The sequence below is a fragment of the Microcoleus sp. AS-A8 genome, assembly GCA_039962225.1.
In the GTDB taxonomy this organism is placed as follows: domain Bacteria; phylum Cyanobacteriota; class Cyanobacteriia; order Cyanobacteriales; family Coleofasciculaceae; genus Allocoleopsis.
In genome coordinates this window covers 288,358-346,028 of sequence record JAMPKV010000009.1, presented here as the reverse complement: position 1 = coordinate 346,028, position 57,671 = coordinate 288,358, and the positions used below count along the sequence as shown (strand labels likewise).

48 protein-coding genes and 1 pseudogene (1 of these 49 running past the window's edge) are annotated in these 57,671 nt (G+C 45.9%); 19 read left to right on the top strand and 30 right to left on the bottom strand.

Annotated elements, in window-relative coordinates; genetic code table 11:
• Positions 1–1,359, top strand: partial view of a glutamine--fructose-6-phosphate transaminase (isomerizing) gene (gene glmS / locus NDI48_16925; protein ID MEP0832859.1) — the 3' portion only. It extends 540 nt beyond the left edge of the window; only the last 1,359 of its 1,899 coding nucleotides appear in the window; its start codon lies beyond the left edge, outside the window; its stop codon occupies positions 1,357–1,359.
• A 50-nt stretch (positions 1,360–1,409) separates the two neighbouring features.
• Positions 1,410–1,562 carry a hypothetical protein gene (locus tag NDI48_16920; protein ID MEP0832858.1) on the top strand — a complete coding sequence of 51 codons (153 nt, stop codon included), beginning with the start codon at positions 1,410–1,412 and terminating at the stop codon, positions 1,560–1,562.
• A 36-nt stretch (positions 1,563–1,598) separates the two neighbouring features.
• Here the strand turns inward: NDI48_16920 and NDI48_16915 are convergent, their stop codons facing one another.
• The 10 genes and pseudogenes from NDI48_16915 to pckA form a co-directional block, all read right to left on the bottom strand.
• Positions 1,599–3,293: a hypothetical protein gene (locus NDI48_16915; GenBank protein MEP0832857.1), complete on the bottom strand. Its 1,695-nt coding sequence runs from the start codon at positions 3,291–3,293 to the stop codon at positions 1,599–1,601.
• Between the two features lie 212 nt (positions 3,294–3,505).
• Positions 3,506–4,123: pseudogene (locus NDI48_16910) on the bottom strand (Uma2 family endonuclease).
• Between the two features lie 33 nt (positions 4,124–4,156).
• On the bottom strand, positions 4,157–4,372 hold the full coding sequence (locus tag NDI48_16905) for a hypothetical protein (GenBank protein ID MEP0832856.1): 216 nt from the start codon (positions 4,370–4,372) through the stop codon (positions 4,157–4,159).
• A 205-nt stretch (positions 4,373–4,577) separates the two neighbouring features.
• Positions 4,578–4,769 carry a DUF2949 domain-containing protein gene (locus NDI48_16900; protein ID MEP0832855.1) on the bottom strand — a complete coding sequence of 64 codons (192 nt, stop codon included), beginning with the start codon at positions 4,767–4,769 and terminating at the stop codon, positions 4,578–4,580.
• A gap of 292 nt (positions 4,770–5,061) precedes the next feature.
• Positions 5,062–6,990, bottom strand: a complete 1,929-nt coding sequence (locus NDI48_16895; GenBank protein MEP0832854.1) for a hypothetical protein — start codon at positions 6,988–6,990, stop codon at positions 5,062–5,064.
• Positions 6,991–7,098: 108 nt separating this feature from the next.
• Positions 7,099–8,007, bottom strand: a complete 909-nt coding sequence (locus NDI48_16890; GenBank protein ID MEP0832853.1) for a hypothetical protein — start codon at positions 8,005–8,007, stop codon at positions 7,099–7,101.
• Positions 8,008–8,310: 303 nt separating this feature from the next.
• Positions 8,311–9,222 carry a pentapeptide repeat-containing protein gene (locus NDI48_16885; protein ID MEP0832852.1) on the bottom strand — a complete coding sequence of 304 codons (912 nt, stop codon included), beginning with the start codon at positions 9,220–9,222 and terminating at the stop codon, positions 8,311–8,313.
• Positions 9,223–9,404: 182 nt separating this feature from the next.
• On the bottom strand, positions 9,405–9,839 hold the full coding sequence (locus tag NDI48_16880; protein ID MEP0832851.1) for a VOC family protein: 435 nt from the start codon (positions 9,837–9,839) through the stop codon (positions 9,405–9,407).
• A 106-nt stretch (positions 9,840–9,945) separates the two neighbouring features.
• Entirely contained in the window at positions 9,946–10,623 is a 678-nt protein-coding gene (locus NDI48_16875) for an SAM-dependent methyltransferase (GenBank protein MEP0832850.1), read from the bottom strand.
• A 417-nt stretch (positions 10,624–11,040) separates the two neighbouring features.
• A complete protein-coding gene (gene pckA, locus NDI48_16870) occupies positions 11,041–12,708 on the bottom strand; it encodes a phosphoenolpyruvate carboxykinase (ATP) (protein ID MEP0832849.1) in 1,668 nt (555 codons plus the stop codon).
• Between the two features lie 1,154 nt (positions 12,709–13,862).
• Between pckA and NDI48_16865 the strand changes: the two genes are divergently transcribed.
• From NDI48_16865 to NDI48_16840, 6 genes are all read left to right on the top strand, one after another.
• Positions 13,863–15,146 carry a glycosyltransferase family 4 protein gene (locus tag NDI48_16865; GenBank protein ID MEP0832848.1) on the top strand — a complete coding sequence of 428 codons (1,284 nt, stop codon included), beginning with the start codon at positions 13,863–13,865 and terminating at the stop codon, positions 15,144–15,146.
• Between the two features lie 436 nt (positions 15,147–15,582).
• A complete protein-coding gene (locus NDI48_16860; protein MEP0832847.1) occupies positions 15,583–15,792 on the top strand; it encodes a hypothetical protein in 210 nt (69 codons plus the stop codon).
• A 223-nt stretch (positions 15,793–16,015) separates the two neighbouring features.
• Entirely contained in the window at positions 16,016–18,553 is a 2,538-nt protein-coding gene (locus tag NDI48_16855) for an endonuclease MutS2 (GenBank protein MEP0832846.1), read from the top strand.
• Between the two features lie 181 nt (positions 18,554–18,734).
• Entirely contained in the window at positions 18,735–19,325 is a 591-nt protein-coding gene (locus tag NDI48_16850; GenBank protein ID MEP0832845.1) for a DUF3038 domain-containing protein, read from the top strand.
• A gap of 177 nt (positions 19,326–19,502) precedes the next feature.
• A complete protein-coding gene (locus tag NDI48_16845; GenBank protein ID MEP0832844.1) occupies positions 19,503–21,194 on the top strand; it encodes a DUF4335 domain-containing protein in 1,692 nt (563 codons plus the stop codon).
• Between the two features lie 285 nt (positions 21,195–21,479).
• Positions 21,480–21,761, top strand: coding sequence for a hypothetical protein (locus NDI48_16840; protein ID MEP0832843.1), 282 nt, complete (start codon positions 21,480–21,482; stop codon positions 21,759–21,761).
• Between the two features lie 59 nt (positions 21,762–21,820).
• Here NDI48_16840 and NDI48_16835 read toward each other — a convergent pair whose 3' ends face one another.
• From NDI48_16835 to NDI48_16825, 3 genes are read right to left on the bottom strand one after another with little or no spacing between them, the layout of a single operon-like run.
• Positions 21,821–22,276, bottom strand: coding sequence for a ferredoxin (locus tag NDI48_16835; protein ID MEP0832842.1), 456 nt, complete (start codon positions 22,274–22,276; stop codon positions 21,821–21,823).
• A complete protein-coding gene (locus NDI48_16830; GenBank protein MEP0832841.1) occupies positions 22,276–22,662 on the bottom strand; it encodes a DUF1257 domain-containing protein in 387 nt (128 codons plus the stop codon). Before NDI48_16830 ends, NDI48_16835 begins: the two co-directional genes overlap by 1 nt.
• 41 nt (positions 22,663–22,703) lie before the next feature.
• The gene (locus NDI48_16825) at positions 22,704–22,913 is read right to left on the bottom strand and encodes a DUF2997 domain-containing protein (GenBank protein MEP0832840.1); all 210 of its coding nucleotides are present in this window, start codon (positions 22,911–22,913) and stop codon (positions 22,704–22,706) included.
• Positions 22,914–23,281: 368 nt separating this feature from the next.
• On the opposite strand from NDI48_16825, the gene NDI48_16820 reads away from it, so the two are divergent.
• Complete coding sequence (locus tag NDI48_16820) at positions 23,282–24,322, top strand: saccharopine dehydrogenase-like oxidoreductase (GenBank protein MEP0832839.1); 1,041 nt, start codon at positions 23,282–23,284, stop codon at positions 24,320–24,322.
• Between the two features lie 86 nt (positions 24,323–24,408).
• On the opposite strand, the gene NDI48_16815 is transcribed toward NDI48_16820, so the two are convergent.
• From NDI48_16815 to tadA, 4 genes are all read right to left on the bottom strand, one after another.
• Entirely contained in the window at positions 24,409–24,999 is a 591-nt protein-coding gene (locus tag NDI48_16815; GenBank protein MEP0832838.1) for a hypothetical protein, read from the bottom strand.
• Between the two features lie 193 nt (positions 25,000–25,192).
• The gene (locus NDI48_16810) at positions 25,193–26,410 is read right to left on the bottom strand and encodes a type II secretion system F family protein (GenBank protein MEP0832837.1); all 1,218 of its coding nucleotides are present in this window, start codon (positions 26,408–26,410) and stop codon (positions 25,193–25,195) included.
• Between the two features lie 197 nt (positions 26,411–26,607).
• Positions 26,608–27,744, bottom strand: coding sequence for a type IV pilus twitching motility protein PilT (locus NDI48_16805; GenBank protein ID MEP0832836.1), 1,137 nt, complete (start codon positions 27,742–27,744; stop codon positions 26,608–26,610).
• A 102-nt stretch (positions 27,745–27,846) separates the two neighbouring features.
• Entirely contained in the window at positions 27,847–29,844 is a 1,998-nt protein-coding gene (gene tadA / locus NDI48_16800) for a Flp pilus assembly complex ATPase component TadA (GenBank protein ID MEP0832835.1), read from the bottom strand.
• 745 nt (positions 29,845–30,589) lie between these two features.
• Here tadA and grpE point away from each other — a divergent pair.
• From grpE to NDI48_16770, 6 genes are all read left to right on the top strand, one after another.
• Positions 30,590–31,375, top strand: coding sequence for a nucleotide exchange factor GrpE (gene grpE, locus NDI48_16795; protein ID MEP0832834.1), 786 nt, complete (start codon positions 30,590–30,592; stop codon positions 31,373–31,375).
• A gap of 232 nt (positions 31,376–31,607) precedes the next feature.
• Positions 31,608–33,578, top strand: a complete 1,971-nt coding sequence (gene dnaK / locus NDI48_16790) for a molecular chaperone DnaK (protein ID MEP0832833.1) — start codon at positions 31,608–31,610, stop codon at positions 33,576–33,578.
• A gap of 156 nt (positions 33,579–33,734) precedes the next feature.
• Positions 33,735–34,856: a molecular chaperone DnaJ gene (gene dnaJ, locus NDI48_16785; GenBank protein MEP0832832.1), complete on the top strand. Its 1,122-nt coding sequence runs from the start codon at positions 33,735–33,737 to the stop codon at positions 34,854–34,856.
• Complete coding sequence (locus tag NDI48_16780) at positions 34,853–35,122, top strand: sulfurtransferase TusA family protein (protein MEP0832831.1); 270 nt, start codon at positions 34,853–34,855, stop codon at positions 35,120–35,122. Before dnaJ ends, NDI48_16780 begins: the two co-directional genes overlap by 4 nt.
• Positions 35,119–36,285 (top strand): small ribosomal subunit biogenesis GTPase RsgA, encoded by a 1,167-nt coding sequence (rsgA, locus tag NDI48_16775; protein MEP0832830.1) that lies wholly within the window; start codon positions 35,119–35,121, stop codon positions 36,283–36,285. Before NDI48_16780 ends, rsgA begins: the two co-directional genes overlap by 4 nt.
• A gap of 64 nt (positions 36,286–36,349) precedes the next feature.
• Positions 36,350–37,258 (top strand): ChaN family lipoprotein, encoded by a 909-nt coding sequence (locus NDI48_16770; protein MEP0832829.1) that lies wholly within the window; start codon positions 36,350–36,352, stop codon positions 37,256–37,258.
• 8 nt (positions 37,259–37,266) lie between these two features.
• Here NDI48_16770 and NDI48_16765 read toward each other — a convergent pair whose 3' ends face one another.
• From NDI48_16765 to NDI48_16755, 3 genes are all read right to left on the bottom strand, one after another.
• Positions 37,267–37,713 (bottom strand): response regulator, encoded by a 447-nt coding sequence (locus NDI48_16765; GenBank protein MEP0832828.1) that lies wholly within the window; start codon positions 37,711–37,713, stop codon positions 37,267–37,269.
• Between the two features lie 364 nt (positions 37,714–38,077).
• Positions 38,078–38,881, bottom strand: a complete 804-nt coding sequence (locus NDI48_16760; GenBank protein ID MEP0832827.1) for an inositol monophosphatase family protein — start codon at positions 38,879–38,881, stop codon at positions 38,078–38,080.
• A complete protein-coding gene (locus NDI48_16755) occupies positions 38,882–40,363 on the bottom strand; it encodes a BCD family MFS transporter (protein MEP0832826.1) in 1,482 nt (493 codons plus the stop codon).
• A 154-nt stretch (positions 40,364–40,517) separates the two neighbouring features.
• Here NDI48_16755 and NDI48_16750 point away from each other — a divergent pair, with 154 nt between their 5' ends.
• The gene (locus NDI48_16750; protein MEP0832825.1) at positions 40,518–41,465 is read left to right on the top strand and encodes an aldo/keto reductase; all 948 of its coding nucleotides are present in this window, start codon (positions 40,518–40,520) and stop codon (positions 41,463–41,465) included.
• A 459-nt stretch (positions 41,466–41,924) separates the two neighbouring features.
• Entirely contained in the window at positions 41,925–42,143 is a 219-nt protein-coding gene (locus NDI48_16745) for a hypothetical protein (protein MEP0832824.1), read from the top strand.
• Positions 42,144–42,177: 34 nt separating this feature from the next.
• Here the strand turns inward: NDI48_16745 and NDI48_16740 are convergent, their stop codons facing one another.
• On the bottom strand, positions 42,178–43,035 hold the full coding sequence (locus tag NDI48_16740) for a sugar kinase (GenBank protein ID MEP0832823.1): 858 nt from the start codon (positions 43,033–43,035) through the stop codon (positions 42,178–42,180).
• A gap of 184 nt (positions 43,036–43,219) precedes the next feature.
• Here NDI48_16740 and rsmI point away from each other — a divergent pair, with 184 nt between their 5' ends.
• Entirely contained in the window at positions 43,220–44,089 is an 870-nt protein-coding gene (gene rsmI / locus NDI48_16735; protein ID MEP0832822.1) for a 16S rRNA (cytidine(1402)-2'-O)-methyltransferase, read from the top strand.
• Positions 44,086–44,850: a hypothetical protein gene (locus NDI48_16730; protein MEP0832821.1), complete on the top strand. Its 765-nt coding sequence runs from the start codon at positions 44,086–44,088 to the stop codon at positions 44,848–44,850. The genes rsmI and NDI48_16730 overlap by 4 nt, the downstream gene beginning before the upstream one ends.
• 257 nt (positions 44,851–45,107) lie before the next feature.
• Here the strand turns inward: NDI48_16730 and NDI48_16725 are convergent, their stop codons facing one another.
• From NDI48_16725 to NDI48_16685, 9 genes are all read right to left on the bottom strand, one after another.
• Entirely contained in the window at positions 45,108–46,223 is a 1,116-nt protein-coding gene (locus NDI48_16725) for a hypothetical protein (protein MEP0832820.1), read from the bottom strand.
• A gap of 323 nt (positions 46,224–46,546) precedes the next feature.
• Entirely contained in the window at positions 46,547–47,470 is a 924-nt protein-coding gene (locus NDI48_16720) for a nucleoside hydrolase (GenBank protein ID MEP0832819.1), read from the bottom strand.
• An 87-nt stretch (positions 47,471–47,557) separates the two neighbouring features.
• The gene (locus NDI48_16715; protein MEP0832818.1) at positions 47,558–51,568 is read right to left on the bottom strand and encodes a PAS domain-containing protein; all 4,011 of its coding nucleotides are present in this window, start codon (positions 51,566–51,568) and stop codon (positions 47,558–47,560) included.
• A 120-nt stretch (positions 51,569–51,688) separates the two neighbouring features.
• Positions 51,689–52,024, bottom strand: a complete 336-nt coding sequence (locus NDI48_16710; GenBank protein MEP0832817.1) for a hypothetical protein — start codon at positions 52,022–52,024, stop codon at positions 51,689–51,691.
• A gap of 129 nt (positions 52,025–52,153) precedes the next feature.
• Positions 52,154–53,593, bottom strand: a complete 1,440-nt coding sequence (locus NDI48_16705; protein MEP0832816.1) for a SagB family peptide dehydrogenase — start codon at positions 53,591–53,593, stop codon at positions 52,154–52,156.
• A gap of 355 nt (positions 53,594–53,948) precedes the next feature.
• Positions 53,949–54,809, bottom strand: a complete 861-nt coding sequence (locus NDI48_16700) for a cytochrome c biogenesis protein CcdA (protein ID MEP0832815.1) — start codon at positions 54,807–54,809, stop codon at positions 53,949–53,951.
• 50 nt (positions 54,810–54,859) lie between these two features.
• Complete coding sequence (locus NDI48_16695; GenBank protein ID MEP0832814.1) at positions 54,860–55,252, bottom strand: hypothetical protein; 393 nt, start codon at positions 55,250–55,252, stop codon at positions 54,860–54,862.
• A 276-nt stretch (positions 55,253–55,528) separates the two neighbouring features.
• Positions 55,529–55,963: a hypothetical protein gene (locus NDI48_16690; GenBank protein MEP0832813.1), complete on the bottom strand. Its 435-nt coding sequence runs from the start codon at positions 55,961–55,963 to the stop codon at positions 55,529–55,531.
• 122 nt (positions 55,964–56,085) lie between these two features.
• Positions 56,086–56,712: a GNAT family N-acetyltransferase gene (locus NDI48_16685; GenBank protein ID MEP0832812.1), complete on the bottom strand. Its 627-nt coding sequence runs from the start codon at positions 56,710–56,712 to the stop codon at positions 56,086–56,088.
• Between the last annotated feature and the right edge of the window lie 959 nt (positions 56,713–57,671).

Below are 57,671 nucleotides of genomic sequence, written 5' to 3'. Positions count from 1 at the left end.
GTCGCACGTCAACAAGCGCCTTTAGCTATTGGCTTTGGTCAGGGGGAGTTTTTCTGTGCCTCTGATACACCCGCCTTGGTGCCTCATACTAACGCTGTGCTGACGCTGGACAATGGGGAACTGGCACGACTGACTCCTCTAGGTGTTGAAGTTTACAACTTTGCAGGGGAACGCTTAAAAAAATATCCCCGCACCCTCAACTGGAATCCTGTTTTGGTGGAAAAACAGGGCTTCCGGCACTTTATGCTCAAGGAAATTTATGAGCAACCTGGAGTGGTGCGAAATTGTCTAGAAGCTTATCTAGACGCTAGTTGGAATCCAGCCGATGTCACTCAATCCCCGATTAATTTGGGCGCATCGCCGGAACTGTACGCTGATTTAGAACAAATTCAAATCCTCGCCTGTGGCACCAGTTGGCACGCCGGTTTAGTTGGGAAATACTTGCTCGAACAGTTAGCTGGGATTCCGACAATGGTGCAGTATGCCTCTGAGTTTCGCTACGCACCTGCACCGCTAACCGCCAACACCCTGACAATTGGCGTCACCCAGTCAGGGGAGACAGCGGATACCCTAGCAGCGCTGGAGATGGAAAAACGCCGTCGTTTTGGTCAACTCCCCAAGTATGAACCGCGACTGTTGGGGATTACCAATCGCCCGGAAAGTTCTCTTGGACATCTCGTCGATCAGATGATCGACACCCATGCAGGCATCGAAATTGGTGTTGCCGCCACTAAAACTTTTGTCAGCCAGCTTATGGCGTTTTACGGTTTGGCGTTGGATTTGGCATGGCGGCGTCAAACCTTAACCGCTACTCGCATGGAGGAAATTTTAGTGGGTTTGCGGCAATTGCCAGCGCAGATTGAGTTAATTCTGGAGAGTCAGGAACGTTATATCGAGGAATTGGCACACAACTTTGCAGAGACGCAAGATTTTATCTTTTTGGGACGCGGAATTAATTTCCCCATTGCCCTGGAAGGGGCGCTGAAATTGAAGGAAATTAGCTATATTCACGCGGAGGGGTATCCTGCTGGGGAGATGAAGCACGGCCCGATCGCACTGTTGGATGCGAAGGTACCGGTTGTTGCGATCGCTATGCCCGGTACAGTCTACGAGAAAGTGCTCTCCAATGCCCAAGAAGCAAAAGCGCGTGATGCCCGACTGATTGGGGTGACGCCGATGAATGAGCATGAAGCGGCGGAGACGTTTGATGATTTGTTACCGGTGCCAGTGGTGGAAGAGTTGCTCTCACCTATTCTCACGGTGATTCCGTTGCAACTGTTGGCTTATCACATTGCTGCACGGCGCGGATTGGATGTTGACCAGCCCCGTAACCTGGCAAAATCGGTGACTGTTGAATAAATAGTACGAATGTACTATTTAGCGCTATCTGCTACATGTAGGGGTAAGGTATGCCTTGCCCCTACCAAGATGCTATTGCAGATGTTGGGTTAACCAAGGAAACCCAACCTACAAGATTTGCGATCGCGATTAGTAGGGGTGACTCTAGCAAGACTAACTGGTGGGTAGGGACGCCTTGCGGCTTGAGTTGTTACAGCTATTAACCCTCGCGAACAGCTTTCTATTTGCCGAAAGTCCAATTAAGTTTCCAGAGTACCAGCAATTGAACATAAACAATTTGCAACAGCATCAACACACAAAGTCCATCCGGCTCTTGGCGTTTCGGGAATTGTTGACGCTCCCATTAATTGAAAAATAGGTTCCAGTTCAGGATTACCGATGTGTGCTGAACCTATGCGGAGTTCATATAAACCAACAATAGGAGCCGTCATTGATCGAGCTTGTGCCTCTTCTAATCCCTTAGTTATCAAAATCTTCTCTAAAAGCTTTATCTGCCCTAGCTTTTTGTCTACTACTCCCCCCAGACTAATCAAGGTATCACGAAGTGGAGCAAACTGCATTGTTTCAACAACCCACCCATAGAGAACTTTTGCAAGTTCAAGAACCTCTGAGAATTGGTTACTTACTGGCCCTACGCTTAGTCTACGTAGATCTTGCTTACTTAGCTCTGCCTCACTAAATAAATCGGCAGAGACTTGATGTTGAAAACTAGCGTTAAGTTTAGATCGAGCATCTCGAATTAAATCGACTACTCCGGGTGAGTGAGGGGGATTCTGTTGCATTCTTGTTTGGAACATCTCTTCACAAATCTCACCACTCGGAAGCGAAGAAAATGATGCCCAATAGGCTTGTTCCGCAAGAGTCAGATTAGCTATATCGGGAGCAAAAGCATTAACTAACTCCTGGGAATTAATCCCTACATCAATCGTATCTCTATCACCAGGTAAGGAAGCTACTCCCCAGTTTCGCATATGAAAAAATACGCTGTATCCAGGAACTTGCAGATACTTTTGCAGAACTTCCGGACGGAAATATAAATACCCAAACTTGCCAATCCCGCTGCTAATATAATTTCCCAGATAAGTATCTTTTGGCAAAGCGCGTCTTTTCCCCTCATCATTCACTATAAAGCTTGGTAACTCTGATTCTTGTATCGGTTGTTCTCCAAAATAATACCAAGGACTACGCTCAAAATTCGGTCTATCATAAGGTTCGATTATAAAATTACGACGCAAAATAGAGCGTCCGCGATAAAAACTATGATGAGTGAACTCAGGAGTATGTATATTTGTTGAAATCCAAGTAAGCTTATCAATTTGCTTGTCTTCAATTGGCTCAAACTCAAGATCCTCTTCTCTTGCTGCATTTGCAAAGCGATCGGCAGTTACAGAAATTAGTAATCCCATACCCAAGGCTGATAAGAAGTCACGTAAATAGTCACGATGAATGATTACCCTAGCTGTAGGATCGTAAATTTCATGAGAATCCAGGTTAGTCTCAGCAACTAGAATATTATCTATTGGATGGTAGTGCTGAAACTGGTTTCTTTTTTGCAAAGCATGATAAGTGATAAACTCATGACTTAACTCAACAGAGAAATCCTGACTAACTGGATGCTTAACTAATCGAGCTAAAGCATATAGTTGAATATCTCCATATTGGGAATAGTCCCCAAAGCTAAATTGATCCTCAGAGTTCCAGCCCATTTCAAAGGTTAGATAATGAGGTGATGCAATCTCAGCGGCAGCCGTGTTCAACTGATCGACTGGAACAAGAGCAGAGCGAATCAGCCATTCTTCACATCGCCAGTCCGGGGAGTCAATTTCACTTGATTCATCTCGCCAAAATCTTTCGATGGTGATTGTGGTGCCAGTGGTGGGATTGTAAGGAGGTTTTTCCCTGTCCGAATATTGAAACCAATCACACAGCTTCATGGAATATAACCTGAAAATTTTACTTTACCAAACTGAAAGATCAATCGGCTGACCAAACGTGAGGGCAAAGGCAATCTAACTCGCTATGCAGAACTCCAACGTTGGAAATCACTCGAAAAGACGCAAGCCCCAGCAAATTTGTGTTGCGTCCTGAATCGTGTTGGTGGCGACTAGCGATCGCACAATCTAAAAATCTCAAGTGCGATCGCTCTCTACTGCCCTGCCGCAAAAACCTGATCTACCGTCAACGCCAGGTTGGGGAAAGTGGGTGAGAGCAGGCGATCGCCTGCTCTAAATGGCTGCAACTCGTATTCCCCATCCACCAATTGACAGACAGTGAAAGTGGATTGTTTGGGATTACCAATGAAGCGTCGCCCACCCAATGCGGCATAATCCACAATCCAATATTCCTGGATGCCCAATGCTTCGTACTCTCCCATGTTAGTGAAGTAATCATCCCGTCAATTGCTTGAAACGACTTCCACAATGATCTTGATTGATTTGCCCAGGGTGATGATAGAACCACTTTCCCAATCGGGTTCATCAATCAGTGCCGATTCATCCAAGACAATCACATCCGGTTCATATCCAGAATTACCATCCATAGAACGGACAATGCATTCTTTAGGGATGAAATAGGGCAAGTTCGCCTGACGAATTGCAGTGCCGACATCGTAAGCTAAATCGCCTGCCACCTTTGAATGCTTACCTCTCGGTTTTGGCATCTCAACAATTACCCCACGATGTAACTCATAGCGGCATTCAGAGGTTTCTGGTAGCCACGCAACAAACTCGTCAAACGTAATCGCCTGTTGCAATGCTTGGATCATGGGTTCACCTTATTTTCCTTTGCTGATTCCTTGCTACTCAACTCTAGCGAATGAGGCGATCGCCGATCTTGTAGAGGCAACGAACCCAGTCTCAGGAGGGAGCACAGCAACTTGCCTTCTAGATGGATGAGTCAAACTTCCATCCGTCAAATCTAAGAGCAATGCGATCGCACAATCTAAAAATCTCAAGTCGTACTGCTTGGCTTCCTGTTTATTGCCTGAAAAGCTAGCAACTATATCTTCATCCATCGCACCTTACCGATCTGCGATGCCACCCTGGAAAAGGCAGGGCTGAAGCCAACAGACATTGATCAAGTCTTGCTATTTGGGGGGCAAACCCGCCTCCCAACCGTGAAAGCAGCACTGCGCGATCGCTTCAAAGCAATGGCACTTTCAGTTACTGAAATTGTCCAACCGTTTTTTCTCTCTACAGTTACGGTAAGAACAAAAGCCGTTAAGCCGTTTCCAACCAATCGAAAATTTGATCTAACTGGTGGAGTGTTACCAATCCGTACTGCCAAAGAATCATTGGTACGAGATTGAGAGTATCGGGGAGATGGCGTACAGCCAAGTCAATGGAAGTCGATGGAATCGCCAAGTCATCCTGTAAAAAACAAATTAACCCTTGCAAACGTTTTGAATTCATCGCTCCAGCCCTGCATAAGTGATTTCTTCTTGCTTTACTAGTCAACTTACAGGGCAATTGTGAGTATTTTGTGATTTATTTAGGTCGGATGTGCTGTGAAATAGATGAAAAAAAGTAAACACAGTTTTTGAAGTTTTGTAAATATAAACTCCATCCCTGGTATACCAATTTGAGAACATTTACAGTTCGTTATATGAAGTTAACGTTACATTGCTAAGCCTTAGGAATTTTGGGATATTCACACTGCAAAAACCCTACAGCCTATACAAATCAACTCAAACTATAGCTACTCCTACTGGATAAGAATTACAGCTTCTTCCGCCTTAGTATTGAGAGCATTCTTTAACTCTTGCCCAACCTTACCAATCAGTTCATCAAACGCTTCCTGATTCGCCGTCAGTTGTTCTCTAAAAACCCGCTCTAACTCAGGATTCATTTGCTCACAAATCGAATCAAGCTTACTATCATTCAAAAGTATAGGACGACTCCAACTAGGAACATCCACCTTTGTCTTAATTGCGTCTTGAGTTTTGCTGCGAGTTATCTCTACACCTGCCGCAAGCACCGAAACTCCATACACGAGCACAATAGGCCAAGTTAAATGTCCGGTTAATATCAAAGCGATGATACTACCGACAGTACCCCCACCAATCACGACATTGACGATAAACGAGACGGTATCAGCAAGAATAGTGTCTCCAATCGACAACTCCGGGTTGACCACATCAGGGTTAATCCCCTCCTCAAACCTCAAACTGCTTCTAGGTATCTGATACTTGCGACAAATTGGGTCAGTTTCTTGTGCCAATTCAGGTTGAATTTTACTGTTAAACCAAGTCACACATTGACTATTAACAAGCTGCCGAGTGCGATCGCTCTTAATCCAAGCCTCTGCCTGCTTTTTCATCACGTTTTCCAGGTCAGCCAAAGTCCGGATTTTGTTGTTTCGCCAATCTTTCAAACCGGGTTTAATAGCCTTGTCAATCAGTCCCTGTGAGAGGGGCTTAACCAGGAGTTCAATTAACTCTGGAATATGTCTCTCAATCAGGTCTTTTAGTTTCTTGGAATCAAAGACTTGATTAATTTCTGCTTTAAAGGCAGACGCCCGCAAATCCCATCGTCCAACCCGTGCTAAACCCAGTGCAATACACCTTTCCGGTTCTGGATCAGGACGTACTTGACTTTCGGGTTCTGGGAAAATCTCTTCGCAAATCTCACGGGTGAACTTCATGCGAGATGCACCCCCAGTCATCAGCACAACCCTCGGCACAATGCCTTGTTGGTCGAGCTTTTCTTTCGCCACATTCACCGCCTCGCGGAAGGACTGAATCCAACTGTTGCCCTCCAGTTCAGGTAAAGGCTGGTTCAAGATTTCCTGTGCCATCACACGACTCACTTGAGGGATAAAGTAAATCTGTTCGTTAATCGACTCAAAGCCGCGTGCAAAGGATTGTGGATGGCTATAAAGTTGTTCGTTAGAAAAGTAATCTTCCTTCGCTTTGCGACAGGCTAATTCACAACGCGCTTGGTGATGGGGATAGTCTTCAAACACTTGTTCTAGTAATGCTTTATCCTCGTGGTTGGCGAGAGTTCGGGCAAAAATTGCCTTATCAATTAGGGATGCTCCTAGGTCGTTACTTCCGAAATCGATGGGTATCTCGTGCAAACTCTTAACCAAGGTAAAATCCGTCGTTGAAGAGCCAATATCAACAATCAGTACGGCTGATTTGAGTTTGTCATAATCCAGCTTACCGGCTTCCTTGGCTTGCATGAAAGCGGCTCGTGATTCGGGTACAACACTCAATAAAGGAATACCCGATTCTTTCAGTAACATTTGGTATTCTTCGCGATCGCTCACTGACCACCCTGAAGGACACCCAACAAAAAACTGACTCGTTGTCCCACCTTCAATCTGTTTGCTGTCTTTCAAAAGGCGGTAATAGGCTTCCAAAAAATTCAGGATAGTTTTTCTGTAATTTAGGTCGTTATTTGGCTTTTTCTTAAACGAAATTTGCAGTTGAGTAACGCCAGCTTGGATTAAGGCTTGTTCTCCAATCAGATAGCCGAGTTCAGGATGCCAACCTAGAGCGGTAATTTGAACTTTTTTATTATTAATTTCCAGCATCTCAGGGGGTTCGATGCTCTCTATCCTGGCTTTAGCCACAGCCGTTTCACCGTGTCCTAAATCGAACCCAATTGTTTCTTCAACTTGCATATTCATCCTTTCCCCGAATCCTTGCTTACAAGGGAAACACGTTTTAAATGAAGACTTTGACGGAAGATTTAGTTTGTAATTAGCGCTTTAGCCCTAAAGCACCACTACGAAGGGCTACTCTCTAAGCTCAGAATACGCTGGCTCAATCACCCGCCCACGTCGGAGCAAGCGATCGCCCTTTACTAAAGCGGGAGTTATCGTCACGTAATCTTTGGCGGAGCGATCGATATTTGGCTCAAAATCAAAATACTCACGATGACTCTGAGCATCGTCCGGTCGATAAAGTTGCGATCGAATCCCCTGCTCCATTAAAATCTGGGGCAGCAGTTTTGTCAGTTCCAGTGCCATCTGAGGTTTCTCCAGAAATGACGCACCCATCAGCCGCTGAACGACATTCAAGAGTTCTGGCAACTCTTCAATTCCACTGCCATCGAGCGGTTTTTTTACAGGTTCAGCCGAAGTAACCGCCAAATCAATCGTATTGAGCGCATCCGCCAGATTATCTAGAAGGACTTGGCTATCAACCTGCACGATTGGCTGGGGCACTTCTACAGACTGAGTCGACTCTGAACGATTTTCCAGCTTACCTTTCTCGATCTGGAGTACAACTTCCAATCCTACAAGCACAGTCATCAGCAAGATATCCATCCAAGCCCCTGGAGTATCTTGAGTTAACGAAAATAATGAACCTAAAATGCTGATGCCGATGAGTGCCTGTAGCACTTTCAAGATTAAGCTGTTAGAGGGCAGCCGTGTGGCTTGGTTATCTATTTGCTGCGGCTTTGGCTCTAAAAGCTTTGTTTCATTAGCCGCTGTAAGCGTACCAATAGTCTGCCGTAACGTATCCAGAAAAAAGGATGCTAGACGTACCTGAGTCACGCTCAGTCCACCAATGTAACTCTTCTCAAGATTATCAATTCGGTTTTGAACCAGCTTAACGACTTGCTCCGGGCTGCTTGCCCTCTCAATCTCTGTCTGAAGTTCGCTCCGTTCTTTGCTAAAAAGCGTAAATAGTGTTTTCATCGCTTACCAAGACTTCAGCGTTGTTCTCTATAGGGAGTAATTAAGTGTATTACTAAAATTTTAATTAAATGCTGAAGTGAGTTTTACCGATTTAGTTTAAATTTAGAGTTTGTCCCATGAGATAGTTGATAACTCACTATTAGATAGTGTCCCTAAATTGCCTAAAGCCTTCATAGAAATACTAGATTTCTAAGATTCGTTACACCCTAAAATTAAGTTCTATTATACTTAATAAAAAAATAACGTAATTCTGTTGTTCCAACTTCTACCGAAAGGAACAAATTGCAAGTTCGGCGAGTGATATTAACGAATTAAGGCTTCCTGATTGAAGCTGCTATTCCATCCTTCAGTTTGTTCTATATTAGCTTCTCTGAAGATAGCCCATTGAAGAGAAGCTCCTTTGAGATTAGTTCCTGTAAGATTTGCCCCTCTAAAGACAGCTCTCTCAAGGTTGGCTCCCTCAAAGTTAGCGCCTGTGAGGTTGGCTCCTCTAAACACAGCTCCTTGAAGTTGTGCGCCTTGAAAGGAAGCACCGCTTAGGTCGGTCTGATTAAAGACGATCCTTCTCAGGTAAGCTCCTTTTAGGGACGCTTGTTGAAGGTTGGTGCGCCAAAAGCTGGTTTTCTTGACCAGAGCATTCTGAAGGTTTGCTCCTCGAAGATTGGCCTCGCTGAGGCTAGCCTCGTTGAAGTATACCCCAGTGCAGTCGGCTTCCCTCAGGTCGGCTTGCCGAAGGCTTGTTTCCTGAAGGATCGCTTCATGGAAATCTACCCTCCTTAAAACAGCTCTCATGAGATGCGATCGCCAAAAAATTGTGCCTCGCAGGCAAGCTCCTGTTAAGTTAGCCTGAAAGAGTGTTGTGACTTGAAGGTCAGTTTCTTGAAGAGAAGCGCCGATTAAGTTGGCTTGGCTGAGGTTGGATTGGAAGAGAATCGCCCCCTCAAGGTCTGCCTGATTCAAGTTGGCTCGACTCAAGGACACACACTCTAGTCGTGCGCCACTCAGGTTGGCTCGACTCAGGTTAGCTTGACTCAGGTTAGCTCGACTCAGGTTAGCTCGACTCAGGTTAGCGCCTTGGAAGTAGGCTCCGCGAAGATTTGCTTCTTTTAAGTCCGACTCGCTGAGGTCTATTGGCATCTGACAACTTTCTGGCTTCTGCCGATTCCAGAAATATACCCCTTGCCTAAGCAATGCGAGCTGTTCCGCATTTGCCATTGAGCGCCAGCCCTTCAGTTTGATGTATTGACTAATTGTTCCAGGATACTCTGTTATGGACTTTGTCCCCACCTAAGCACCCTGGCGATCGCCCTACAGCCCTCTCTTGCATCCTACGGCAGGCGCTGCCCGTTTAGGGCAATCACTCATTAAATGGGGATTGCCACGTCACCTGAATTCAATTATTCCTTGGATTTCATTTCAGCGGCTTGCTTGACGGTAAAACTCACTTCCTGACCATAGGAAATTTCCAGGGTATGACCGTCCGGGTCACGGATAAAAGCCCAGTAACCCACCGGGTATCCCTCCTCCGTCGGCCCTGTTTCTAGAACACCCTCTAACCGAGCCTGCTCACAAAGGTGATCAACTTCCTCACGAGTCGCGCACGCTACACCCAGATGTGCGATGGGTAAGAGTGGATGTTCTACGGTCGGCATTTGGATCAGCACGATCACAAAAGGGCGAGTGAGGTCGCCTAGCCAGACAACATCAGATTGAGTGGTTTGATCCGTGCGGCGGTGAACCACTTGCATTCGTGCATACTTTGAATAAAATGCGATGCTGGCATCCACATGAGTTACAGGAAGCGCGACGTGTGTAAACCCCAGATCGGACATCAGAAATCTCCTATTCTTGGTTATTTGTTGTTGGGACAAGCAAGCCAATCATAAATAACCAATTTTAAACGTGCCAGCGATTGCCCCTTTGGGACACTGCCAAAGGCTACCAAACTCGCAATAGCTGGTTACCTCCTTTCTGAAATTCATAAGGCACCTGTTTAATTTCCAAGTTATACCCCTGTGCCGTTAATTCTTTCATTACCAATGGCAGCAAATAGGAAGGTTCCCCAGAAATATTTAATAGGGGGAAAATTCGCACTTCAGCCGCCACGCGACACAGTTCCTGAATTGAGGCAAGGTGAAATTCTTGGGAGATTAAATCGGAATAAGTAAATAGAAAATGGCTACACAAGGCTAAGTCAAAGCGATCGCACTCAAAGGGCAACCTCGGCAGTTCACCCATCACATAACGTCCTTGCTGAATTCCTAGGGGAAAATCTTCCACAAATAATTGCATAGCCGTCATGCGGATTTGCCCCAATTGTTCGGGTGATTGGATATCCTGCCAGACGTAGTATTCCTGAGCAGCCTTAACACCCTCTATAACGGTTGGGTAAGTTTCTTGGATACGCTGGGCAATTTCATCGGCAGAAAACTGATAAATCGGGTCACATGAAATCACTGAGTATCCTTGATGACTCATCTCGCTGTTGAAGCTGGCAGGACCACCGGCACAATCGAGAATTCTCAAATCGAGGTCATGAGGCGTTAGGTGAAACATTTTGACATATTCGCTCAGGGAACGTCCCCAAGGAATCACTTTTTCCAGTTTTAAGCCCATATGTGTGTTTAAGAATTGTGTTCAAGCTTGACTCGCTCGCGGCAAGACGTTTGCTCTACCAGCAACCTACTTACCGCCGATGAGAGCAATTGTGCCAAGAGTATCAGCAAAGCCAATCACAAAAGTTGTTGTGCAAAATCACCGAATCGTGTAACCCAACTCCCTGAAGTTTATTTTCTTTCGTCTGTAGGATTTTCCCGTCAAGTTCAAACGATCCGGTGTGAGAGGAGAAGAGTATCATGAACACTCAAAAGATTCGCTTTGCAACGATTACATTGCTATATGCGGCTTTGCTGTTTGCAGCTCCCCTGCTTATTAAACTCTGTTCACAACTTCCATAACACATTGTAGGGTGAGCTTTGCCCACCCTACATCAAACTTAGTATTTGAGAACCTGTATCTCAAACTCAACCGTAATTAACACACGGGAGCCGCTTGCAAAATCTCCAAGGGAGCCTGATGAAACTGCTTAAAGTTTTCCCCAAACCGCTTGGCGAGAGCTTTGGCTTGTTGCTCATAGGCCGCCGGATCGCTCCAAGTCTTCTGAGGGTCTAAAATGTCACGATCAACCCCAGGAACGGATTCGGGTACCAAGATTTTGAAGATCGGATGGTGATGGAAGGCGACGCGCTCCAACTCGCCACTGAGAGCGGCTGATATCATGGCGCGAGTCAGTGGCAGCTTGATGCGTGAGCCGATGCCATAAGGGCCACCTGTCCAACCGGTATTGACTAAGTACACCGTAGCATCGAACTTAACCAGCTTTTCATACAACATCTTACCGTAGATCGTCGCAGATAACGGTAGGAACGGCTGACCAAAACAGGCTGAGAATGTGACCTGTGGCTCAGTAATGCCGCGCTCTGTGCCTGCTACCTTACTGGTATAGCCCGACATGAAGTGATAGATGGCTTGGTGATGGGTTAGTTTGGCAATGGGCGGCAACACCCCAAATGCATCAGCGGTTAGGAAAATAACGGTCTTGGGATGACCACCGATACCAGGAATTACGCAATCGGGAATATGTTCCACCGGATAGGCGACTCTGGTATTTTCCGTTAAGCTGCCATCGTCATAATCGGGCACACGGGTATTTTCATCCAGAACCACGTTTTCCAGCATTGCGCCAAAGCGAATGGCTTCCCAAATCTGAGGTTCATTTTCCTTGGATAGGCGAATGGTCTTGGCATAACATCCTCCCTCAAAATTGAAGGTGCCAAGGTCTGACCATCCATGTTCGTCATCTCCAATTAAATGCCGGATGGGGTCGGCAGATAGTGTCGTTTTACCTGTGCCAGAAAGTCCAAAAAATAGAGCTGTGTTACCATCTTGATCCATGTTGGCGGAGCAGTGCATCGGTAAAACATTCCGTTTCGTCATGATGTAGTTCATGAAGGAGAATACGGATTTTTTCATTTCACCGGCATAGTGAGTACCACCAATCAGAACCAGCCTTTTTTCAAAGCTGAGTACAATAAAGGCTTCACTATTGATGCCATCAATATCTGGGTCACCCTGGAAACCTGAAACGGAAATTACTGTGAAGTCAGGGTGATGAGTTTTCAGTTCCTCTGCGGTTGGTCTGAGGAACATTTGATGGACAAATAAATTGTGAGAGGCTAGTTCATTAATGACTCGGACACTGAGCTGATAATTTGGATCGGCACCCACATAACCATCAAATACATACAGGTTTTTTCCCTGTACATAAGCCAGCATTCGTTTGTAGAGTAAGTCAAATTTTTCGGTCGCAATCGGAACGTTAACTGTGTTCCAATCGATTTCGTCATGAATACTCGGTTCATCAACGATGAATTTATCTTTAGGGGAGCGACCTGTATATTTGCCTGTGTTGACACAAAGAGCGCCATTACTCGCTAGAATCCCTTCTTGACGTACTATTGAATGCTCTATAAGTTGAGGCACTGCTAGGTTCCAATAAACCTGACCTAAGTTTTTCAGGCCGAGGGACTCTAGCCCAGAAGTCTTTCCATTACTTTGATTCCTGTCCTGGGAAGAGTTTTGATAAACCCCATTCAGGTTTTTCAGAGCTAGGGACTCTCGTTCCTGAGTTTTGCTATTCATCTGAGTACTCCCTTTACGAACAATGTTGGAATTAAGTTGGCGTGAAAACTGAAAACAAGGTAAAGGTATCTGTGGGCCCTTCTTTCCCAGAACCAGATTTGACCTTTTGATAATTAAGGCTTATTTGAGGAGATTAATAGTTGTTGGTTTTTGACTAAAGTTTAGCGACCCTTAAGGACGTTTACTTACAGTTCTTAATTCAGACGCCGGGTGAGTAATTGTTGCGATTCTTAGATAATTACTCTCTTAGGGATTAGCGCCTTAAAGAAAAACGTGAATATATCAAAGCTAGGTCAAAAATAATACTTCGTCAACAAGGAAAAAGGAAATAAAAAGGTGAAACAACAGCAACTACACGCTTGAAGGTTGCAATCTTGAGGGCGTGGATTGCTGAAGTTTTGAAATATTCGGGATATAAATTGATGAGTCTCTAATTCTACCAAGTGGAAGCAGGACTTGTCACTGGGGATATCCAGAAAAGTCAAACGCATGATTCATTACTCCATCTAAGACGCACAGTGCCTGAGTAGAGCCTATTATTAAGATTCTTTTGTCATTATCAAACTAGAGATTCTTTCCTGACTCTGCTTGAGTCCTCTTCCTATGAGTTCGAGTTTCCCTGGCGGGAAGGAGACAAGCAGGGGTTTTATCCTGGGAGGCTAGGGCAGATTCACCCCTGTAACGGTGCAACCTAGAAACAGAATGGGGCGATCGCTCACCAAGAGCAGATTAACGTTTGAAAAAATGATCAAAAAGTAAAGCTGAAAAGAATTATGAGCCGATACGCATCCATAGTGAGTCTTGCGATCGCTAACAACGGATACTCCAACGGCTCCTAGTCCAGAATCTCAACTTGATTTTCTAGCTGAAGTTGAACCGAGTTTGCCTACAGGGACGGTTGAGTGCTTTCAACGGTTGAGCTCTAAAGGGGTTCAGTGATTTAAAGTTATATTGACAAAACTTAATTTTTGTGTATAACTAGAGGCGGGTTGTATTTTACCGCAACTATTATTTGGGCTTTAGTATTTTGTAAAAAATGCGGATTCAGTACTAAAGCAGATGTAGTAATAATAACGATTAATTTATCAAAGTCCTTAGCTTATATCGAACAAGCTAATCTGCTGTAGATTCAGTCAGTTTGGGAGAAAAAATCCATGGATCACAAAAAAATAAAAGTTTTAATGGTTGTAGAGCAATGCAACCCTACTTTTCCTTCTGTCCCCTTTGTCGCTTATAACTTATTTAAAGAAATCGATCGCATTGTTGATGTAACCCTTGTTACTCATGAAAGGAATAGGGATGCCTTTGAAACAAAAACAGATCACAAAAAAGTTATTTATATTCCCCAAGGTGAGTTTAATACCAAGTACTATAATTTCGTAGAGGGGTTTGCGACGAAAGGACGAATTAACTGGCCTTTATATCATACTTTGACCTATCCCATTTACGGAGAATTTGATAATAAGGTATACCAGCAATTTAAACAGTCAATATTGAACGGAGATTATGATATCGTTCATGCCTTAACTCCGATGATGCCGAGATACCCTCATAAAGTCGTTAAGGCGTGTACAAAAACTCCTTTTCTGCTTGGGCCTGTGAATGGAGGGCTTCCTTTCCCAAGTGGATTTAAAGAAACAGCCAAGCAGGAATCAGCGAACTTAAATTTTTTGAGAACCTTGGGACGCTCATTAATACCAGGGTATGTAGAGACTTACAAAAAAGCTGATAAAATTTTAGTGGGTTCAGCCTATACATTGCAAATGTTGAAAGAGATGTTTGCAATTCCGAATGATAAAACTGAACTCTTCTATGAGAACGGCATCTCCAAAGATTTTTTAAGTCGGGCTAAGAATGCAAGTGATGGCAGCAAAGTTAAGTTGCTTTTTGTGGGAAGATTAGTTCCTTATAAATGTGCGGATGTTGTTATTGAAGCAATTAGTCACTTAGACAAAGAAATTCAAGACAAAATTTCTCTTTCAATCGTCGGTGACGGCTCGGAAAGAGCTAATCTCGAAAAACAAGTCCAGGAGTTGAATTTAGGCCAGACAGTTAGTTTTGTCGGCTGGATTAATCAACAACAAACCCTCGAATATTACAGCCAATCCGATATCTTTTGCTTCCCTTCAATTCGAGAATTTGGGGGGGCTGTGGTGTTGGAAGCAATGGCTTGTGGGCTTCCCTGCATAGTGGCTAACAATGGCGGAATTGCGGAATATGTCACCGAAGAAACGGGTTTTAAGATAGACCCTATTTCGAGGGAATACCTAGTACAAGAAGTTACGGATAAAATTAAGTTGCTGGTCAAAGATGAGCCGCTTCGGAAAACCATGTCAATCAAAGCTGTTGAAAGGGTTCAAGACTTCGAATGGGAACGAAAGGCTCAAAAGATTGTCGGCATTTATCAAGAATTAATTGAGGCCAAACATAGTTTTTAATTAAAGTAATTTTTGGCTATAAAAAAGAGAGCTAAACAGGTTACTTTGTTGCCAGCGCAACGAGTTCCAAATTTCAATTATTGAGTGACTCGTACACTAATTTCACAAAATTTACACACAACAGCTATAACTTGGCAAGCTAGTAATTGGATGAGTTAAGCGCATCAGTGTGAATGGTGCCGCAGTAGCAAAGTAAAGTACTAAGGCTTGTAGCAATTGCCCACGGTAGTGAAAAGCTCTGCTGGTGCGCTACGCTTGATTATTTTTGGCAAACTCTTGCCGAAAAACATTTTCTATGCATTTCCTCCTTCTAGAGTCGGAATCGCTGAAGCGTGAATCTCAGTAGAGTGAAGGAGGCGGCTCTGTCAATATTTGTAATAATTCTTAAAGGTTAACCGTCCATAAGACACAAATACATTAATTAAGCCTAGAAAAAATGGATAGCAATTCGGCGAGTCTAAGCATTCCCCTGACGGCTCAAGACAGGGAAGCATTAGATGAGATATTTAAGGCAGTCGCCGCTGACGAGATTAAACAAATTGAGGAGACTGTGGCTCGCTACTCAATTGTGCCGCTGGAACCTTGGGAAGAGGCCGGTTGGGTGATCAACAGTTGTTTACCACCGCATGACAATTTGCAGGCTTAGCCATTTTTGGCGGTGATGGAAACTTAAAGATAGTCAATCCCTCCTCACAACAGGAGTAAGGAGGAGTAGGGCCGGAACTCATACGAGGATGAGGATGAGGATGAGGATGAGGGTGGGGAAGTGAGAAAAGGAACATTACGGTTAATCCCACTCGCGGCGAATTGGAAAATTGTCCCATAATGACGTTAGGGAAAGCTTTAAAATCTGAAATTTTTGATTCAATTTGATTCAATCTGAAACCTTACAACTACTAGAATGGTCACGCTTGTGCCAGCATCTGGCTACATTTGCGGCGACAAAGCTGGGAGCGATCGCAGCTTTTCATCTCCAACCACCAGCTACACCGTCTGAGAGCCTGTGCTTACTGGCTCAGACGAAGGAAGTTTACCAATTAGAGGCACGGTTAACCAGTGGGTTGTCCTTTGAGGGAATCCAGGATATTGGCGAGTCGTTGGAGAGAGCAGAACTTCAAGGACTTTTGTCAGGAGAGGAACTGTTAGCGATCGCCACTACACTGGCTGGCGTGCGTCGCTTGCGTCGTATGATTGACGACCAAGAAGACGTGCCCATCCTTAGTGAGTTGGTGGCAGAGGTGCGAACTTATCCAGAACTGGAGCAAGAAATCCACCACAGCATCGATGAACGAGGCGATGTAGCGGATCGAGCCAGCCCCAAGTTGGCGGGAATACGGCTCAAGCTTAAATCCTTGCGCGACCGAATTTATCAAGTTCTTCAGGGGATTTTGCAGCGTCAAGGTGGTGCCGTTCAGCAACAGGTAATTACCCAAAGAGGCGATCGCTTTGTTATCCCGGTCAAAGCACCCCAGAAAGATGCGATTCCCGGTATTGTGCACGATACCTCCAGCACGGGTGCTACGGTTTATATTGAACCCAATGCGATTGTCGGACTCTCGAATCAGCTTAGAATCCATCGGCGTCAAGAGCAAACCGAAGAAGAAGCGATCCTGCGTGCTCTGACACAGCAGGTGGCAGCCGTTAAGCCCGACTTAGAAAAGTTGTTAGCCGTGGCAACAGCGCTGGATCTGGCAACGGCAAAAGCACGGTATAGCTTGTGGTTACAAGCCAATCCACCCCGATTTATTGACCGTCAGGCTGGAGAAATTATTACGCTGCGCGAACTCCGACATCCGTTGTTAGTCTGGCAGCAGCAGCACGAACAGGGTACACCCGTTGTCCCGATTAACGTGCAGATTCAGCCATCCATTCGAGTAGTGGCGATTACTGGCCCCAATACGGGGGGTAAAACAGTCACTTTGAAAACCCTGGGCTTGGCAGCACTGATGGCCAAGGTCGGTCTATTCGTCCCAGCCAGAGAACCGGTGGAACTGCCTTGGTTTGAGCAGGTATTAGCCGATATTGGGGATGAACAGTCTATCGAGCAGAGTTTATCAACTTTTTCGGGTCACATTCGCCGAATCAGTCGCATTCTTGAGGGAATCAGCGGGGACGCGGAAGCGTTGAAGGTTGACACATTGTTAGCGCAGCGCCAAAACTCATCCGAGGACATAGCCCAGGTTGAAAGTTGGCAAGACGATGCACAAACTTCTAACCTTCTTCAACCTTCAACCCCCGAAAACCCTTCAACCCCACTCCCTAGTCCCTCTTTAGTATTGTTGGATGAAGTCGGTGCGGGAACTGATCCGGCGGAGGGGAGTGCTTTGGCAATCGCTCTGTTGCAACACTTAGCAGATGCAGCGCAGTTAACCGTTGCCACGACTCACTATGGCGAACTCAAGGCGCTGAAATATCAAGATGAGCGATTTGAGAATGCTTCGGTTGAGTTTGATGATAGTACTCTCCAACCCACTTATAGGTTACTTTGGGGTATTCCAGGGCGTTCTAACGCGCTGTCGGTGGCACGACGTTTGGGGTTAAATGCCAACGTGGTTGATCAGGCTCAAACGCTAATCGGCGGTGCATCTGAAGATATCAACCAAGTGATTGCGGGTTTAGAAGCCCAACGGCGTCGTCAGGAAACGAAGGCAAAAGAGGCAACCCAGTTACTCCAACAGGCAGAACGCCTGCATCAAGAGGTATCAGATCGGGCAAGGCTGTTAAATGAGCGGGAACGGACGTTGAAGCTGTCTCAGGAACGCGCTGTACAGGAAGCGCTGATCCAAGCCAAGGAAGAAATCGCCCAAGTGATTCGGACGTTGCAGCAAGGGCCGAAAAGCGCTCAAAATGCCCAAAAAGCAACCGACGCTCTCCAAGAAATTGCCCAACGCCGTCTCCCGGCAAAGCCGCCTGCTAAAGAGAAACCTAGCTTTAGACCCAAAGTAGGCGATCGCATCCGTATTCCTCGCTTAAATCAGACGGCTGAGGTACTGAGTGCCCCGGATGAGGATGGTGAACTCACGGTGCGCTTTGGCTTGATGAAAATGACCGTGCTGCTTTCGGATGTAGAATCTCTTGATGGGCAAAAAGCCGAGATGCCCGTCAAACAGAAACCAGCCCCAGCACCGGCCCCTGCTGTAGCGTCGCCACCGTCTCCAGTTGTCCGAACAGCTAAAAATACGATTGATATTCGGGGCAAGCATGTAGCAGATGCCGAGTTTGACTTGGAGCAAGCGATTTCCGCCGCGACCCAATTGGGCACCCTGTGGATTATTCACGGAAAAGGAACGGGAAAGCTACGCCAAGGGGTTCATGCCTTCCTGGAGCGGCATCCCCTGGTTGAGCGGTTTGAGTTAGCTGAACAAGCGGAGGGCGGTACGGGTGTCACACTGGCTTACCTTAAATAGTGTGGGTAATGGGTTTAAAACAGCCGATTACCCATGACTAAGTTAAGAATCATTAACTAAAACGACAAAACTTTCAACACTATCACTATGCGCCTGGAAACTTGCCGTAAACTCTGGTAGTCGTGTTTCAAGATTGGTAACTGCAACCGCCAACCCTAAATTGGTCACCTACTCTAAAGCTATGCGCTCTACCGCGAAGACGCCGCCACCATCTCCCCCTTGGGAGGAATTACCTCTGGGTCAAGCGCCAGACCCATTGGAGCTGGATAATATCAAAACCCAGCTAGATTTGATCTTACTAGCGCTAGAAGCCTTAGCTGACATTGGTTCTGAGGCAATGCTCCAGGCAGCATCTGACTTAAATTTAGAGTCAATGGTGTCGGATCGGGTGGGTTTATGGCGTCTGCGGCAGTCCAATCCCCTGCGAAAAAGTTCAGGAGGGCGGAAAAAGTTAGATGTGGAAGAAGCGCGATCGCTGGTTCTGATCATCTGCCACCTAGCTAAACAGCATCAGGAGTTAATCCGTCGTGCTGTCTCGCTTTTGGAACAAATGGCAGAACAAAATAATGAACCGCATCATGCGGCTCTATTAGGAGATTATCTCGATACGTTTAGCAATACCTACCAGGAGCGCATGGAGCAAGGAGAAAATGTATCGCCGGATCGGTTGACCCAACTGGCTCTGAAACTGCTGATCGATTTGCTGTTCTATAGCGGCCCCAACGGTCACCGACGCCTCTGGCTAGCACTGCTGGATCGAGCGCGAGACTGAAGTCCTCTAGCCCCTAAAAGTGAGGAGCGAGGAGTTATATCATTTTGGATTTTGGACTATATATCAAAAGACTCCGAAGCCAATATGTGGGGGATGAAAAAAACAATACAACGATTCTGTTGGCTTGCGCTTAACACCACTCTCCCCTAACTCAAACCTCAACACGTCTTTAATTTCATGCCTCTATCAAATTCAAACTTACGACGATATACTCCCCCCACCTGCACCCTGGAAATCGCGGCAAAAACTTCGCCCCTGTCACGATTTGTCGGGCAGTCTGTACTGAAGAATTTGCGCTTTGAGCTGCGTTTTGATGACCCGCGACAGCCTGATGACCAACGGGTGACGATCCGAGGCGATGAGATAGAGCTAGAAATGTTGTGTGAAGCCGTGAACAGCTACGTACAGCACTTCCTGGAATCATCTTCGACGCAAGAGTTACTCATCTCTGGAACACCAAGGGCGAGTAGTGGCTCAACTCCTCATGACACTCTCAGCCAGGATTCCCTCGCTTCACCCGCCTCTAGCGTCATTAACTCAGATGCTCACGCCTCTCGTTCCCTTTATCAAGAACCCGGTAAGTTGAACGATTCAGCACTAGGCTCGAACCTCCAGCGAAACCCCAAACGGCGATCGCTTAAAGCCCGATCTCTGGCTACAGATATTTACATTGAACCCAAAGGCTTACTCGCTCATCACCTCATTCTGGGTCACTTGGCTAACGAAGAATCCGGCCCTTTCGTTAATCTGAGCGTCACCCAGCTATTCGATCTAGCAACTGCATTGGATGAATATGCATCGGATGCGGTAGCCTTGCCAAAGCTCAATCCTTTGAGTTGGAAGAAAGCCCCACCGACCTGGGCGGGTACGGCAGCGGCTGTCGTGTTAGCGGTGGGAGTCACGGCGGCGACGGTGAAATACTTCGATCAGCCGAAAAACCAACCTGTTGCAACAACAGCAGGTCAGCCATCGAGTCCAACACCACCCCCTACCCCAGCAACGCCAGTACCTACGGCTCCCATTACTCTTCTGCCAACGCCAACGGTGCCATCTCCTCTGTCTACAGCACCGATACTGCCACCCCCTTCTCGTGTCAATATTCCATCGACGCCTTCACCGCTCAATCTCCCCTTAGGGAATCAAGGTTCGACGAATTCTTCTCTAGGAAATCAACGTCCAACTACCATTATTGGTGTTAATCCGTCTGAACCTGCAACGAACCCACCCAAGCGTCTGGATACCCCGGTTTTTTCGGGTGGAGCAGCCGATCGCCCTAGTTCTATCCTTCCGAGTCCTACAGTTGCGATTTCTAAGCGGAACCCTTCTCCTTCCCCCTCTGCTCCTGTAGCTGACAAGGCTCCCCCTGCACAAGCGCCCACACGAACCACTAAACCGGGCGTACCGGAAACAGCTCCCTCCCTACCGGATTTGCCATCTCTTAATCCCAGTTCCTCTACGGCTTCTAATTCGGGTAATCCGTCCAGCCCTCCAGCTACCACCCGCACCACTTCTCCCACAGCCGAGACAAATCAATCGGCGTCTGCCCCAACCGATACGGGGGATAAAAATACACTCTTTGACAGAATTCCTCAAGTCGGAGAAGTCAGAGACTATCTCCAACAGCGATGGCAACCACCTTCGGGCTTAACTCAAATCCTGGAATATTACGTCTTCCTCAATCCAAATGGTACAGTTGAGCGCATCATTCCGATTAACAGCGCAGCGGTAGAAAATGTCAACCGCACGAATATACCGACGCCCGGTGAATCGTTTGTGTCTCCTGTGCAGGGAGAAGGAAACCCAAAAATCCGTGTAGTTTTTAATCCAGATGGCAAGGTACAGACCTTTTATGAAGGTCGAGAAAGATAAAATGGGTCAAGAATTGTTACTGCAAACAACTTGGTTTATTGCTACCGAATCAATCAACTTGGCTCATTGCTACCGAATCAATAGCTTTGCCCGGATTCCGTCCAATTTGAAAACTGTCACAGGTGCAGGGAAGTAGAACGTGCGACTTTGAGCCATTTGAGGCAAGTCTCACTGTAACTTTTTCTGTACAGTTGAACAACTGTCTCTCCTCTCGATTCTCTAATGATCCACAATTATTACCATAAGAAGAAATATTTTTCTTCCATCATTTGAGGTAGAGAGACTATGCAAGCACCAGCGGGCAATCAAACACACAGTACGGGATGGGTTGTTCAAGCTTGGTCTTCTTTTGCTATTGCTGTTATTGCCATGACGATTGGGATTGTGAACCTTCCTGTAGATAATTGGATCAAAGGCTACATGGGTATAGGTTTATCGTTTACCGTTGGCTCTACATTCAGCGTGGCAAAAACAACAAGAGACATGCATGAAGCGAAAAGAATCACTTCAAGAATCGAGGAAGCGAGAGTAGAAAAACTGCTCAACGAACATCATCCCCTCAAATAAAACCCTCAACAGCATTCAGCTATCGAGGGTTTTGGGTTGGAAAGGCTAGACGAAACAGCCTAGTAATGTTGTTTTCTGGCCTTTTTACGCTGTTGTTTTAGCTTCTTTTGCCGACTCTGGATGGCGACTAAGCTATGGTCAATGGGATAACCGACAATCGGAATCACCTGATATTGACGCTCTTCCTCAAGGTGCTTGAGTTCGGTGTAGTCAACCCAGTGAATACAATCAACCGGACAAGTGTCAATCGCTTCCTGAATCACTTCTTCTGTATCACCATCTTGCCGAACAACACGCGATCGCCCATAATCCTCTTCGATGTAAAAGGTGTTGCGAGCGACATGGGCACAGTGCTTACAGCCAATACAGGTAATTTCATCAACATAAACACCCTTCTGCCGTAGAGCACCTCCGAGTTCGGGTTCAAAGCCGGAACGCTCTGGTGCATCGCGAAAGATGCCTCCTAGTTCTGGCTCTAAACCGGAACGCTCCGGTATCGGGGAGGAATCAGGCATCACGCACTCCAGCGTTGGACAACTAGACGGATGGAACCATCTTCATTCTTTTGTTGCTCAGAAACTTGAAAGCCCTGTTTCTCGGTTTCTTGAATCACCGTATGGTAAGCATAACGCTGCGTCACTCGGTTGAGGAAGCCATCCACAGACCAAGACTGTTTCCAATACTGCAAATCCGCAACGAGTTCGTATTCGTTCCCGTTCCAACTAAAGCCGATGTCATAGTTATTTTCTTGTTCAATGACGACTTCGGCGTTGCGAGTTTGCCCCTGATAGCCTCGAACCGAACGAGGCCCAGCTTTCCACTCAACACCCAGATCCGATAAAGCGGCTTCTAAAGAAGTGAGATTACGGATTTGAGTTTTTATGTTGCTGAAATGTGACATGGCTGTTTATAAAAGAACTATGCTAGGTTTGACAAAAAAATTTACCAATCGCTGAAAGTCGCGTGAGCAGTAGCTTGGGCTGATTGAGACAGTTTTTGGGTGAAGTACTCTGAGGTTGTTTCCTGAGAAACGACTCGTCCTAACTGAGCTTCAATCGCGGCTGTTACCTCGGCGCAAGAGGCTCCGATAATGCCCGTGACTTTTTCTTGGACTCTCCCATCGGGATAAATGATGAACTCTAAGGTTTCCATGCTCATGATTGATTGCTGGGTAATCCTCAATTCCTGGCTGGAGCAGTGACTTAAGAGCAGTTTTGGGTGTCTTGCCTTCCCTAAAACGACTACGCTGATTGGCTAATAGCGACTCAATCGAATTAGAGCAACCGCATCACTACTACTCATTTTTAAACAATACTTAATATTTTACTAGGAGCCTACTCTAGTTTTTAGTTAAGTTTCGCGTATGTTTGGTGTGCAGTCAAGCGTCTCAGTTTCCTGAGAAGTGAGCTTTTACAAAAATATACATCACTAAATTTGAGCTGACTTATATCGGCGGGTCGATCTGTAGAGCCAGTGAACCTGGATAATGAAAATCTGTTTTATTTATCAACTCAGACAAAATGAGTGACAAGCAAGGCATCAATCCAACTGACGTAACAACCGCTGATTCCCTCTTCAGCAAACCTGCAAGGGTAGGTGTGTTGGGCTTTGGCGGTTTGGGACAAGCCGCCGCCAGAGTTCTCGCGCCCAAACGTGAAATGCTGTGGGTGGCAGCCGCCGATCACAAAGGTTATGCCTATGACAGCCAAGGTTTGAACCCGAATACCTGCATCGCCACTTATCAGTCTCAGGGTTCAGTGGGTTATTTAGAGCCAATCGGCACCCTCAGCAACCACAGTATTCAAGAGTTAATTGAACAAGCCACTGTAGATGGATATTTTCTGGCGCTGCCGAATTTACCCAATACTTTTATGGCTTCTGTGGCGCGGCAATTTATTCAAGCCGGTTGGCAGGGGGTTTTGGTGGACGCTCTCAAGCGCACGAGTGCTGTTGAGCAGCTACTAGGACTCCGAGAGGAGCTGCAAGCGGCAGGAATTACTTACATGACAGGCTGTGGTGCAACACCAGGATTGTTAACAGCCGCTGCGGCTTTAGCGGCTCAGAGTTACGCCGAGATTCATAGCGTAAAAATTACGTTTGGGGTGGGAATTGCCAACTGGGAAGCCTATCGAGCCACCATTCGGGAAGACATTGCCCACCTCCCTGGCTACAATGTTGAACGCGCTCAGAGTATGAGCGATGCTGAGGTGGAAGCCTTATTGGATGAGACGAACGGCATCCTGCGCTTGGAGAATATGGAACATGCGGATGATGTGATGTTGGAACTGGCTGGGATTTGTCCGCGCGATCGCGTCACGGTTGGCGGCGTTGTCGATACCCGCAATCCCAAAAAACCCCTGAGTACAAACGTTCAAGTTACAGGTCGTACCTTCGAGGGGAAGATCTCGACTCACACCTTTACTCTAGGTGATGAGACCAGTATGGCGGCAAATGTCTGTGGCCCTGCTTTCGGTTACCTCAAAGCTGGGATATCACTACACAAACGAGGTATTTATGGTCTGTTTAGTGCTGCTGAAGTGATGCCAAAATTTGTTCAGTAGAAGTTAAAGGTTCATAGGTTGCAGGTTGCTGGTGAAAACGTTCAACTTTCAACCTTCAACCCTTCACTTGTGAACGGGTTAGCCTTTCAGGCGGGTGGACTTTCTGGAGACAAGCTTTCTATGTTCTCCTCCTTTTCCAAAACCTCTGGAATCTGCATCACAAAAGGCAAACATCCCCCTATCAGTCCTCGCTGAATCCGTTCTGGTGTTTCGGGGAATACCACAAACAGGGGATAAATACGATCATTCCCTTCACTAAGAATGTGTTGATAGCGAGGAGGCATTAGCCATTCATAGTCTTTGTCTAGCAATACTTGCGTCTGACGCCAGCGACTGAGCAAGTTGGAAAAATCCTCATGGGGGCGATGAATAAAGATAAAAATCTCAACTCCCATCTTTATTTTCCATTCCGGATCGCACATCACAATAGCCAAGTCACAGGGCAGGCAAACGGCTTCTGGTGAAGCTGTATAACTGATATGGTTTTGTCCGGCGGGGGGCTTGGGATGGCGAATTCGCACAATCGGCAAGGGAATAGTAATTACGCTCTCGTCCGGTCGGCGCATACTGGGAATCATTTCCAAGTAAGGTCGGTGTTTTTTGAGTAAAGCGATTGCACCATCATGGTGACTAAACTCCGCCAAACTAGCTTCGTAATCAGATTGTTTAACAGGCATTTTTTTGTATTATGAATTGCAATAATTAACCTAATTTTATTAACAGTTAAGCGAGGGGATTCAGATGGATTCCTCCGAACAATGAGAGGGTTACAACGCACTTGAGTATTTAAAGCAACGTTGAAAACCCTCTGTGGTGCAAGCTGATAGGTAACTAAAGAAGTTCTTCTCTGGCTAATGAACCCCTTAATGTCTAGCCCAAAGCGTCATACAGCTTAAACAGTGGCAGATACATAGAAAGCAGAATCACCGCAACCATTCCTGCCAGAAGAACCATCATGATCGGTTCAATGAGACTTGTAAGAGCTTTAACGGCTTGCTCTACCTCATCTTCATAAAACTCAGCCACTTTCATCATCATGGAATCTAGCTCTCCTGTTTCTTCACCGATGCTGATCATCTGAATTGCTAGGAGAGGGAAAACTTGCTCTTTTTGGAATGCAAGGCTGATCATTCCACCCTGTTGAATCTCAAGCTTGGCTGACTCTATCGCATTGGCAATGACTTGGTTACCTGATATATCTCGGACGATATCCATTGAACCAAGGATTGGCACCCCCGAACGAGTCAAGGTTCCAAAAATGCGACAAAAACGCGCAACCGCTACTTTTTGATTCAAATCGCCAAACAAAGGCATTTTTAATAAGAAGCCATCAATTTGTAGGCGACCAACCGTCGTTTTATAGTACAACCTGAAGGCCCAGACAACAGCTATTATGATGACAATTGGGACGATGACCATAGGGCTTCTCAACAGGTTACTGATATTAACCATAAATTGAGTTAAAGCAGGTAATTCTACGTCCAGGTCTTTGAAAATCCCATCAAAGATCGGTATGAGAAATATTGTCATCCCCAGAAAGATGATAATCGCCAAAACCCCAACCGTAACGGGGTAAGCCATAGCCGATTTGACTTGGTTTTTTAACCGCGCCATATCTTCCAGAACCTTGGCTAATCGGTTAAGTACCTCGTCAAGAACACCCCCAACCTCACCCGCTTGCACCATACTGACATACAGAGTATCGAAGCAATCCGGGTGTTTACGCATGGAATCAGAGAGACTGGTTCCCTGCTGCACCTCACCACTGATGGCAAGAAGTGCTTTTTTCAGCTTAGGATTAGGACACTGCTCAGATAAAACGCCGAGACATCGCACCATAGCCACACCTGCGTTGACCATAGCCGCAAATTGGCGCGAAAAAACAGCTTTATCTTTGATCGTGAGCTTGCTAAACTTGGCACTAAGTTCCGAGAAGTCAATGTCTAGGCTGAAGGATTTCTTGACAGCCCCAACAGAAGCATACCGATTTTGAAGAATGGTACGGGCTTGTTCAGGAGAGTTCGCTTCGATTTTCTCTTTTTTGGCGTTTCCTCTAGTGTCCCGAACCTCAGCGATGAAGGTAGGCATAATAGGCGTCTCGATGAAAGGAAAACATCGTTAGATGGGTAATGGGTCAGAAGTAATGGGGCTTAACTTCTACCAAGTACCCATTACCTCTAACCAACAGACTAAAAATGCAAGAATTAATGGGAGTTGATTTCATTCTCAAGATTAAGGATGGGAATGGAGATTGTTCCACACAACCCATACTTTGACTGGAGAACTTAGCGGGCTACCTTCGTACCTGGAGCCACTTTCGCACCCATATTTCCGATAGCAGCACTTCCCGTGCCAGCCAGAATCCGCTGCATCTCTTCAGGTTTGGAACTCTTAGACACAGCGGCTTCAAACGTGATTTGACCTGTTTTAACCAAATGCGCTAACGATTGTTCCATCGTCATCATTCCCATTTTTGAGCCGGTTTGGATGGCAGAGTAAATTTGAGCCACTTTTCCTTCTCGGATCAAGTTGGCGATCGCAGGCGTCACAATCATAATTTCCTGCCCCATCACCCGACCAAACTCACCCGGTTTCGGATTTTTCTTCGGTATCAGGGTTTGGCTAAAGACGGCAATTAAGGAGTTAGAGAGTTGAGCATTGATTTGTTGTTGTTGCTCTGGCGGGAACACGTCAATAATCCGGTTGATCGTCGAAGCGGCAGAGCTAGTATGCAGTGTCCCCATCACCAAGTGACCTGTTTCTGCTGCCGAAATGGCTAGAGAAATGGTTTCCAAATCCCGCATTTCTCCAACCAGAATTACATCAGGATCTTCCCGCAACGCTGCTTTCAGAGCATTGGCAAAGCTTTTGGTATCTTCACCCTTTTGACGTTGGTGAACCAAACTTTTGATGTTGGGAAACACATATTCAATTGGGTCTTCAACGGTCAAAATATGTTCGGGTCGGGTTCGATTAATTAGGTCAACCATTGCCGCCAGGGTGGTTGTTTTACCAGACCCCGTCGGTCCAGTCACCAAGACCAAGCCTCTTGGTCTTTCACTCATTTCCCGCACAATATCGGGCAAATTTAACTGGTCAAAGTTAGGAATTTTGGAAGACAACGCCCTCAAGCAAGCGGCATAGTAACCGCGTTCTTTATAGACATTGACGCGGAAGCGAGCCAATCCCTTAACCCCATAAGAACAATCTAATTCCCAATTCTGCTCTAACTCCTTGCGTTGAGTATTATTGAGCATACTGAAGATGAGTTTCTGACACTCGTGGGGGGTCAGGGGTTCTTCGTGAATAGGCTGGAGTTTTCCACTAATGCGGAAGTAGACGGGGGCACCTGATTGAATGTGCATATCTGAGCCACCCATTTCAATCAACTGCTCCATCAAGTCTTCAATCATTAGTTCCATTGCCATGGCGCTGTCTCCTTAGTAGTTGTTGGTTTACGGTTGTTGAGTGTGAGTTGTTAGTTTGAACAAGAGTTTACCCATTCACGACTAACAACTATATTTTTAGTCCTGAAAACGAGGTGTCATGCAGTAAGGACAATCTAGCCACTCTTGTTGTAATGTGGCTGAGCAAGTCCGACAGCTAAGAGAACTCTTCCGTTTGGCTTTGCGTTCGGCTTCTAGCCCCGAATCTGTAAAGGTCACACGTTCCACTTCATCCAATGTCGTGTAGCCTTGCTGTACCAGATTTAAGCTATAGGCTAATAAAGTGGTCATTCCCTCTTCTACAGCGGCCTCCTTAAGTCGCTCGGCTGGAGCAGCTTCGTTGATTAAGGTTTGAAGGCGATCACTAATACGCATGACTTCATAGACACCCACACGTCCTTTGTAGCCAACACCATTACACAGTTGGCAAAGTTTACCTTTTGCCCTGGCTTCCTGAATTTCATCGGGTTGTAGGGTGTTGGCTTGATAGAGCATGATTTCGCCGTCACGGGAGGTCGATAGACCAAAGCGACCTAATTCGGCAGAGGTTGGCACATAAGTAATGCGACACTCGGAGCAAACACGTCGAATCAATCGTTGCGCCAAGACTCCCAACAGAGCATTGGAAACCATGAAGGGTTCAACGCCCATTTCGTCCAATCGTGGGATCGCGCCTGCGGCGTCGTTGGTGTGAAGCGTGGTTAGTACTAAGTGACCCGTGAGCGCCGCTTCAATAGCCGTTTTAGCGGTTTCCTTATCCCTCGTCTCACCGACCAGAATCACGTCCGGGTCTTGCCGCAAAAAAGACCGTAGAATCGAGGCAAAGTCCATGCCCTTCTCGCGCAGCACCTGCACCTGAGTAATGCCCGCTAAGGAATATTCAATGGGGTCTTCCGCCGTACTGATATTGACTCCAGGGTCATTCCGTTCCGCGAGCATCGAGTATAAGGTTGTGGATTTACCCGAACCCGTGGGGCCAGTCACCAAAATAAGGCCAAACGGACGGTTAGCCATATCCCTGACCGTTTCCAGCGTATCTTGGTCAGTGATTAACTTATCCAAACCCAGTTGGGTTTGCTCGTTGTCCAAAATTCGTAGAACAACTTTTTCACCATAGCGGCTGGGCAAGGTACTAACGCGAAAGTCAACTTTGCGACCCTGGTACATCCGCCGAATTTTACCGTCTTGAGGCAGTCGTCGTTCCGCAATATCCAGCTCTGCCATAATTTTGAAGCGAGCCGAAACCGCTGGAGTAATTTTCTTGGGTAATGGCTCGAAGGCTTGACGCAGCACCCCATCTTTTCGGAAGCGGATGCGTAAAGCATTTTCTTGCGGTTCGACGTGAATATCTGAAACGCCCTCTTGCAGAGCCTTGGCAAGAACTTTGTTAACCAGGCTGATCACGGGAGCGTCTTCTGCGTCCCTCACATCTAGCTCGGCTTCTTCGTCCGGTGCATCCGATAATGTGTCGAGGCTGTCGATATTCTGTAGGTCTTTCTGTACGTCTACAGCTTGTTCGACCTCCATCTGCTTTTGCTTAGCCAGCTTTTCATCAAGGTACTTGGAGATGATTTGCTGGTAGTCTTCTTGGGTAATCACCATCCGTTGCAGGGTAATTCCCTGAGGTCGCAAGATGCGGTTAAGATCATCCTGAGCATCGAGATTGTCTGGATCGACCATCGCCACCAGCAGCGATGGAGGCTGGGTTTCATTCTTCGATAGCGGCACTAGGCGATAGCGACGACAAATATCAATGGGGAGCAGGGTATCAATCAGTTGACCCACTTGATGGGTCGCAATCTCATTAATTTCCGGATCGAGAGATTCAACCCCGTAAAGAACTTTTAGCTCAAATAACTGCTGTTTCTTATACTGCCGCAGTAAGTCGGGGGAAAGCTGACGTCCCGTCATGGATTCGAGAATTTCTGTCAGAGGTCTTCCTGACTTGCGGGATTCCACCAACGCATTCTGCATCTGGTCGGTGTCAACGTAACCCGCCGCAATCAAAGATTTACCAAAAGGCGAAACCTCGTTGCGAACGATTAGGGCACGTCGTTGTGATGAGGAGTTAGTCATAGCGGCTGAGAGTATTTCCTTTCGTTACAAGTTATTCTCTTTCTTCACAAATCCTTCTCAAAAAGAGGGTTTAAGTCGTGTTTGAGAAGCTGGCATCAGGGCAATAAAAGTCCACTGATACTTTGAGATGACTCTAGCTACCCTAAGAAAGGCTCTTTCCTTAAGCTGGTTGCGTTGTAGCCCCGTTGGGGAAGAACTTTTCTTTCGTGAGTCCTGTCGGATGCTTTCCGCGCTGTGATTACAAATATCCTGACAAGGATGAAAAGCCTATTTTCATCCGATAAACTGAACTTGATAAAATGGGGGAAGCTAGCACGAGCAGCATTATTCATTATGTAGAATATTCTGATAATAGCTTTTACTAACTTGCGCTTGCACAGCTCTCACCAGGCATTTTGTCAGAAAGGGTCGCCTAAGCCTTGACTCTATCGGCGGCACTGGCAAGAACAAATAGTGTCTATAGGGACACTAGGGTGTTACATTGGGTGAGAAGCGCAATGGTGTTACATCTTAAGGATATAAAGATGGGCAAACAGGCTGGCATCTGGACGTAGCTCCCGCGTCCCCCCCTGGATAGGCGAGCAGTATTCAGATGGGGCACATTAAAATCTGAAGAAGTCGCGATCCCGCGCCTAGGCGTAGCACTTCTTCTAGATTGCAAGAAACTTTTAGGGATCGGGTTGCTAGTGAGAAAACAGTGAGAGCGTCAGTACTAGCAGTCTTTGTAAGTGGGGATGAGTAGAGCATGATCGACGAAGAAAATCAGCCAGATAGTACTTCACAGCCGACGGATGAGGCTGTCGATAGCCAAGGCGTGGCCGCTCAACCAGCGGCCAGAGCGGAAGGCGGGTTGGTAGATTTAGAATCGCCAGCCACTGTTGAGGAAGACACCGCTGAGTCAACAGCAGGATCAGCTAAGACCGATGGAGAAGCCCAAGACACCACTCAAGCCACGGCGGATCTGCCGTTAGCCGGTGGAGAGTTAGAGGCTCTCTTAAAGTTGAGGCAGGAAAATGACGCCTTAAAAGCTCAATTAGAAGATCTCAATCAACAATCAGAGTCCTTCAAGACTCAATCCATGCGGATTGCGGCAGATTTCGATAACTTCCGCAAGCGCACAACGAAAGAGAAAGAGGATTTAGAACAACAGATCAAACGAGTTACGCTCAGTGAGTTATTACCCGTAGTGGATAACTTTGAGCGGGCGCGATCGCAAATTAAGCCCCAAAATGATGGGGAAATGGGCATCCACAAAAGCTACCAAGGAGTGTATAAGCAGCTAGTGGACTGCCTGAAACGTATTGGGGTGTCTGCCATGCGCCCAGAAGGGAAAGAGTTTGACCCAAATCTCCATGAAGCCGTGATGCGGGAGGCGACGAATGAATACCCAGAAGGTGTGGTCATCGAACAGCTAGTACGAGGATATTTCTTGGGTGAGCGTGTCCTGCGCCATGCGATGGTTAAAGTTGCTTCTGCGCCGGAAACTCCCAGTGAGGAATCGGATGAAAGTCAAGCTACTTCTCCTGAATGAACCCGTCACAGGGTAAAGCGTTAGGGTCAAAGTTGCTGCTCTTTAGGATTCGGTGGTAACCTCAAAAGAAGATACCCCAAAAACCTAAGTGGCAGGATGCATTAACCATCCTTTGGTGTCACTCTTGATTGACGATAAGTCTAGAAGAGTATGTAACCAAAGGAAGGTTTGTTCTAGTACCCGCTTTAACTTAAACGTAAACAACTTGACATAAATTTTAAGCCGAAGCCCTATGGGAAAAGTTATTGGCATCGACTTGGGCACCACCAATAGTTGCGTTGCTGTGTTAGAAGGTGGTCAGCCCATCGTCATTTCAAACACGGAAGGAGGGCGAACCACTCCGAGTATAGTGGGATTTGGCAAAGCAGGGGAACGATTGGTCGGTCAACTGGCAAAGCGGCAGGCCGTGACCAATGCCGAAAACACAATCTACAGCATCAAGCGCTTCATAGGGCGTCGGTGGGATGACACGGCCACGGAACGATCCCGCGTTCCTTATAACTGCGTCAAAGGTCGCGATGATACCGTCGATGTCCAAATCCGGGGGCGTACTTACACACCTCAAGAAATCTCCGCCATGATCCTGCAAAAGCTCAAGGCCGATGCCGAAAGCTTTCTTGGGGAGCCTGTGGAGCAAGCTGTGATTACCGTTCCGGCCTACTTTACAGACGCCCAACGGCAGGCGACCAAAGATGCTGGGACTATCGCCGGTTTGGAAGTGCTGCGAATTATCAACGAGCCAACGGCGGCATCCCTCGCCTATGGCCTCGATAAACAGTCTGTAGAGCAGCGAATCTTGGTATTTGACTTGGGTGGCGGGACTTTTGATGTCTCGATTCTTCAACTCGGAGACGGAGTTTTTGAAGTTAAGGCCACCTCTGGCAACAATCACCTGGGAGGCGATGACTTCGATAATGTGATTGTGCGCTGGATGATTGAAAACTTTAAAGGAACAGAGGGGATTGACCTCGGAACCGATAAAATGGCACTTCAGCGCTTGCGCGAAGCGGCTGAAAAGGCAAAAGTTGAACTCTCTAATATGCTTTCGACCTCCATTAACCTGCCCTTTATTACAGCAGATGAGACAGGCCCAAAACACTTGGAGATGGAGCTATCGCGCTCAAAGTTTGAAGAACTGGCGAGCGAACTGATTACAGGAACAATTGAGCCTGTAACCCAATCACTGAAAGACGCTGACCTAAAGCCCGATGATATTGATCGCATCCTGTTAGTGGGCGGTTCCACCCGTATCCCAGCCGTACAGGAGGCGATTAAGAAGTTTTTTGGGGGCAGAACACCCGATAAGTCAGTCAACCCTGATGAAGCGGTTGCACTAGGAGCTGCCATTCAGGGCGGTGTCTTAGGCGGCGAAGTGGAGGACTTACTGCTTCTGGATGTCACTCCCCTATCATTAGGAATTGAGACTTTAGGCGAAGTATTTACAAAAATTATTGATCGCAACACGACCATTCCGACCAGTAAGTCTCAGGTTTTTTCCACGGCGACGGATGGACAAACCTCTGTAGAAATTCATGTGCTACAGGGTGAACGGGCGATGGCGAGGGACAACAAGAGCCTGGGCAAGTTTCTGCTCACCGGCATTCCCCCAGCCCCAAGGGGTGTACCTCAAATCGAAGTAGCGTTTGAAATCGATGTTAACGGGATTCTGCAAGTTTCAGCCGCTGACAAAGGGACTGGCAAAGAACAAAGAATCCGAATTACGAATACTGGAGGCTTAAGTGCCAGCGAAGTAGAACGGATGCGCGTTGAGGCAGAAAAATATGCCGAAGAAGACTATCGCCGCATACAATTGGTTGAGCTTAAGAACCAAGCCGATAGCCTATTCTACAGTTACGAAAGCACATTGAAGGAAAGTGGCGGCTTGGTTCGCGAAGAACTCAAGGCTCAAGGAGAGGAGAAGAAGCAAGAGCTGCAAGAGGCAATGGCAGATTCCTCAATTAGTATTGAGGAAGTGAAGCAACGGCTGGAGGATTTCCAACAAAAGTTGTTTGAGATTGGTGCCGCTGTCTATCAACAAGCTTCACCCAGTGTAGACGTAGAAGAATTTGTACAAACCGAGGAGGTATCTTCAACGCCAGAGTTTAGTTCACCGTTTGAATCCCCGTCTACAAGCGAAGAAGACGACTTGATTCTAAACTTTGACGAGGAAACCGTAACCGCTGACTACGAGCAAGTTGACTAAGGGACGCTCCTAAAAGGTAGCGCTTGACCTGTTTTTCTGCTAGACAATGGATAGATATATGGGTGAGCTGTGAATAGGTCATCAGTGACTTTACTCCAATCACTCAAATTCAATTCCACCGCCCCTATAAAGTAACAAAACACCGCTCGGCGCTCTATGCCTGACTACTATGACATTCTAGGTGTCTCTCGTGACGCCGACAAAGAGGAACTAAAACGTGCTTACCGCCGCCTTGCCCGGAAGTATCACCCGGATGTCAACAAGGAGCTAGGGGCTGAAGAGCGCTTTAAAGAGATTAATCGAGCTTACGAAGTTCTCTCAGAACCAGAAACTCGCGCCCGATATGACCGCTTCGGTGAAGCCGGTGTCAGCGGAGCCGGTGCGGGCTTCGGCGATATCGGTGATATGGGTTTTGCCGATATTTTTGAAAGCTTCTTCAGTGGCTTTGCAGGCGGCATGGGTCAGCAAGCGACTCGCCGACGCAGCGGTCCGGTTCGCGGTGAAGACTTGCGACTCGACTTGAAGCTGGACTTTCGGGAAGCTGTGTTTGGAGGTGAAAAGGAAATCCGGATTCCTCACCTAGAAACCTGTAACGTCTGTAATAGCACGGGGGCCAAACCAGGGACTCGACCCCGTACCTGCCCAACTTGCAGTGGTACAGGCCAAGTGCGTCGTGCGACACGGACCCCCTTTGGTAGTTTTACTCAGGTCTCCGTTTGTCCTACCTGTAATGGTGAAGGGCAGGTAATTGAGGACAAGTGTGAATCTTGCGGGGGTGCAGGTCGCAAGCAGGAAACCAAAAAGCTCAAAATCACGATTCCACCAGGCGTAGATAATGGCACAAGGCTGCGCGTTTCTAAAGAAGGAGACGCGGGATTGCGGGGTGGCCCTCCTGGAGATCTATACGTCTACTTATTTATTGAGGAAGACGCCGAGTTTCATCGGGAAGGGATTAATATCCTATCGGATCTCAAGGTCAGCTACTTACAAGCAATTTTAGGATGTCGATTGGAAGTCACGACAGTGGATGGGCCAGTGGAATTAACGATTCCGGCAGGAACACAGCCCAATACCGTGTTAACCCTGGAAAATCACGGTGTACCCAAATTGGGGAACCCAGTCAGCCGGGGCGATCACCTGATGACAATTTTGATTGACATTCCCACCCGGATTACGGCAGAGGAACGGGAACTGCTGGAGAAACTGGCAAAGATTAAGGGCGATCGCACCGGGAAAGGTGGCATAGAAGGCTTCTTAGGAGGGCTGTTTCGCGGATGAGTAACTTAGCCGAATCGACGCCCAAACCCACTCCTGATGCCCAGCTTGATTTGCGGGGGACGCCTTGCCCAATTAACTTTGTGCGGACCAAACTCGCAATCGAGCAAATGACACCAGGAGCCTTATTAGAAGTGTGGCTCGACCCCGGAGAACCCATTGAACAGGTGCCCGATAGTTTGGTGATGGAAGGCTACTTAATTGAGTCCGTGGAAGATCGCAGTGGCTACTTTGCGCTGAATGTACGGCGTCCAATAGCGCCTGCATGAGTGTCTTCCCCTGTGATAGCAAGTTGTCCCCAGGAGCAACACCATTATGGGGAACAGTAGTGGCGGTGCAAGCCAACTTCTATCAGGTGCAGTTAGAGCCAGGTTTGAAGGTGGGAACGTTGAAAGTTGAAGGTTTAGAAGATGACGTTCAATCTGAACATCCTCAACCTAAAACGGACATTCAACCTTCTAACATTCAACCTGTAACGCTACTGTGTACTCGTCGAACAAGGCTGAAAAAAATTGGTCAACGCGTAATGGTAGGCGATCGCGTTGTGGTAGAAGAACCGGATTGGGAAGGCCAACGAGGCGCGATCGCCGAAGTCCTACCCCGCAAAACCCAGCTAGACCGCCCTCCAGTCGCTAATGCCGACGAAATTCTCTTAGTTTTTGCCTTAGCCGACCCTCCCTTAGACCCGTACCAACTGACTCGTTTTCTGGTGAAGGCAGAGTCTACGGAATTGGGGATTTGTTTGTGCTTGAATAAAAAAGATTTAGTCTCAGACGAACAGTTAGAGGAGTGGACTTGTCGTCTCAGAAATTGGGGTTACCAACCTGTATTGATCAGCGTCCACACCCATCAGGGATTAGAGGAACTGAGCAAGCAGCTCAATCATAAAATTACCATCTTTGCTGGCCCTTCGGGCGTAGGCAAATCCAGTCTGATCAATCAGTTGATTCCTGATGTCAACGTGCGGGTGGCAGCAGTATCCGGAAAACTCAGCCGAGGGCGTCACACGACTCGCCATGTCGAACTGTTTGATTTACCGACCGGTGGACTGCTCGCAGATACTCCCGGTTTCAACCAGCCTGATATTGACTGTCCCCCTGAAGAGTTAGCCCAATATTTTCCAGAAGCAAGGCATCGATTAGCAACCGGTCGCTGTCAGTTTAGTGATTGCCTGCATCGAGATGAGCCGAACTGTGCGGTGCGGGGGGATTGGGAGCGATATGAGTATTACTTGGATTTATTGGAAGATGCGATCGCGTGGCAAGAGCGGTTGCACCAACAAGCCGATCCTGAGTCCAGCATGAAGGCCAAAACCAAAGGAAAAGGGCAAACTCACTACGAGCCTAAACTAGAAAGTAAAAAATATCGTCGTCGCTCCCGTCGCTCCCAACATCAGGCGCTGGAGGACGTATACCAGGACTCTGAGGAATAATCAATTAAACTCAACCCCCCTGAGAAGAGTTCCCACACTCATAACTAATCGGTAAATTAGGGTTATGAGAAAACGCAATATTGCCAAATTCTGTGCGTGGTCTTTGGGAATCCTCTGTCTGTCTACCATTTCAGCTTGTGCCCAAAACACATCAACTCCTCACACACCAGAACAGCAACAGCTAAATCAACAAAAAATAGTGCAGGAACTGGTAAAGGCAGATGTAGTGTACTTGGGAGAAACTCATGATACTCCAGAAGACCATCAAGCCCAACTAAAAATCCTGCAAGCCGTCTATCGAGAGAAACTGAAAAATGCCAAGGACGCGACTGCGCCTCGCCTCGTGATTGCGATGGAGATGTTTCAGCGACCCTATCAGAATATTCTCGATCAATACATCGCAGGGAACATCACAGAAGAACAGTTAATCGAGCAAAGCGAGTATGAAGAACGCTGGGGTTTTCCTTGGGAATACTATGCACCGATACTTCGCTTCGCTAGAGCTCATCAACTGCGCGTCTTAGCCTTAAACACACCGACAGAGGTAACACGTAAAGTTTCTCGTAATGGATTAGAGAGCCTAACCGCCGCTGAACGCAGGTATATTCCGCCGTTATCAGAAATTCGCACAGATAACGCCGAATATCGTCACATGATCCAAAAATCCTACGAAGAACATCATCAAGGTGGACATGGCAACAGTAGCAGCTTTGAACGATTTTTCACCGCGCAGGTGCTGTGGGATGAAACAATGGCACAAGCGATCGCCCAATTTATCAAAGCCAATCCAGATGAGCAAGTGGTCGTCTTAGCTGGGCAGGCTCATATTGTTTATGGCTACGGAATACCCAGTCGTGTTGCTCGACGCCTCAATAATAATCAATTAGTACAGCGTTCAGTCTTGTTGGGTGTTCCTCAAAAAAGGCAATCTAGAACAAAAAAAATGATGGCTGATTACTTTTGGGAACATTAGCGAAGAACTTACCAATTCCCTCTTCTAGCCAGTCCAGCAGAAATAGAGATTGCCTCACTCACGCTTGCGGGGACAAACTCACTGATCATGCCCTCTGCTAAGAAATACTGAACGGTATTCACCAGTTCTTGGGGATGGCAAGGCTTAGAAAGATAGGCATCGGCACCTTGCTTAATTCCCCAGTAATGATCACAATCTTCTTTCTTGTTAGAACACATGATCACGGGTAGGTTCTGGGTTTTTTGATCAGATTTAAGCCGCCTACAGACTTCGTAGCCGTTCATCTTCGGCAAAAGGATGTCCAGAAGGACTAGATTGGGACAAAAACGCTGCACCTGTTCCAGCGCTTGTAGGCCATCATCAGCAAAAATAACATTTAACCCAATAGTTTTAAGGATTTTAAAGACGATTAACTGTTGTGTTAGATCATCATCCACGACTAAAATTGTGCCCATAAGTACTTACCTGCCATCGGGAAGGCTTAGGAAAAGCTTTTGAACTGATATCTTGTACCCTTACAAGGGCCAGCTTTCTTTGGGTCGGGTAGCCAGTGTCCACGCTCCTAAAGAACCTAGCCATAGCATTGGTGAATACATCTCACCCTCAGCGACTGACAAGGGTGCAAAATATAAGTTAAACATATTCTTATGATAAGTTTTTTTGTATATAGCCCTACTAGAAATAGCGCCAAGTCGTGAATTGTCCTTAAGCGTAAGCCAGAAGTCAACCCTGTCTCGTCCACTTAGACGGTAGAATCACAAGCACCTATGTTCTACAAGCTACTTGCAGAATAGGAAGTTGAAGGCGTATTTCATGGCACTAGATATGGATCACTGGTTGAAATACACTCACCATTTCAGGACTACTCGCCACGAGGGTAGGAAGTGATATCTGCCCGTAATTCTCTCCAACAATGAGGGGGAAAATTTTCTGAGAATCCAGGGGTGCCCAAACCCCGTCCGCCGCTTGTACAATCACCCAAGCCCCTGCAATATCCCAAATCTTGGGAGTCGCTTCGATACCTCCCAAAGCCGCACCACTGGCAATGGTGAGGAAGTTGTAACTGGCAACACCTAACATGCGAATTTTACAAGGCAGGGCTTGCTGCAATAATGAGGCACTGCGGGAGCAAAGGTTAAAAAAGTGATTGTTACTAACCGTATCGCTGCTGCTGTGGATAGGGCGTCCATTCAGAAATGCACCGTTTTCTATACCTGTAATTCCCGATTCCCCCTGCAAAAAACCATGAAAAGTTTGCCCAATGGGAGGAAAATGAACGTAGCCAAAGACAGGGGTTCCTTGATATACCAACCCCAAGGAAATGCCCCAAATCGGAATGCCTCTGGCGAAGTTTGTGGTGCCATCGAGGGGATCGATAATCCAGCACCATTCAGTATCCGGAAAAACATGTTGCCCTTCCTCACTTAAAATCCCGTGACTGGGAAAATGAGAAGCGATCGCCTCCCGAATCGTCTCATCCGCCCAGTTATCCGATTGGGTAACTAAGCTACCATCTAACTTCTCTGATGCCTGCACTTGTCCAAAATCAGCCATGAGCTGAGTGCCAACACGGTTAGCCGTCTCGGTGGCAAAGTTGAGAATGTCTGTCCAAAAATCAGTCAATTAATCTAACTCTCCTTCCATAACACTTGCGATCGCTGCTTTTGCATTATCCTGGAATTCTTGGACATTGATTCGCCTGAGCAACCAAACGGCCCAAATCATTCCTACGGCTTGCAATGCAAACACCGTTCCATAAGCCAGCACAGGCACTGTAAACAGCATTTTACCCAAATTCAACACAGCCCCACCCAGCACCGTCGCCAGTCCCCTAGCCATCGCCTGAGACAAGCCCCAAGCCCCGATAAACGTACCTGCTGTTTCAGCCGCCGTCAAATCTAACATCAAACTGGTAGCACCAGCCGTCAGTATCCCAGAGGCAAGACCGAAAAATAGCAAGCTACCCTTAAGTAGCCCTGCATTAGCCGTGAATCCAGCCATAATAATTAATCCAAAGCAGACTGCTGCCCCAATACACCCTAGTTTGGTTGTTTTTTTCTTACCCAAGCGGGGCAAAATCAAAAAACCCGTCCCACTGATACCCAGCAACGTCCCGACACCAAAGGGAACATTCAGCTTAGTGGTTTCTGAGATACACATCCCGAATACCTCTCCACCATAGGGTTCCATCACGGCATCTTGCATAAACAGACTCAGGGTGAGTACTAGGAGGAATGTGAAAAATAGACTGGTTTGACGCGATGCGGTTAAAACTTTCAGCGCCCGCGACAGCGTAATTTTATCTTCTCGCTCTACCAACGTGGAGCGCACACCATAACGAGAATACTTCTTCTCAACCCCAACGGTTGCCAGCAAACACAGCCCGAATACCACAGCGGGCATGAATAAAAAGACGGGGTTAATCGTAGTTTGCAATTTAGCGATATCGGCGACTTTTGCCGTTTGGGACGGATTATAGGACGAAATCGCCGCTCCACAAATTTCTGGTCTGTCCAGTAACCCACCGCTAATAATGGCTCCTACCACAATCCCAACCATTAACATCGACCAGACGACTCCAATCAGTTTAGAGCGGTTGTCTTCATCCGAGACATCAACGAGAAGGGCGGCAAAAGGAGTGGAACTGGCACTGAGGGCTAAACCATACAGAGCAAAAATTAGAGCGAGTACTCCCGCCCAACTGTAGGTTTGTATACTCCATCCAGTCGCTTGCAAACTGCCGCCGAGTTGCCAAACCACTTGCAGGGCGATGAAAGAGAGGGTGGTAAAGACAGCCGCGCCAATCCAGACATAACCGGTACGGTGATAGCCGAAAAGCGTTTTAGAATCAGACATCTGACCAAACCACACCCGCGCCGGACTCACAAACTGGTGCATGGCAATCGCACCGGCGGCAATCAGGGGCAATACGTTGAGTTCGTCAATCATCACCCGGTTGAGTACTCCTAGGGTGAGGAGTGACATGATGCCCAATCCCATTTGGAATAAGCCCAGCCGGAACATGGTCAAAATCTTAATGCGGGGCATGACCTTTTCGGTTGGCGATGGGGTGGGGGGGGAATTGGAAAAATCACTGGTTTCCATATCTGTGTGAGAGCGATCGCTTGCCGAAATTAGTATTTTATCCTTCTTTTATCTATCTAAAGTTACATGGTAATTAGCTCTCTTCTGGGCTGTCGTTGATTATTTGCAACGATACACTAAGGAAATTGAAAAAATGTAAATAATAGAGTTGATGATGCAGACGATTACTTTAGGTCAGAATGGCCCAACGGTTACCGCGTTAGGGATTGGAACTTGGGCATGGGGCGACAAGCTATTTTGGAATTACGGCAATGATTATGGAGCCTCGCAGGTGCAAGCCGCCTTTGAGGCAACCTTAGATGCGGGTATCAGCTTTTTTGATACGGCGGAGATTTACGGGTTGGGAGAATCGGAATCCCTGCTGGGACGGTTTATGAAACAACTGGGGCGTCCCGCACAAATCGCCACGAAATACTTTCCCGTACCCTGGCGATTAACTGCCCAGTCTGTTTCTGAGGCTTTAACCGCCAGTTTAAAGCGTCTACAGGTTGAGCGAGTTGAACTGTACCAAGTGCATCAGCCATTCGGCTTCTTGATGAGCCAGGAGACGTTGATGAATGCTCTGGCAGATGAAGTCCAACGGGGTAGAATTGCTGCTGTCGGTGTTAGCAACTACTCAGCCGATCAGATGCGAGAGGCTCATGGGTATCTGGCAGCGCGTGGAGTACCGTTGGCGGTGAATCAGGTACAATACTCCCTGCTGCAACGGAAAATTGAACGGAACGGCGTTCTCGATACAGCGCGTCAACTGGGTGTGACAATCCTGGCCTATAGCCCTTTAGCTCAAGGATTACTTACCGGCAAGTACACTCCTGAGCAATCTTTCCACTTCAATGATGCCCGCAGAATTGACCCGCGTTTCAGCAAAAGCGGTTTAGAAAAAATAGCTCCCGTTGTGCAGCTACTCAATCAGATGGGTGAAAAGTATAATCGCACACCGGCTCAGGTTGCCCTCAACTGGCTGATCGCTCAAGGCGTTGTTCCCATTCCCGGTGCCAAAACCGCACAGCAGGCTCAACAGAATGCGGGTGCCTTAGGCTGGAGTCTGAGCGAACAAGAGGTTGCCCAAATAGAGCAGGTGACTCATCAGTGGGTCGGCTAATGCTGTGATTGGCAGGATATCACAGAGTACGCTTTCAATTTATTTCGATTTTCATGAGGGATGATAAATTTCTATGAATTATTATCCCTTTTCTATCTAAATTGGAAACATTTTTTTCACCCCTTAGATATAAATTTGATAGCCAGTAGAATTACATTCGCACTGAATAAAGTTTAGATTTACAACGTTTATTAAAGGCGGGTTTAAAGAATAGGTTTTAAGCTAAATATGGGTCACGATCTACCTCTACTCTGAGAGTGTGATACACCTCACAAAAAACCGGGTTAAGCATCACTCTCAATCACTAGCTTCATCACACTGAGACAAGAGTAATATCACCGAAATATGGTGTATGACTCACGTTGAGAGCAGATTATTATCACAGGGATAATGCCCTGAAATCACTCTGTTCAGGAAGAAAAAAACTCATAGTGTAAGAATCGAGTTCAATGGTGTCCCATGCTAACCCCAGTTCGTCTCATCCCCGGTGCAATATCGGACTTATTCGCTCAAGTCACGACCTCTGGTAAGATTACCCTGGCTGACCGCTATGGGTTGATGGCAGCCGTATTAGAAGACTCAATGACTGAAGATGAGAGAAGCGCCATTGATCGGATGCTGCGTGCTTTATATCGGGGACGAATTCAGGTCGTGAATGAGATTTCATTGATTGCCTAAGTCTCAAAAAATAGGCAAATCTATAACCATTTGGTCATGTTTTCATCCACTGACGAGTCCCAAAGAATTGACAGGAATAAGAAGCAAGTTCGGCGGCTTCCGATAGGGAATCTGCAAAGTTTTGCCGCAGGATGGAGTGACAGAATGCGCCATGAAAAACGTCCCCGGCAGCGAGTGTATCAACGGCCTTAATCTGTGGCACTTGAATTTGACTTGATACACCTAACGTCCAGTATTGAATTTGATTTTCCCCTTGAGTAATGGCGACATGAGGAATCCCTAAGGCAGCAAGATAAGCCATAACTTCCTCGCTGTTACGGCAACCGGGCGGATAAAAATTAGCTGAGCAAATAGCATAATCGACAAAAGGCAAAACCTTTTCAAATCCCGGTTTCCAGCTACCACCATCGATGACAACTGGAATATTCTTATTTTTGGCTAACTGAGCGATTGCACTTCCAACCGCCATTTGATGACCATCAATCAGAACTATATCAACACCAGCGTCAAGGTCAACAGGCGGTTGATCAGAGGTTATTTGAATTTTTGTAGCATTGAGTGAGATGACGCTGCGATCGCCAGTGGATTCGGTCACAATGATGGAAGAAACGGGCGGGGGTTCTGGGGTAGTCGGGTTAAGGTCAGCAATCGTCACCCCATGATGTTCTAGGTCACTTCGGATTAAGTGAGTAATGGGGTGAGTGCCCACCACACCGAGAATTGTGGCTTGATTACCCAAGTAACTAAAGGTTACGGCAGCATTGGTGGCTGGCCCACCAGCAGCAACCGTGTAATCGGAGGCCACAACTTTTTGATTATGACCCGGAAGCTGGGCAGAGAGATACACCAAGTCTAGGGTGACCATACCTACAAAAAGTCCCTTGCTCACCAACTACATCCCTCCAGTTCAGTCTGACCTCCGCTAATTGTAGTATTTTGGGGAATTGGGGATTGCTGAGAGGGTTGTTGGTGAAGCTTTTGTGCCATCGGCAATTGACAAGGTTAACAACAGTTGGCGAATCACGCTTGTACCAGGGACTGTGCTGTGAGATGAATCATGCGGAGGAGGACAACGCGTGGGAACGCTTTACGTCGTAGGAACGCCGATTGGGAACCTGGAGGATATGACATTCCGGGCAGTACGGATATTACAAACGGTGGATTTGATCGCGGCGGAAGACACGCGCCATACGGGGAAGCTGTTGCAGCATTTTGAGATTAAGACGCCTCAAGTGAGTTATCACGAACACAATCGCACTGAGCGTCTATCAGAGTTGTTGACACAGATGGCTGAGGGAAAAGTGATCGCCCTAGTGACGGATGCGGGGATGCCGGGAATCTCTGATCCAGGTTATGAATTGGTTAAGGCTTGCATTGAGGCAGGGATAACCGTAGTACCCATCCCCGGTGCGACGGCGGGGATTACAGCGCTGAGTGCGGCTGGTTTACCAACCGATCGCTTTGTCTTTGAAGGTTTTTTACCAGCAAGCGGTCAAGATCGGCAAAAACGCTTAGAATTGCTGCAAGCGGAATCGAGAACATTAATTCTTTATGAATCTCCTCATCGCCTTCGCGCCACGTTGCCCGATTTAGCTAACTCCCTAGGAGTTCACCGTCCCATGGTGATTGCACGAGAATTAACCAAGTTGCACGAAGAGTTCTGGCGGGGAACAATTGGGGAGGCGATCGCTCACTACAAGCAGAAGGAACCCAGAGGAGAATTTACCCTCGTGATTGCGGGGTCGCAAGCAGAGATGCCTGTGTTCTCAGAAGACGACCTGAAGGCTGAGCTACTCCAAATCATGGCTCAGGGAGTATCGCGATCGCAAGCGAGTCGTCAGTTAGCTCAAATCACCAAACTCTCACGGCGTCAGCTTTATCAACTGGCTCTCTCAATTCCGGGTTCTGATATCGAAGTAGCAAAGGAGGATTTCAAGGAAACGTGAAACTGCGATGGTTACTCACAGGTTGGCTGATGGGACTGGTTCTCGTAGGTTGTAATCAATCACCCACACCCTCAGTCTCAGAAACACCCGTTTCCTCCTCCAGTCCAACCCCTTCTAATCCAGTGGTGGTGTATCCAACCGCTAGCCCAGCCACATCTAAGCCGATTGAGGCATCGCCCACGCCAGGACAAACAACCTCCAAGCCCCTGAGTCCACCCGGCTCAGCCACGTTTGGCATTTCTACTCAGGGCATTGGTCCGGCTAAAGTAGGGATGACCTATGGGCAACTGAAACAGATGTTGGCTGGGAAGGCAGAATTTCAGGTGAAGTCACCCTTTATTGTCGATTTTGATGCGATCGCAATCAGCCAAGGTGGTAAAGAGCAATTTTATATTCTTTATCCGGCTGGAGTCCCCTTAGCCGATTCGGATGTGATTGAAGCGTTAGTGACAGATAATCCCAATTATCGAACAGCTCAGGGGGTTGGCCCCGGAACCCTCATCGAGCAAGCCGAAGCCATCTACGGCAAGGCCAGCTTATCTTACAACACCCTCAATGAGTCAAGGGAATACGTCCAATTTGCCAATCAACCCTCTAAAGATATCGCGTTCCGAACTCAGCCACCTGCAAATCAGCCCTTTGCAGGCATTTACCCTGAATCCAAAGCGGAGCTTAAACAGACCCAAAAAATTCAAAAAGCAGCCTCAATTGGGTTTGTAGAAGTTTACTGTCGGCAGAATTGCCCCTTGCCTTCGCCCTAAATTCAGATCTTGCACCTCATCACCCACAGACAAAGCCGTAGCTGAGCAGGCTATAAAAGCCTTGATTTTCCTCAAATCCCGCACGCGGACGAAAGTTTGTGGACGCGCAGGTTTTAACCGATCGGCAACTGGTGCAAGATGTGAGTCAACGCAAGTTCCCCGACTGGGGCAATGGTGTGCGAGTGAAAATCTAAAATCCAAAATTGTTTTGTTATGGAGTCATGCAAAACAGCATGTTGTTTTTGAAGGGTTATGGCCTAAGCATCTTGGAACACATCACTCGAAAACATCTCCGTTAACGTGCGTAGATAAGGTAAAAACGTTGCCATATCGTTAGGAGGTAGGCGATCGTGCATGTCCCAACCCATCGTTTTGAGCATGTCTTGTATCAGTCTCCAGCTTACCTTTAGGCGAGGATATAACATGACGCACAGAGGAAAGAGTTCTTGCTGTACTGAGCGGATGTCATCTTCTAAAACACACAGGCACAGATAAACCTGAAACATTTCCACATCACGGATACTCGCCGTTTTAACTATAGGGTTACTCAGAAGACCGCTGTAGCTGGCATAGCTGGGATATAAACGGCAAACTTGGTTACAAACAGAGACGGCAATCTTACTGCTGAACGGTAAAAGATGCTGAACAGCCGATAGAGCCGGAGAATCCAAAGGATGGTTAGCAGCGGCTTCGTAAGCTGCCTGTAGGGGCATATACATGTGGTCATCCATCACTTTCAAGTAGGGCAGCCACAGCCTCTGTTCGGTCGGGGTCAGCCACTCCAGCAACTTTTGACCCGTGTAATGAAACTGCATACTGACGAAGCCAATGGCACGGCGATCCACACGAGTGTATTTCTGGCGTACCAGACCAAAGTCTTTCCCCACAATCACCGATAGTCGGCGCGGCGTTGAGCGCTCTGCATAGGCCGCTAGCACTTTTTGAAACAGCACTCGCGTATCGGCGGCAATCTCCAAGGGATTGATCAGGTCGGGGTTGATGCCGTGGCGTCGAATTTCTTCTGATAGTAACGTTTCTGTTAAAGACCAGGCTTGAGCACTGGCTAGGTTCAAATTTTGCATCAGCTTCTGGGTCGTGCGCTCTCGACCTTCTTTAGAGGCAATTTCCTTGAGATTGTTAGTCTCGTTCAGCGCGGAGTCCTCATCTTGCCCTGTAACGGAAACAAAGTATTTCCGCGCCCAAAGAGCCGCCAAAGAATGAACGTTCGATTTTGATGATTGAGAGGAGGGAACCAGGGAAGAGTGATCACTCCTTAGCGCGGTGCCTTTCGGGGAATCGTCAGCTAAAGACTTGGAAACTGAAACTCCAGGGGACTGAACTTCAGCCCCTATAGATGCTAACGGATGAGCCATGTCAATAGGGAGTCTATTACGGGTATATGAAAATCAGCTATGCCGTATTTTTACTTATTTTTATAATTTAGCAAACAAAATTTTTACGATTATTTAAGTAAATCCGGATCTTTTCTAATTTTTCTGAGCGGATCAACCCTCTTCGGTAATGTGCTTTCCTTACGGGTAAGAGCGAAAAAGTGGTTTATTAAAGGTTTACCCTCTTGTCCAAAAATACTCAGTGGCTCCCTGTATGGCAGCTATCTAGGAGCATTTCATAACTTGATATTCTTTATAGCAGAATCGAGAGACTTTGAAGGGAATGTATAACTTTGGGTCATTGCTTAGCGTGCCCATTGCTGCAATATATAGGCGTAGTATTTTTCCTGATCTACGTGGCCCATGGCTTGAATCTTTCTGCCGCCTGTCTCCACTTTGGTTCGCCCCTGACTTTTGCCACTTGTTACAATTACGGTTTCCCACTCTTGCAGTTGATAAAATTCTGGATGAGCCAGATAAGTTGTGGCAAGAACATCCCAAAAGTAATACACCTGTGTCATTACGAGTGCATAACATTGTCCTGCTAAATCCGAGAGGGGATATCGGCGTTGTTGAGTCAGTTGACGCACAAACTCGGAAGTTACGGGGACATGATTTGTCAGATCCAAGGGACATAGGATTAAAGGAATCTGAGTCTGCCATACCCGATGAGCCGCTAGGGAGTCCCAGTAAACATTCCATTCCGCTGAACCATCCTGTCCCGGTTCCAGAGCAGGTTCAACATTTCCCGGGACGTTGAGCGCTCCTCCCATCCAGACAATTTTCTCAATGTGTTGCTCAATTTGTGGTGCTAGATCGAGGGCAGCAGCTACTGTTGTCAGAGGGCCTGTGACCATCAATGTTACGGGTTGATCTGCCGCCAAGAGCGATCGCACCATAAATTCTTGACCGGTTTCTTGGACTAGCGGCGTCTGAACTTCATCCCGTTGGTTGAGAATGGGCAGATGATCCACCACAAAGGAATCACGGCGGTAAAGAGCTGGGAATGGATTGATTCCTCGAACTGTACTCTGGGCAACTGGAATGTCCGAACGCCCAACTAAATCCAAAATTTTGCGTGTCGCACTCACCGCAGGCTCGATGTAGCAGTCTGCTGGAGTAACCACAATGCCGAGGGGCTGAATATCTTCCATCGTCATGAGCAGCAAGGTTGCGAGATAATCATCTACACCGCCATCTTGATCCATTAATACTAGTTGTTTAGACATAGTATTTTGCCTTAATCAGAGTTTCAATAAGGTATCATCTCTTACTAAAAAATAAAATCATGGACAAAGAGATACCGTCATTACCCCTTAAGCCTTTACAGAGGGAAAGCTTATTTTGAATTCCATTCCCTGCTCTTGATTTAATTCAATTTCTCCCTCTAATTGCTGCGTTAAAACTGTAACTAACTTGAGACCCAACGTGGCTTTTTTAGGAAAATTTAAATCTTGAGGAAAACCAACCCCATTGTCTTTAACGATTAAGGTAAAATTCTGATTTTTATGAGATTTAAACTTCAGCTCTATTAAACCCTTTGCTTGGTTAGGAAAAGCATATTTTATGGAGTTTGACAAGAGTTCATTAACAATCAATCCACAAGGAATAGCTGTATCAATATTTAGATAAATAGTTTCTATATTAATATCAGTTTTGATTAATTCAGGATTAACCTTGTAGGACAGTATAAGATGATTGGTTAAAGTTTCAATATACTCGGCAAAATTAATTTTTTCTAGCGATGTCGATTGATATAATTTTTCATGGATTATTGCCATTGATTTAATTCGATTGTAACTTTCCTGAAAGACTTCCAACGTCTTTTCATCATTTAGATTCTGGGCCTGGAGGTCTAGCAAACTACAAATTATTTGCAAGTTATTTTTGACGCGATGGTGGACTTCTTGTAGCAAAATCTCTTTTTCCCGGAGCGATGCACGTAGAGCTTGTTCTGCAAGCATTCGCTCTGTAATATCAATGGCTACCGATACAGCCGCCGTATTTTGCTGATATTTCTGAACTGACATCAAGTAATTTCGAGTAGAGTTTTGGATTGATAATTTAATAATTTCTGTGGTAGTTGGCTCTGGACTGGCTAGAAACTGGTGGATCAACTCACACAAGTGAGATTCGGTTAAAAAAAAGCCAATTTCTCTACCAATAAAGGCATCTGGAGACAAGTTGAACATATTCGCTAAATGTCGATTAACACCCAGGTAACGCCCATCTGAAGTCATCCAGGCAACACACCCAGGCACAGTATCTATAACTGCCTGGAGCTGAGCTTTTGCTTGTTGTAGTGCCTCAATATAATCTTGGCGCTCAGCTTCTGCCTGTTTGCGAGATGTGATATCTTGAAAGGCTATGAGGGCGTATAAAATAGCACCCTGCTCATCATAAATAGGGGTTGCCCAGACTTCCAAAGGAACAATCTTATCGGGTTGATGAATCTCTAGATCATCAAGGGTTATTTTTTCCCCCCTCAACGCCCGTACAAAAGGTAATTGCTCTGGGGGATATAACTGCTCTGTCCCAGCAATATAGGCTTGATAAGTCTCAGAAAGCGGCTGGACAGGTGCTTTTAAAAGGGCTTCTATACCTTGTAGCTGCAAGCCGATTTGGTTGATATAGATGAACTTACCTGCTGTATCAATGACTCCTAGTCCCACGGGGATAGCTTCTAGAAATTGGTTCAGCTTTCTTTCACTTTCACGCAGCAAGGCATTTTCTTTTTTTTGCGCTATGATTCTCCACCGGACATACCCCTTTACAGCACTAACCAAAACCACAATATAAAGAGTGTAAGCCCACCAAGTTTTCCATGGAGGCGGAGTAATCAAGATTTTGATAGAAGTACCTTCTTCATTCCACACGCCATCATTATTGGAACCTTTAACTTTAAATATGTATGTTCCACCATTTAGGTTAGTATAACTGGCGTAGCGTCTGGTGCCTGAATAAATCCAATCTTTATCAAATCCTTCTAACTTGTAGGCGTATTTATTTTTAAGGGGATTGGTGTAGTCTAGAGCGGCAAATTCAAATCCAAAGAAGCTATCTTTGTAAGATAGTTTTATCGATTCAATTTCAGAAATTGATTTGTCTAACTTTACGCTTTCATTAAATTTTTTAAAATCAGTTATAACTATTGGGGGAATATGAGGATTGTATTTTACCTGATCGGGATAAAATGCATTGAAGCCATTGAGTCCTCCAAAAAACATTTCCCCTGTTTTACTTTTGAGATAAGCTTTCACTCCATCGAACTCATTTCCCTGAAGCCCATCGCTGACATCATAATTTCTAAATGTTTCAGTTTTAGGATTAAATTTGGAGAGTCCTTTGCCAGTGCTTAACCAAAGATTACCTTCATCGTCAGCTAAGATACCTACTACTGAATTGTTAGGTAGCCCATCTTTCTCTGTGTAATGTGTAAATGTTTCGGTAGCAATATCAAATTTATCAAGCCCTCCCCCAAATGTACCAATCCAGAGTGTGCCGGACGGATATTCATAGATAGATACAATTCGATCATAACTCAGACTATTAGGATTATTTGAATCATGTTTGTAGTGAATAAAATTTTCAGTCTCACGCTGAAACTTATTCAACCCACCATTCAAAGTACCAATCCAAAGGGTTCCAGAATGGTCTTCATGGATTAAAAAAGCACTAATATCACTCAAGCTATTGGGATTATTAGGCTCATTTGTATAATGTATAAATTTTTCAGGCTCTGGATCAAATTTGTTGAGTCCGCCACGGAGAGTCCCAACCCAAAGCGTACCTAAATGATCTTCATAAATGGAGGTGACGGTATTATCACTTAAGCTATAAGGGTCATTAGGATTATGTTGATAATGGGTAACTTTTTTTGTTTTACGGTCAAATTTATCCAGTCCACTGCCAAATGTGCCAACCCAGAGCATACCGTCTTTGTCTTCATAGATTGACCAAATATTGTTACTACTTAAGCTATAAGGGTTAGCTGAGTTGTGTGTGTAGTGAGTAAATTTTCCAGTTTTGCGCTCAAGCTTATTAAGTCCTCCCTCCGAAGTGCCAATCCAGATTTGACCCAAATGGTCTTCATCAATTGACATTACATGATTAGTGCTTAAGCTATTAAGATTAGCTACATCATTTGTGTAATGTATAAATTTTGGGGTTTTCAGATCTAGTTTATTGATACCACTCAAAGCTGTACCAATCCATAGAATTTGGGAATTATCGACCCAAACATAAATGACTAGATTATCATTCAAGCTCTGGGAACTAACAAGGTCATTTTTGTAATGATGAAACCGACCATCTTCAGGAGTAAATTGTTCAAGTCCTGAACCATAGGAAGTACCATGCCAGCTAGTTGTAGCTAACCAGAGATGACCTAATCGATCTTCAGCAATTGAATTGACAGTATTATGATTTAAACTGTTAGGGTTATCTGGATCATGAATGTAATGGATAAATCGCCCGCTTTCGCGATCAAATTCGTTGAGTCCTCCATTATTGGTGCCAATCCAAAGCCTTGCAGACTGGTCTTCATGGATTGATAAGACAGTATCATCACTCAAGCTACTGGGGTCAGATAAATTATTTCTGTAGTGAACAAATTGACCTGTTTTTTGATTGAATTTGTTGAGTCCCCCGCCACCTGTGCCAATCCATAAAGTCCCTAAATTGTCTTCATAAATTGAGAAAATAATATCGTTACTTAAGCTATTCGGGTCATCAAAATTGTGTTGATAACGAGTAAACTGCTCAGTTTCACGATCAAATTTATTAAGTCCTCCTCCATCTGTGCCAACCCAGAGTGTACCAAAACGGTCTTGATAAATTGACAAAACTCGATTCTGACCCAAGCTATTTGGGTTATCAATATCATGCATATATCTGGTAAAATGTTCAGTCTCACGATTAAATTTGTTGAGTCCACCGCCATCTGTACCAATCCAAATTATTCCTGACTTGTCTTCATAAATGGATGTGATAAAATTATCAGATAATGAGTGGCAATCAAGATCGTTATATTTATAAATTGTAAAGTCATAGCCGTCATATTTATTAAGCCCATCTTGCGTCCCAAACCACATAAATCCCTGACTATCTTGAAAGATAGAGTTAAGGCCACTTTGAGATAATCCTTGATCAGCAGTGATGTGTTCAAATTTAGCATTTGTCTCGGCGGCATATACAAAAGAGGGTAGGCTCAGAACGATTAGAATTGAGAGGATAAAATGTAGGATATTACGTTTGAGCCATTGTCGAGTTTGACGACTGATTTCATTTTGTAGATAATGCCCAGTGGACACAATGCTCACCTTCATAGACTCTACTGTTCCTGAAGCTCCTCGGATTATGCTTCTAAGATAATAGGGTGAGCATTGCCCACCCTACAGAAAATTTGTTCAAGTTTTAATAATGGCTTAAAAGAAAATCTTGAGAGATCAAGCACAGATTACTATCGGAGGCTCTTCAGGATTATCAATGTCACTCCAAGATTGAACCTCTGAATCTGTAAGTTCAGTTGGCTTGGAAGGCAGTGAGATTTCGTAGACTTGATTGCTGTCTACATTGATATCTGCACTCATGAGGCTTCCTTCTGAGCTGCTTTCGTTCACTCTGACTGTTACACCATTCGGAAGAGTCAGCCCATTTTCTCTAAGAACAGCAACGGGTTCGGAGATAAAGCGCTCCTTAAAACCTTCATCTAACCAGGCTTGGGCGACGACTTTGGACAAAGCTTTTTGTGATTCTGCACAATCTTTCGTTAACAAAAGCATTTTTTTCTTCCCTAGTAATGATTGAGCGTTCTTTTGGCTACTTGCCTTTCTTCAATTATTATTAACTATAATTAACTTATAAAAAATATACAATGCCAAAATGAATTGAATCTGAAAAGCCTGATTTCCCTAAACCAGAGGTTTGGTGCCTAGGATAAATTCTCCGACTGATGTTTCAGCATAATAGTCGGTTCCAGCGGCTGCGGCAAATAAATCAGAATTCCCATTGCCCAATGCACAAGGAGCAAGATTCATTGCTGTTGCTACTAAATACATGGTCTGGAATAAAGCTCCCACATTCTTGAGTAATGTTGCATGGGCGATAGACTCATAAGTCCAGGCAATTCTTTGGAAACGTGCAGAAATGATAATTAAGATTTGGGGGATACTCCGGTCTCGGTTTGCCAACCATGCATCTTCTAAAAGCGCTACCACATATTGATTTCTCCCAGAAATCTTACAAAGCTGATGATCTTGAGGACAATAATGGTAAAAACCTGAAGGAAGATTTTGACAAGTGTTGGCTATGACATAAAGCTCAAATTCGTAAGTGCCTCCTCCATTAACATAGAGTCTACTGCTCATTTCTTGACTTTCGGTTTTAAGAATTTCTTTAATCCGTGCTGAGCGGTAAAGAAACTCCCCAAGTTGCTTATCGGTTATCGGCTCATTATCGCTGTAACTTCTGATAGATTTTCTTTTTTCCAGAATCAAAGTCAAGGGATAATCAGAATTTTCGAGATTAGAGATATCCGGCTTGTAGAGGTCGATGGTATCCTTTGATACTTTGGGTTTAACGGCTGGCAGCGGTTTGATTTGCTCTAAGAACGGATAAGTTCTGCCAATGGGGTTACTGTGTCTCCCAGTTCTGGTTCTTGAATGAAAAAGTAAATTATGAAATTCCCATTGCCTAAGCGGTTCGCTCTCTTCTTCTTGGATTTTTCCGTTTTCCTTCACTTCAAAGAGCATTTTTGTACTCAACAGCAAGCTGAAAAATAATTGGGAAACCTCCTCCGAAATACCAGAAATTTTCGTACAAATTTCATCAGCTAATTGAGGTTTTGCCAGTTCAGAAATAAGAGCTGCACCTTTCCAATCAAATAGTATAATTTGAGCATGAGACAAGGGGGATTCTAGGACTAACTGTTGATTCTCTTTCCGGCAATAAGCAAAGCGCGACAAAACATACTTTTTGTTTACTGCTGCCTCCTTAAATTCAAGCTTTCCATCCAGTGAAAGAGGAACCAATTTGGCTAGAGGCAACCCCTCAAAAACAATACTATGACAGAGCGCACCAAGCTGGATTAGCTTTTGCAGGTAATAGTAAAACTGAGGTAGTTGAGATACGCCATCAATTTGCAGGACTAAATCACTCAGTTCTGCCTGAGTAGCACCCTCTGCTGCCAGCGTTTGGATAACGGCTAACAATCCAGGTGATGGCTGGTTAATAGTAAGGGATTTAGGAGGAATATTCCCTCTAATATGAGGAGATTGAATAATAAATTTATTGTTTAAGTCTTCAATTATACTAATGCTTTTTTTAAAGGAAAGCAGTAAGGGAAGTAGCATTGTAGAACTTGTTGATACGAGTAAGAATTTATATAAATATATTTTTGACGGAGCGGCGATTGGTCTTTTTATCTACTATTATAGGCGATGGCATCCAATCAATCTCGAAAAAAAATTTAGCGACTCTTCCTTCAACGGCTCTGCTCATCAGCCCAACCCGACGGGAATATCATAAAAGTCGTCCAGGAGACATATGTCTCAGAAAGTGATCGCTTTCCTTAAAAGAAGTGCGATCACTAATCTAAAACCCAGTTGTAGAAGAATTCTCATCCAACCGGGCACACACAATCAAAAAGCTCCCTCATCACCGCCCTTGAAAACCAAGAAACTCGAACACCTATACAGCAAAGAGGCTTTAACGGAATGCGACGGTTAAAACCCAACTAATCCCACTGTACAGGTAAAATCCTCCCATAATAATCAACAGCCCACCGCCGATACGCATGATCCATTCGGAATATTTAACTAGAGTGCGCGCTTGTTTGGCTAAACCTGTAAACAGACTGGCGAAGAAAATCAGCGCACTGGTACCCAAGGCATAACTGACCATTGTGAGTGTGCTTTGAAGCTGGGAACCTGTAGCCGCTGCCGCCGTAAGAACTGAAAACAGCACAGGGCTAGCACAGGGAGAACTGACCAACGCGAAGGTGACTCCGGCGGTGTAAGGCCCCGTGATCGGCAATGCCGCACCAAATTGGGGTAAAGGCAGGCGTATAATCTCTAATAGCGTCAGCCCCATCAGCAGAATCACCAAGCCAACGATGATATTGACGTGACCCCGGTAGTCACGCATGACAGCCCCCGCAAAGGAAGAGACTAATCCCAACAAGCTGAGAACGGTTACCACTCCCAGGACAAATGACGCCGCTTTAATGAAAGCATCCCGGCGCGATGTAACTTCACGAGTGCCGATGTAAGTGAGGTTCACAGTCAGGAGTCCAATGTGGCAGGGTGAGATGCTACCAATCAAACCTCCCACAAAAGCTAACAGAAGTAAGACCAGTGGGTTCGCCGTATTCTGTTTACTGAGCCATTCCTTATAATTTTCTTCTAAAGAGAAGACAACTCCTTGAAGTGGTTCGTATAGGGTATTCCAATCAATCAAGCTGAGTGCCACAATCAGTAGAATCGTTCCTATGAAGAGCAACCCAGGCACTAAAAATTTTAGGTGCTTGCGTCCCGCCAAATATGAAGTGAAATTTTTGGTACGTGTCATGGTGTGCTTAGTTTCAAGGGATTTGATACTGTGGCCTTGAGATTAGGCGCTCAAAAATCACGAGGGCCTGTATATCCAGATACCTCAGCGAGTTTGTCCAACGAACACCCGCCGACACAAGAAAACTTTCCATTAATTTCCCAGGTCGGAAAACTGTTGATGTTTAACTTGCGGCAGATTTCGGACTGTGATTTTTCGCCAGCCGGATCGCACTCAATGTAAGTAATTTGACTAATTGCCTCTTTACCAAACCATTTCTTTTGTCCGTTACAGGCGACACACCAATAAGTGCCATACATCTTCGCGTTATTCTGTTTCAGATAGTTGGCTAAAGCCAGTTTGGAGGCTTTTCGAGACTGATACTGATCCAACGAAGTACATCCAGTTGTCATTAGCAGTAGGACGATAGAGACAGTAGCAGCCAACTTCTTAGATTTCAGCATAACCTGTTAATGATTACTCTCCATGTCTTGTACTGAGTCGGTCAGAATAATTCAAAAACCTCGTCAGACAGAACTCCGAACCTTTTTAACACAAAAATTATGTTTTTATTATTGACTATGCCGGGGAATTAATGTCACCCTAAAATTGACAACTTTATTGACTCTTTTTATTCTCTGGTGGGAGCTTTTTGTAATCTTTAAAATGCTCCTCATCGGCCACGTCAAGTTTCACGGCTACACGCCGAACTCTATGAGGGGGTGGCACACCATCAAGCTTCAGTTTTTGAAATTGCGATCGCCTTTATAGCCCGATAAATCGGCAAGATCTTGCAAAGACCTCATTCCTCCATATTTGTTACCATTGATTTCCCATGTGGGAAACCCTTCAACACGAGCCTTTTGACAAAGCTCAGGCCGTGCATTTTTCCCTGCCGGATCACACTCAACGTAGTCCAACTGGCTGAACGCCTCATTACCGAACAGTGATTTTTGCTTATGGCAGTAGGGGCACCAATGAGCACCATACAATTTTGCACCTATCTGCTTTAAATGGCTGGCTAGCGCAACTTCTGGCAGAGCTGCTGAGGAGCTGGTTTGTGCTGAAGCTGAGGCTGAAGATGTATTTTGAGACGACTTTGTTGAGGAACATGCAGTAGTCAATGTTAGTAATACTACAGATACAACGGCAGCAAACCTGAGAGATTTTCGCATTACTGGATAAAAGTACTTTGGACTTATTGATATTAGACCTATTCTGGCACTAGCTCTCTTTCAACAGCAATCGGGATCGATGAGAATAGAACCTGTATTGGAGCGGTTTTGACAGCTTAAGGCTACAAATAACGTTCTGGCATTGGTTCTTTATCAACCCTGTAAATTTTGAAGCCGCGCTTGATGTAGTTATTCAATGCGTGGGGCCCATCTAAGTTGCATGTATGAACCCACAAGCGTTGAGTGCCTCTATTCCAAGCGTAGGCGATGCCATGACTCAAGAGATGTTTACCCAAACCTCGACCAATGTAAGTTGATCTCAGGCCAAAGTAAACAATCTCCGTCGAGAAAAATCGTCCTGTCGGCCCTTCTTTGCGCTCTGCCAGTTCGATGTAGCCAGCAGGTACACCATTAACATACAAAACGTGGACGCTGGTTCCGGGATCTAACAGCAGTGCCTTAATTTCCTCATCCGAGTGAGATAGTCGTTCACGCCAACGCCATTCCTCACCGACAGAACTATACAAGAAACGGTAAAAGGCGACATCGGGCGTTCCCATGCACATTAATTTCATGCCGTCCAGGTAATTAAGATACGCTGGACGGAATTGAGACCAATCCGTCATTTGCAGATAGGTGGTTACCAGGGTATCCGGTAGACGGATATTTGATAAAGAATTAGAAGACACCTGAAGCGGATCGCTTTTGGTACTTCCCGTTGCCTTTTCGACCGAGCCATTGATCGCCATTTTCAATCAGGTCTCCACGCAGAAATACCTATTTGACGGTGCCAGTAATGTACTGGTCTTGCTCATAAACTTTAAACTTAATTTGAATTTCATAATAATAATAAGAGGCGCAGTTTTAACTCGATTCGTCGCTTAAAATTGTCTCAGATTTCTTACCTCTCAGATGTTGGGAACGATACCAAGCGTAAGTGTCGGTTCCATCCGTCATCAAAACGTCGAATGTTTTGGTTTTGAAACTGGGGGCGCTTTTAATATCAATTATCAATCAAGCTGAATTGTGCTGTCAGTCCCTCTGGCCCAACAGGGTCGGAATTGATAAGGAAGATCGAGTCTACTTAGGTTTGTGGCGCTACCACTGCCTACTACTGCTCAACGGTTAACTTAGCACTTTCGGCTGTACGACCTTAGGACAAATTGATATATTTATCCAGATCGCTTCCTGATTCTCAATACCCTAACGGTCTAGCCGTTAGTTGTTTTGGCACTCCACAGGCGTTAATTCGGGCAGAGCCTATCTCTAGCTAGTGCCGCACAGCTCTATCCCTTCATCTGCGGCTGATTTAAGGTTGGTGGGTTGGCCAACAACCTTAAACCAGCCACGCTAATATTAAGACCTTTGTATGGGTTCACTAAAAACCTTGAAATTCCTAATTTATGGCTTTCAGTAGCCTCATTCTACCGAGTTTTGCCTAGATTTGTCCATTTTTTGGACTGATGTTAACTCTCCTCACCATTTTGAGGAGAAGTCAAAAATCGTTATCCTGCTGCCCAGTATGCCTGTGTGAGGGATTTCCTTAACGGTGTTGCCGAAGTGAAAGGTGTGGCGTCAGTTCCGGCGCTCCCTGGAAGCGCTTGATTGGTAGAGTTTGTTAGGTTGGCTCAAATCGCTTCCATTGAGAGCTTGATTCTATTAACCCAACGGATACTAAATTATTCAAAATTACCAGACAAAAAAACAA

Bases quoted from the DNA above. Each gene is read 5' to 3' on its own strand.
- NDI48_16920 (MEP0832858.1), top strand. From the start codon at position 1,410: ATGCCTTGCCCCTACCAAGATGCTATTGCAGATGTTGGGTTAACCAAG.
- NDI48_16915 (MEP0832857.1), bottom strand. From the start codon at position 3,293: ATGAAGCTGTGTGATTGGTTTCAATATTCGGACAGGGAAAAACCTCCT.
- NDI48_16905 (MEP0832856.1), bottom strand. From the start codon at position 4,372: ATGGATGAAGATATAGTTGCTAGCTTTTCAGGCAATAAACAGGAAGCC.
- NDI48_16900 (MEP0832855.1), bottom strand. From the start codon at position 4,769: ATGAATTCAAAACGTTTGCAAGGGTTAATTTGTTTTTTACAGGATGAC.
- NDI48_16895 (MEP0832854.1), bottom strand. From the start codon at position 6,990: ATGAATATGCAAGTTGAAGAAACAATTGGGTTCGATTTAGGACACGGT.
- NDI48_16890 (MEP0832853.1), bottom strand. From the start codon at position 8,007: ATGAAAACACTATTTACGCTTTTTAGCAAAGAACGGAGCGAACTTCAG.
- NDI48_16885 (MEP0832852.1), bottom strand. From the start codon at position 9,222: ATGGCAAATGCGGAACAGCTCGCATTGCTTAGGCAAGGGGTATATTTC.
- NDI48_16880 (MEP0832851.1), bottom strand. From the start codon at position 9,839: ATGTCCGATCTGGGGTTTACACACGTCGCGCTTCCTGTAACTCATGTG.
- NDI48_16875 (MEP0832850.1), bottom strand. From the start codon at position 10,623: ATGGGCTTAAAACTGGAAAAAGTGATTCCTTGGGGACGTTCCCTGAGC.
- pckA (MEP0832849.1), bottom strand. From the start codon at position 12,708: ATGAATAGCAAAACTCAGGAACGAGAGTCCCTAGCTCTGAAAAACCTG.
- NDI48_16865 (MEP0832848.1), top strand. From the start codon at position 13,863: ATGGATCACAAAAAAATAAAAGTTTTAATGGTTGTAGAGCAATGCAAC.
- NDI48_16860 (MEP0832847.1), top strand. From the start codon at position 15,583: ATGGATAGCAATTCGGCGAGTCTAAGCATTCCCCTGACGGCTCAAGAC.
- NDI48_16850 (MEP0832845.1), top strand. From the start codon at position 18,735: ATGCGCTCTACCGCGAAGACGCCGCCACCATCTCCCCCTTGGGAGGAA.
- NDI48_16845 (MEP0832844.1), top strand. From the start codon at position 19,503: ATGCCTCTATCAAATTCAAACTTACGACGATATACTCCCCCCACCTGC.
- NDI48_16840 (MEP0832843.1), top strand. From the start codon at position 21,480: ATGCAAGCACCAGCGGGCAATCAAACACACAGTACGGGATGGGTTGTT.
- NDI48_16835 (MEP0832842.1), bottom strand. From the start codon at position 22,276: ATGCCTGATTCCTCCCCGATACCGGAGCGTTCCGGTTTAGAGCCAGAA.
- NDI48_16830 (MEP0832841.1), bottom strand. From the start codon at position 22,662: ATGTCACATTTCAGCAACATAAAAACTCAAATCCGTAATCTCACTTCT.
- NDI48_16825 (MEP0832840.1), bottom strand. From the start codon at position 22,913: ATGGAAACCTTAGAGTTCATCATTTATCCCGATGGGAGAGTCCAAGAA.
- NDI48_16820 (MEP0832839.1), top strand. From the start codon at position 23,282: ATGAGTGACAAGCAAGGCATCAATCCAACTGACGTAACAACCGCTGAT.
- NDI48_16815 (MEP0832838.1), bottom strand. From the start codon at position 24,999: ATGCCTGTTAAACAATCTGATTACGAAGCTAGTTTGGCGGAGTTTAGT.
- NDI48_16810 (MEP0832837.1), bottom strand. From the start codon at position 26,410: ATGCCTACCTTCATCGCTGAGGTTCGGGACACTAGAGGAAACGCCAAA.
- NDI48_16805 (MEP0832836.1), bottom strand. From the start codon at position 27,744: ATGGAACTAATGATTGAAGACTTGATGGAGCAGTTGATTGAAATGGGT.
- tadA (MEP0832835.1), bottom strand. From the start codon at position 29,844: ATGACTAACTCCTCATCACAACGACGTGCCCTAATCGTTCGCAACGAG.
- grpE (MEP0832834.1), top strand. From the start codon at position 30,590: ATGATCGACGAAGAAAATCAGCCAGATAGTACTTCACAGCCGACGGAT.
- dnaK (MEP0832833.1), top strand. From the start codon at position 31,608: ATGGGAAAAGTTATTGGCATCGACTTGGGCACCACCAATAGTTGCGTT.
- dnaJ (MEP0832832.1), top strand. From the start codon at position 33,735: ATGCCTGACTACTATGACATTCTAGGTGTCTCTCGTGACGCCGACAAA.
- NDI48_16780 (MEP0832831.1), top strand. From the start codon at position 34,853: ATGAGTAACTTAGCCGAATCGACGCCCAAACCCACTCCTGATGCCCAG.
- rsgA (MEP0832830.1), top strand. From the start codon at position 35,119: ATGAGTGTCTTCCCCTGTGATAGCAAGTTGTCCCCAGGAGCAACACCA.
- NDI48_16770 (MEP0832829.1), top strand. From the start codon at position 36,350: ATGAGAAAACGCAATATTGCCAAATTCTGTGCGTGGTCTTTGGGAATC.
- NDI48_16765 (MEP0832828.1), bottom strand. From the start codon at position 37,713: ATGGGCACAATTTTAGTCGTGGATGATGATCTAACACAACAGTTAATC.
- NDI48_16755 (MEP0832826.1), bottom strand. From the start codon at position 40,363: ATGGAAACCAGTGATTTTTCCAATTCCCCCCCCACCCCATCGCCAACC.
- NDI48_16750 (MEP0832825.1), top strand. From the start codon at position 40,518: ATGCAGACGATTACTTTAGGTCAGAATGGCCCAACGGTTACCGCGTTA.
- NDI48_16745 (MEP0832824.1), top strand. From the start codon at position 41,925: ATGCTAACCCCAGTTCGTCTCATCCCCGGTGCAATATCGGACTTATTC.
- NDI48_16725 (MEP0832820.1), bottom strand. From the start codon at position 46,223: ATGGCTCATCCGTTAGCATCTATAGGGGCTGAAGTTCAGTCCCCTGGA.
- NDI48_16720 (MEP0832819.1), bottom strand. From the start codon at position 47,470: ATGTCTAAACAACTAGTATTAATGGATCAAGATGGCGGTGTAGATGAT.
- NDI48_16715 (MEP0832818.1), bottom strand. From the start codon at position 51,568: ATGAAGGTGAGCATTGTGTCCACTGGGCATTATCTACAAAATGAAATC.
- NDI48_16710 (MEP0832817.1), bottom strand. From the start codon at position 52,024: ATGCTTTTGTTAACGAAAGATTGTGCAGAATCACAAAAAGCTTTGTCC.
- NDI48_16705 (MEP0832816.1), bottom strand. From the start codon at position 53,593: ATGCTACTTCCCTTACTGCTTTCCTTTAAAAAAAGCATTAGTATAATT.
- NDI48_16700 (MEP0832815.1), bottom strand. From the start codon at position 54,809: ATGACACGTACCAAAAATTTCACTTCATATTTGGCGGGACGCAAGCAC.
- NDI48_16695 (MEP0832814.1), bottom strand. From the start codon at position 55,252: ATGCTGAAATCTAAGAAGTTGGCTGCTACTGTCTCTATCGTCCTACTG.
- NDI48_16690 (MEP0832813.1), bottom strand. From the start codon at position 55,963: ATGCGAAAATCTCTCAGGTTTGCTGCCGTTGTATCTGTAGTATTACTA.
- NDI48_16685 (MEP0832812.1), bottom strand. From the start codon at position 56,712: ATGGCGATCAATGGCTCGGTCGAAAAGGCAACGGGAAGTACCAAAAGC.